The following is a 57671-nucleotide window of genomic DNA, read 5'->3' as shown; positions in this document are numbered from 1 at the left end:
TCAAAAAAAAACCTAACCACTCTAACTAAATGCACACACCTGTTTGTTACAAAATGTTGCATACCCCTCTGCAACAAAAATTCGTTTAATTTTATAGCATGAAGTTGGTTCACTCTTTCCTTCTATTATTGTTTTTTACGGCTTCGGCACATGCCTCCCGCATTTTTATTCCTATGGATGTGGCTCAAAAAAACCACTTAAAAGCCTATGGCATTACCTACTGGACATTAAAACAAAACGTAGAAGCCGACTGGCTCTTGAACTATCGTGGCGGAAGTTTTTCTATGCCTTATGCAAAAGCAATTGAAGATGAATGTAAAATAAGAGGTATAAGCTACGAAGTAATTGCCGATGGGCAATACACTTCCATACTCAGCGAAATCGCCAATCCCGAAGCCAATATGGATGTGGTGAAACTAGAAAAGGCGCCTAAAATTGCCGTGTATTCGCCCAAAGGAAAACTACCGTGGGACGATGCCGTTACACTCGTGCTCACTTATGCCGAAATTCCTTACGATGTAGTGTATGACGATGAAATTTTAGATGGCAAATTGCTGCTCTACGACTGGCTGCACCTGCATCATGAAGACTTCACCGGGCAATACGGAAAATTTTACGGCTCATTTAGCGGAGCAGAATGGTACCAAGCACAAGTACATGAATTAGAAGAAGCTGCCAAACGCAGAGGATTCAACAAAGTAAGCCAACTAAAACTAGCCGTAGCAAAAAACATAAAAAGCTTTGTATTTGGCGGAGGCTTTATGTTTGCCATGTGCAGTGCCACCGATAGTTACGATATAGCCCTCGCTGCCGAAAACACCGATATATGCGATGTAATGTACGACCACGATCCGCAAGACCCACAAGCCCAAAGTAAACTAGATTTCGACAACTGTTTTGCATTTGGAAATTTTCACCTGCGCACCAATCCTTACGAATACGAGTACAGCGATATAGATGCTCAATTTGGCAGGCAAGTTCCCAAAGATTTAGATTACTTTACGCTATTCGATTTCAGTGCAAAATGGGATCCGGTACCCACCATGCTCACTCAAAACCATACCAAAACCGTAAAAGGATTTTTGGGGCAAACCACTGCCTTCAAAAAAAAGTTTGTAAAAAGCAGCACCTTGGTAATGGGGCAAAATAAAACTTACGAAGAAGCACGATACATCCATGGCGAACACGGCAAAGGCATGTGGAGTTTTTATGGCGGACACGACCCCGAAGATTATCAGCACCTAGTTGGCGACCCACCCACTAATTTAGACCTTCACCCAAATAGCCCGGGCTACCGCCTTATTTTAAACAATGTATTATTTCCCGCTGCGCGGAAGAAAAAACAAAAAACCTAAAGCACCACCTTCCTTTTCGAAATATATAAAGCGTGCAATACCACGCTCATCAACACTATTGCACTGCCAATATAAAATCCGCTGCCCAACAATTGGTGCTCGCCAAAAAACACAAATGCCAACGCAATGCCGTAAATAGGTTCCAAGTTAATGGCAAGGTTAAGCGTAAAAGCACTCAACTCCTTTAATGCCGCCAGCGAGAGGACAAGCGTAATATGCGTACAAACCAACACCAAAACCGCCAACAGCAACCAATCGCTGCTTGAGGGCAAAAATGCCGCACTGGGAAAGAAAAAAACATACACCGGCAACAAAACCGTAAGAGCTATAAAACCTGTACTCATTTCATAAAAACTTACCACATCCGGTGGCAACTCATGCACAATATCCTTATTTAGAATATTGTAAAACGCACCCACAAAAGCTGCCATAACGGCCAAGAATATTCCCAATACATAATCGCTACCGTCATAAAATATAAAGGCAATGCCCACAATACCCAGCAGACTAAAACTCACCTCCGATGCACTAAACTTCTTTTTGGTAACCAACGGTTCCAACAAAGCTGTAAAGAGCGAAGTGGTAGAAAAGCAACTTAATGCAATAGACACATTTGCATACTTAATGGCTCCATAAAAAAACAACCAATGCACCATAAGTAATACCCCAACAGCCGCCATTTGCCCAAACTGCCTTCGTGTTACACTAAAACCTCTGCCCCTAAGCAGCCCAACCTGTAACCCCAGCGAAATACTCACCAGCAACATCCGCCACCAAACCAATCCACCTTCGCTTAAAGAAATACCCCTGCCCAAAACACCCGTAAACCCCCAAAGGAGAATAGAAAGATGCATATAAAGATGTGCAAGACTAACGCTGCTGCGCAAAATGAATAGTTGATTTTCAAATACAAAAATTCTCTATTTATCGGTAAAAAAGAAATTGCCAACACCTATTTGGTGCAGCAAAACACACCCTACAATCTTATTTTACACCTCTTGTATGCTTAATTCTTCACTTTACAATCATAAATACTCAAAACTTCCACCTTTGGTATTGTTGAAAGTTTATTTTTGGGCACAATTTTTTTTAAAATGACTGACGTTAAAGTACCTGCCGTAGCCGAAAGTATTTCGGAAGTAACCCTGAGCAAGTGGTTAGTAAAAACCGGTGATTATGTAGAACTCGACCAACCTTTGTGCGAACTAGAAACAGATAAAGCAGCACAAGAATTGCCCGCTCCCATTGCAGGCGTAATTAGTTTGGTTGCCGCTGAAGGCGATGATATTAAAGTGGGCGGCCTGCTTGCTAATATTGACGAAAAAGCAGCCAAGCCGGCAATTGCAACCACCGCTCCGGCTGTTGAAAAAGCAGCCCCACCAAAAGAAGAAAGCAAACCCAAACCGGTAGAAACTAAAGTAGAATCTAAAGCTGCGGCTACTACCGTTGCAAGCGGCCATCCATCGCCTGCAGCCAAAAAAATATTAGATGAAGGAGGCGTAAAAACTACTGCCGTAAAAGGCACCGGAGTAGGCGGCAGAATTACAAAAGAAGATGCCATACAAGCTGTGCGCAATAAAGCCAACCTGCCCGTTCACGAAGCCTTTAGCCGAAACGAACGTGTAGAAAAAATGAGCCGTGTACGCAGAACCATCAGCGAAAGATTGGTTTTTGCCAAAAACAGCACCGCCATGCTTACTACTTTTAATGAAGTGGATATGAGTGCCATCAACAAAATTCGCGCTCAATATGCCGATACGTTTAAAAAGAAAAACGAAGTAAACCTTGGCATGATGAGCTTTTTTACCAAAGCTGTATGCTTAGCATTAGAAAAATTTCCGGCAGTTAATGCTTATATTGAAGATGGCAACTTAGTATATCACGATTACGTAGATATTTCTATTGCCGTTTCCACTCCGAAAGGGTTGGTAGTACCTGTTATTAGAAATGCAGAATCGCTATCGCTGGCAGGCATAGAGAAAAAAGTAAAAGAACTTGCCATTAAAGGACGCGATGGTTTACTTACCATGGAGGAAATGACCGGAGGCACCTTTACTATTTCAAACGGAGGTGTATTTGGATCGCTTATGAGCACTCCAATTATCAATCCTCCGCAATCGGCCATTTTAGGAATGCACAAAGTACAAGACCGCCCCGTGGTGGTAGATGGGCAAATTGTAATTCGCCCAATGATGTATCTGGCATTAAGTTACGACCACCGTATTATTGACGGTAAAGAATCTGTAAGTTTCTTAGTTGCCGTAAAAGACTATCTGGAAAATCCGCATAAAATGCTCTTAGGTGCAGACCCTGTAGAACTTTTATTAGAAGTGTAAGCAATGAGTAAATACCAATAAAAAAAGCGACCCTAAATTTAGGGTCGCTTTTTTTATTTGGGGCAATATGGCCAACCTCTACAAATGTATTACTTCGCCAAATGCCGCAGCAGTAGCTTCCATAATTGCTTCGCTCATAGTTGGATGCGGGTGAATGCTCTTAATAATTTCATGCCCGGTAGTTTCTAACTTTCTGGCTACCACTACTTCTGCAATCATTTCGGTTACATTCTGTCCAACCATGTGTGTACCCAGCCACTCGCCATACTTGGCATCGTAAATTACTTTCACAAAACCTTCTTTTGCTCCGGCCGCACTTGCCTTGCCCGATGCAGAAAATGGAAATTTCCCTACTTTTATTTCATACCCTTTTTGCTTGGCTTCGGCTTCGGTTAAACCCACGCTTGCCACCTCTGGCACGCAATAAGTACAACTTGGTATATTATCGTAGTTAATAGGTTCCGGATGATGCCCTGCAATTTTCTCTACACACACAATACCCTCTGCGCTGGCTACATGTGCTAATGCCGGCCCTTTTACAATATCGCCTATAGCATACACACCTTCTACATTGGTCCAATAAAATTCATCGGTAAGCACTATTCCTTTTTCGGTTTTAATGCCACTTTCTTCTAAGCCAATACCATCTAAATTAGTAGCAACGCCTACTGCCGAAAGCACTATATCGCATTCTATTTTTTCGGTACTTCCGTCTTTTGCTTTGGCTAACACCACACAACCTTTTCCTTTTGTATCCACACTTTCAACCGAAGTTCCGGTTTTTACAGCAATACCTTTTTTCTTCATAATGCGCTCCACTTCTTTGCTCACTTCGGCATCTTCGCGCGGCAATACGCTATCTAAAAATTCTACTACCGTAACTTTGGTGCCAAGTGCATTATAGAAATATGCAAACTCCATTCCAATAGCGCCACTGCCCACTACTACCATGCTGGCAGGCTGAGCAGGCAAATTCATGGCTTCGCGGTAGCCTATAATTTTTTTTCCATCTTGCTTTAAATTAGGCAATTCTCGGCTGCGACCACCTGTTGCCAAAATAATATGCTTAGCAGCGTATTCCGTTTTTTTGCCTGCATCATCAGTTACTTCCACCTTTTTTCCAGGCTTTAATTTCCCAAAACCCAAAATGGTGTCAATTTTATTTTTCTTAAAAAGAAACTGAATACCCTTACTCATACCTTCTGCAACTCCGCGGCTACGTTTTACCACAGCAGAAAAATCGGCCTTGGCATCGCCTACCACAATACCGTAATCCGAAGCATGTTGAAGATATTCAAACACTTGTGCACTCTTCAACAAGGCTTTAGTGGGAATACAACCCCAATTTAAACACACGCCACCCAGATTTTCTTTTTCAACCACCGCTGTTTTTAAACCCAATTGCGAAGCGCGAATTGCAGCAACATATCCGCCCGGTCCGCTACCAATAACTATTAAATCGTAATTCATAATTTTTGCATTAAACGGCTGCAAGTTATGTCTATGAAGTAAGTTTGCAAGTTTTTAAGAACTAAGAATTAAATCTTAGTTGCGGCAGATTGATATAATCGCCTATTTTCGCACCTCAATTTTTGGCATGTTTTCACAGTTAGAGTCACTTAAAGGAAATTTTATTGAAATCGGAAAAAGGCTTATGGATCCTGCCGCCACATCCGATATGAAGCTATTTGCAAAACTCAATAAAGAATATCGAGAACTAGAAGAAGTGGTATTGGTGTACGACCGCTACAAATTGGTAATAAGCAATATCGAAAACAATAAAGAAATTCTAAACAAAGAAAAAGATGAAGAATTTCGCGAATTGGCAAAAGCCGATTTAGAGCAATTAGAAGCAGAGCGCACAACCCTTGAAGATGAACTAAAAAAATTATTGGTACCCAAAGATCCCGAAGACGAAAAGAATGTACTCCTTGAAATACGTGCAGGAACCGGAGGCGATGAAGCCAGTATTTTTGCAGGCGATTTACTGCGTATGTACACCCGCTTTTGCGAAACCAAAAATTGGGAAATTAGCTTGGTAAATGCCAACGAGGGAACCGTGGGCGGCTACAAAGAGATTGTAATAGAAATAAAAGGAAACAATGTGTATGGCACTCTAAAATTTGAAAGTGGTGTACACCGAGTACAGCGTGTTCCAAAAACTGAAGCACAAGGGCGTGTACACACCTCGGCAGCATCTATTGCAGTGCTGCCCGAAGCCGAGGAAGTAGATGTACAGGTAAACGAAGCCGATATAAAAATGGATGTATTCCGCGCCAGCGGTGCCGGTGGACAGCACGTAAATAGAACAGAAAGTGCCGTGCGCCTAACCCATATTCCAACAGGTGTAGTAGTAGAATGCCAGCAAGAACGAAGCCAGCATAAAAACCGGGAAATGGCTTTGAAAATGATGAAAACAAGAATTTACGAAGCTGCCGTTCGCGAACACGAAAACGAAATTGCCGCGCGCAGAAAAACACTCGTAAGCACAGGCGACCGCAGTGCCAAAATACGCACCTATAATTATCCGCAAGGTCGCATCACCGACCACCGAATAAACATGAGCATTTACAACTTAGATGCCTTTATGAATGGTGAAATTAGCGAAATGCTTGAAGCACTTGCCGTTGCCGAACAAACAGAAAAGCTTAAAGAAGGCGGAGTAGCTGTGTAATAACTTATTGTAATACAGCTCGCAACTATCTATTTTATGCTGCGGTTTATCTTCTAAACATCAAAATGTGTTAAATGATTTAACCATTTAGCATTTTGTAAATCTCTATACCAGAAAAAAGGCATTACATTTGTTTTGCTTTCAAAAACATAATTTTTAAAAACAAATTAAAAAGCATGAAGAAGTTGTTCATTACTTTATGTGTAGCCGGTTCGGCATTATTTGCTGCTGCACAGGCCGGAGTTGCTACCCCGGTTGATCCAAATGCTCCCGAGTTTAAATGGGAATCAACAGACATTGATTACGGAACCATTAAACAAGACGAAAATGGCGGGCGCGAATTTAAGTTTACAAACGTGGGAAAAAGCCCGTTGGTAATTAATAACTGTCGCGGTTCTTGTGGATGTACCGTGCCGGATTGTCCAAAGGAGCCAATTATGCCGGGCAAAACAGGAGTGATAAAAGTAAATTACGATACTCACCGTATTGGTGCTTTCACCAAAACCGTAACAGTTGAATCTAATGCAAAAAACAGCCCTGAAACTTTAAAAATTCATGGTACAGTATTGGATCCAAATGCTGGCGCTACTTCAGGCCAAGTTGCAAAACCTGCACAACCAGTAACTCCGGTACCCGCAGTTGCACCTGCAGTTGAAAAAAACACCAATGTTGCACCTGCCGCAAAACAAGCACCTGCAAAAAAAGGTAGTTCAAAATAATTTCTTTAAAATAAGAATGCACTAAGGGAAGCGAGCAATTGCTTCCCTTTTTTATTAAATACTATTTAAACGTTCCGAAGCTAGTAGCAACGTTTCTTGCCTCTTTGCAAAGCAAAAGCGTACCAAGCGCACATCCATATCTTTTTCTTCATAAAACACCGAAACCGGAATGGCCGCCACGCCAATATTGCATGTAAGCCATCGGCAAAATTCCACATCGTTTGCTTCGCTAATTTTCGCATACGATGCTAATTGAAAATACGTTCCGCCACATGGCAATAAATCAAATGCAGATGCTTGCAACAATGCACGAAATGTATTGCGTTTTTCTTCATAAAATAAAGAAAGGTTGGTATATAAATCCGGAAAATCCAATAGTTGTGAGAATACTTCTTGCGCCATGCTGTTTACACTAAACACATTAAACTGGTGTACCTTCCTAAACTCCTTGGTAAGCGCCTCGGGAGCTATGCAATAGCCAACTTTCCAACCGGTAACATGATATGTTTTCCCAAAAGAACTAACTACAAAACTGCGTGCACGCAAGGTTTCATCGCACAAAAAACTTTGATGTTGTTTACCGTCAAACACTATGTGTTCATATACTTCATCGCTTAGCAACAGAGCCGGAGTGTGCGCCAATAACTGTTTCAATTCTACTATATCTTCGGCAGTTAGCAGCGATGCCGTTGGGTTATGAGGCGAGTTAAACACAATGAGTTTTGTTTTGGGCGAAATAAGCTGTGCCACTTCGCTCCAATTGATTGAAAAATGTGGTGGCAGCATATTGTAAAAAATACACTTCCCTCCCGCCAATGTAATGGCAGGAACATAACTATCGTAGCAAGGAGCAAACAGCAGCACTTCATCGCCCGGCTGCACCACGGCTTGTATGGCAGTAAAAATAGCCTGCGTGGCGCCTGCGGTAATGGTAATTTCGCTATCGGGATGCAACAACACTTTGGAATGCGCAGCATACTTTGCCGCAATTTTTTCGCGCAGCAACAAACTACCAAACATTAAAGCATACTGATGGCAATTGCTTTCAAGCGCCTTGGCCACAGCTTCTTTCAGTTTTTCATCGGGTGCAAAATCCGGAAATCCCTGCGATAAATTTACCGCATTATACTCCTTCGCCAAGGCACTCATTACAGAAAAAATAGTAGTGCCAACGTTGGGTAATTTAGATGTTATGGTAGATGCTTTATACACGTTTTCAACTTACTTTCAAATAGAAAAATGGAGTAAAATCGCAAAGTTGTTGTTATTTGCAAAGCGTAAAACTTCCATACATTGAAAAAGCCTGAAGCAAAAACTTTTATCAGCGATTTCTCGGGAAAAGAATTCCCTATAAAAGAAAAAGTTACCGGCAATGCCATTCAGCAATCGCTGTTTGAACTTATTAAAAAATCGAAACCCGATTTTACAGAGCAGCAAACTTTAGCATTTAGTGAATTGAATCGCTTTCGCGAACAATATGTAGCAGCATACATCTCTAAATCGGCCGGTGCACTTTCCGCACTCGAAAAATCTGTACTACAATCGCTCAACGATAGAAGCTTACTTACCGATAAATTAGACGAAGAAATGCCAAAACTAACGCTGGGTCAGCGCTTGGCAGATAGCGTTGCCGATTTTGGTGGCAGCTGGATATTCATTTCTTCCTTTGCATTTTTTCTATTGGTATGGATTTGCCTCAATATTTTTTGGCTTGGCAATAAGGGTTTCGATCCCTATCCTTTTATTCTTTTAAATTTAATTCTTTCGTGCTTAGCTGCTGTGCAAGCTCCCATTATTATGATGAGCCAAAACAGGCAAGAAGAAAAAGACCGCGAGCGTGCCAAAAAGGACTATATGATTAACCTAAAATCGGAATTGGAAATAAGAATGCTACACGAAAAAATCGATCATCTCATTATTCACCAGCAACAAGAATTGCTAGAAATACAACGCGTGCAAATTGAAATGATGAACGATATCTTAAATAGAGTTTCATAAACCTTACACTTAATTATTCATGCACATCGGTCTTTTTTTTGGTTCGTTTAACCCCGTTCACCACGGGCATTTAATTATTGCAAACTATATAGTTGAAACTGCCAATTTAGATAAAGTGTGGCTGGTAGTAAGCCCGCAAAATCCTTTTAAACAAAAAGAAACATTACTAAACGAATACGACCGCCTACACTTAGTAAATCTAGGAATTAGCAACAACGAAAAACTATATGCCAGCGATATAGAATTTAAACTACCCAAGCCTTCTTATACCATAGACACTCTCACGCATTTAAAAGAAAAATATCCCCAACATCAATTTTCGCTCATTATGGGAAGCGACAACTTGCATTCGTTTCACAAATGGAAAAATGCCGATGTAATTTTAAATCACCACCAATTATTTGTTTACAAGCGTAAAGGCTTTTCCGAAAACCCTTACAAGCAACATGCCAATGTGCATGTACTCGATGTGCCTCTGCTCGAAATATCAGCTTCTTTTATTCGGGAGAGTATTCACAAAAAGATTTCCATGCAATATTTTCTACCCGAAAAAGTATGGGAATACATTCAGCAGAACCATTTGTTTAGCACATGAATGAAAAACGATTTTTCATCTTATGGCTTATTCTATACCACCTGCTTTTTGTAAATATCTATGCACAAGATTATTCCAAAGCACTAAAAGGCAGGGTAATAGACAGCGATACCAAACAACCACTGCCAGGCATCAATATTGTATTGCTAAATACACCTGTGTTTACCGCCACCACTTCCAACAACGATGGCTATTTTAGATTCGACCTTCTAAAAGCCGGACGCTATCAAGTAAAATTTTCTATGGTGGGCTACCACGATGCCGTACTAAGCAACATAGCAGTTACTTCCGGAAAAGAAACCATTTTAAATGTGGAAATGCACGAAAAAGTTGCCGATATCCAAGAAGTTGTAATAACTGCCAAACGCGACAAAACACGCGCCAATAATGAGTTTGCTCCCATTAGCGCGCGCTCTTTTTCGATGGAAGAAACCAAACGATATTCCGGAACTTTTAACGACCCTGCACGCATGGTGCAAACTTTTCCGGGTGTAATTTCTGCCAACGATGAAAACAATGCCATTGTGGTACGTGGCAATTCGCCCAGAGGTATTCTATGGCGGCTCGAAGGTGTAGAAATCCCCAACCCAAATCACTTTGCAGGCAGCGAAGCCGCCAGTGGCGGAGGTGTGGCAATGCTAAGTGCTAACATGCTGGGTAAAACAGATTTTTTGAGTGGAGCCTTTCCTGCCGAATACGGCAACGCACTCAGTGGCGTTATGGACTTAAACTATAGAAAGGGCAACAACGAGAAACACGAGATAACTTTACAGGCAGGTATCTTGGGCGCAGAAGTGGCATTAGAAGGGCCATTTAGCCATAAAAGCAAAGCATCGTATCTAGTAAACTACCGCTATTCTACCTTGGAGTTATTTGCACTCATGGGCTTTCAAATTGGTGGCGATATCACGCCTAAATACCAAGACCTTAGTTTCAACCTTTCTTTCCCAACTAAACGAGCCGGCACCTTTACCTTTTTTGGCTTGGGCGGTATGAGCAGTTTGGGCACCACCGTGCAAAAAGATACCACGAAATGGCAAAGCCTGCAAGATAAATCTAGCGACAACATGCATTATTACATGGGCACTGCCGGCATTACACACCTACTGCTGCCCGATGCCAAAACATATATTAAAACCACACTCAGCCTCAGCTATACCAATAGCGGTAACCATACCGATACTTTCACTACTCAGCTTAACCCAACTACTATTGCCGAAGAGAAATATTTGTACTACTACGCAAGGCTGGCAGTAATGCTCAATAGAAAGATAGACAGTAAAAATTTATTGCGCAGCGGCATTTACTACACAGGCACTTTCTACAACCTGCGCAATAAAGATTTCAACTTTACAACACAGCAATTAGAAACACGCGTACAAGGCAACGGAAACACACACTTACTGCAAGCTTATTGGCAATGGAAACATCGCTTTTCAGAATCCCTGAGCATTACTTCGGGTTTGCATTTCACTTACTTCTTCTTAAATAAAAAAGCGGCTTTAGAACCTCGTGCCAATGTGGAATGGAAACCTGCTTTTAACCATTCACTAAGTGTTGGAGTTGGGTTACACAATAGAACTGATGCCATTTCTGCTTACATATCAAATGTAGAAACACCCGGTGGCTTGCGCTCTGCCAACATGAACTTAAACATGAGTAAAGCAGTACATGCCGTATTAGGCTACGACTTTATTTTCTTAAAAGATTTTAGGCTACATGCCGAAACATATTTCCAGTATTTATTTCAAGTTCCCGCAGGGCGCGACTCCAATGCTTGGTATGCCATAGTAAACGAAAACGATGGCTTTGTAAGTTTTCCGCTTACCAATAAAGGAAAGGGAATGAACTACGGCTTAGAATTAACTGTAGAGAAATTCTTTACCCAAAATTACTTTTTCTTGGTTACTACATCGTTGTTCAACTCCCGCTATGCTGCTACCGATGGCGTATGGCGCAATACTGCATACAATGGCAACTATGTATTAAACGTGCTGGGAGGAAAAGAATTTATACTCGGCAAACAAAAAATAAACATCATAGGAGTAAACACCAAAATATTATATCGTGGCGGCATGCGCATTACACCTATAGATTTAGAAGCCAGCCGTGCTCAACAACAAACCATATATAACCACAACCAAGCCTTTAGCGAGAAACTGCCCGATTACCTGAGAGTAGATTTTGGAGCATACTTTAGAAGAAATAAAAAACGCTGGAGTTGGATATTGAGTGTTGATATACAAAATGTAATTAACCGAAAAAATGTAGCCCAAAAAGTGTACGACCCACAAAAAGACAATATTCGTATTGTTAGAAACCTAGGCATTGTTCCCGTTATTAGTTGGAAGGTAGAGTTTGGTATAAAGAAAAAGCAGATTCAAAAATGAGTTTAGATAATGTTCGCTTAGATAAATACTTATGGGCAATACGCATTTTTAAAACTCGAACTCAAGCTGCCGAAGCCATTGCATCGGGAAAGGTAAAGCAGCACGGCACTAATCTTAAAGCCAGCAAAGCCGTGTGTATTGGCGACCAATACGAGATTAAAACCGAACACAAAAAATGGTTGATAGAAGTTACTGCTTTGTTAGACCAACGCAAGCAGTACAACGCTGCTATACACTATTACACAGATTTAAGTCCGCAAGAAAACACCGCACAAAAATCAACCTTTGTAGAATTTACCGGAAAGCGCCAAAGCAAGCAAGGGCGACCCACCAAAAAAAACAGACGCGACCTCAGCAATTTTGAATTTTAGCAATTCTTGCATTGGCAATATGAAACGTATTTCAAAACCTTGCTATCTTCATTACAAGAAACTTATGCAATATACTTTTTACACACTTCTTCTTGCTCTTATTGGATTGCAAGTTTACGCACAAACTTACTACCAAACGCTTTCCCTTCCGGTAGAAAAATATGGAACCACCCTCACCAATGCTTGGGCTGGCGGTTTAGATGCTCCACAGTTTTCGCCAGCCGATTTGGATGGTGATGGCACCAACGATCTTTTTGTATTCGACCGCAATGGCAGCCGTGCATTTGCATTTATCAATAAAGGAAATGGCAATTACAGCTATGCACCACACATTGTTGCAGCACTGCCCGAATTAGAGAACTGGGCACTCATGCGCGATTTCAACAAAGATGGTATTCCCGATATTTTTTGTTGGGCAAACAGCGGGCTAAAAGTGTTTAGAGGAAAGAGAATAAACAACGCACTTTCTTTTGAAATACAAACAGAACTACTCACCTATACCGACTACTTTTCTATTAACTATCCTAAGATAAACCTCTATGTACTTACCGATGATATTCCGGGCATTTTAGATGTGAATGGCGATGGCGATATGGACATTTTGGTGTTTGGGAATTTGCTCAACCCATCGGTGCCGCAGTTTTACGAAAACCAATCTGTGGAACAAGGTTTTGGAGCAGACTCTCTTATTTTCGACTCCTACAACTTAGACCAATGCTGGGGAAAATTTATTGAATCCAGCACTACCAATGCTATTTCAATTGGCTACTGTAAAACAGGCGGCATACAAGGCACTCCTGCAGGGCGCCATGCCGGCTCCACGCTTTGCCCATACGATGAAGATGGCGATGGCGACATAGATTTACTACTGGGCGATATTACTTACAACACCATGATAATGCTGCGCAATGGTGGCGATAATACCGAAGCTAACATTCTAAGCTACGACAGCATTTTCCCGAACTACAACACCTCCATTGATATGCCAATTTTCCCCGCAGGATATATTGCCGATGTAGATAACGATGGCAAAAACGATTTGCTGGTATCGCCCAATGCCCGCACCGCCATACGCAATGTAAAAAATGTACTGTTCTACAAAAATACAGGCAGCAATACCAACTATGTTTTCAACTACCAAACCGATAGTTTTTTAGTTCACACCATGCTCGATTTTGGAAGCGATGCCAAAGTTGCCGCATTTGATTACAACAACGATGGCTTAATGGATTTGGTAATCGGCAATGCGCAGTATTACATTCATCAAGGAAGCCTTGAAAAATCGCAATTGGCGCTTCTGCAAAATGTAGGTACGACCACCCAACCTGCATTTAAGTTAGTAACCGACAATTACGAAAACATAGCTCAATATCTCTTAAAAACACTACAACCCACATTTGGCGACCTCGATGGCGATGGCAAAGCAGACATGCTGCTGGGCGACTATGCCGGAAATGTTCATTTCTTAAAAAATACAGGAACCACTACCGCACAATTTCCGGCACTTACCACTCCGCAATATTTTGATTTAGATGCTTCGGTATTAGCAGCTCCATTTATTTACGATGTTGATGGCGATAACGACAACGATATTATTTGCGGTCGCAAAGATGGTTCACTCAATTGGTACATTAATTTTGGCAGCAAGCAAAATCCTCAGTTTCATAAAGATTCGGTGAAACTGAAATGGGGCAATGTAAACCTGAAAGGAATCTATGAAGTTGATGGACTTTCTCAACCTGTGCTTACAAAGCACAACGATTCTCTTTTTCTATACTCAGGCTCTAATAGAGGCGCCATTTTTAAATTTTACATTCCCGGAAACGACATTAGAAACGAATCGTTCTCGCTAATAGACTCTAACCTGCTGGGTATTTCGGTTGGCAAAAAAAGTACAATTGCCTTTGCCGATTTTAATGGCGACAGCATTCCCGATTTAGTAGTGGGCAACTCGCTGGGCGGGCTTGATTTTTACAGCTCTAAACTAATAGATGTAGCTGTACACGAAGCAGCCAACCCAAAAAACTACGAGTGGAATATTTTTCCGAACCCAACTTCGGGCAGCGTTGTAATTACTACCGAAAGCAACGAAGCAGCCAAAGCAGAAATTTTTTCTATTACAGGCGAAAAAGTATTGGAGCGTACCTTTTTTCAAGCAGAAAAAATAAATGCGGCTTCGCTGGCTGGCGGCATTTATTTGGTAAAGCTACACAACCATATAAAACGGTTGGCAGTAGTAAAATAAATTTAGCTACCCGAAGCAAATACTTCGCGCATAGCTTTCATTTTTAGCAACACCTCGTTCCATTCGCTTTCTGCCTGCGAATCGTACGTAATGGCTCCACCCGAGCGCAGCGATAGGTAGCCTTTGGCGGCATGGTAAAATATACTTCGTATTACTACATTAAAATCAAAATCGCCTGTAGGAGTAATATAGCCAACCGTACCCGAAAAAATACCGCGTTGAAAATCCTCTATTGCATCAATGGCTTGCATTACCTCTATTTTAGGAGCACCCGTCATACTACCCATTGGGAAAGCGTTCTTAATAACATCGGTGATACCAACTTCATTTTTAGCTGTGCCGCTAATAGTAGAAATCATTTGGTTTATGGTTTCAAAGGCATATACACCACACAGTTCATCTACTTTTACACTTCCTGTTTTGCAGCTTTTAGCAAGATCGTTTCGCACTAAATCTACAATCATAATATTTTCGGCACGCTCCTTTTCGCTCTGCTGTAATTGCAGTTGCAGTGCGCGGTTTTCGCTTTCTATATTTGATTTTTCAATAGTGCCTTTCATGGGCTGCGAAAACACTCTGGCACCTTCCTTCTTTAAAAAACGTTCCGGACTGGCGCATAAAACATAGCTGCTGTAGTACTTCACAAAACAGGCAAATGGCGCCTTTGCAGCAGTATTCAACTTATGGAAGAGCATTACCGGCTCCACGGCTGCTTGCGTTGCATGGGCTTCTATGCAATAATTTATTTCATAAAAATCGCCTGCGGCTATTCTCTCTTTAATAGTTTCTATTGTATGTACATACTTTTCTTTTTCGGTTCTAAACTCCCAATCGGGGGCATTGGTAACAGCCTTGGGCAAAGGTGTTTGCAGTATGCTTTCTACAATTTCAAAAGCCTCCGGATAATTTCTATTGATGGTTACACTGTTTCCATTTACTTCTATCAAATAGCGAGGTTCAAAAAAAAACAAGTGTGGAAGTCCAATATTATCGGTGTGGCGGCTGGTTAAATTTTCGATTTCATTTTTGAGTTCATAGGCCATAAACCCAAAAACAGTTTGCTTTTTCGCTTGTAAAAACTGCTCCAACTGTGCAAAAGCATTTCCTGCATTTGCATCTACAAAACTCCACGCATCTACCGCCAATTGCCAGCTAAATCCCGAAGTATGATGGTTGCCATCCAATAAAATGCAAACACCAAACTTATTGGCCCAAGCTAAAGCCTGCTGCTTAAAAATTTCGGCTTGCCGGAGTGGTAAAACAGTTTTTTCCATGTTGCCATTACGAAACTGCAATGAAACCAATTTTACGGAAGGTTTTAAACAATGCTAAGTATTTCAGGTATTTTCTAAAGCGCCAGTTTAAGTAGAGCACCAAAGTGTTTCGCAAAACATAAAACAATACCATCGTTGCTGCCAATACAATAATGGGCAACCACCACCAAGCTATTTCAAAGAATAAAAATACGCTTGCAGTAACTACGCCAACTGTATGGAAAGAAAAGTTCAACACCGTGTATTTTACAAGCCTCTGTAGCATAACAAATACATTTCTGTGTTTAGTTCCTTGTACAAATGCCGATACAAAAACTGCCAACTGAAAAGCCATAAAAGAAAATATTGAAATAATTCCTATACTTCCCAATGCTGCACCGGTAAACAGTAATTCCCTTGAAGTATCCCAAAAATCAATAGAAGAAGCCATATTTTGCACCTTACTTTTTATTGAATTGTAATACAAAAATAGCGCCTAAAAGTTTAATGCTGCATTTTTGGCAGAAAATTTGCTGGGATATTCATCCCATCTATTGGGACTCTGAGAAAAACTATCTGGACATGAATTATCGCTTTATCGGAATCATTGGAATCCGCACTTTTATTTTGCTGCTGCTCATTGGCGCCATTCCTTTTCTAACGTATTACTTTGGTTGGGAATTGCTCGACCAACGGCAGGAACTACGCTACAATGCGCTTTTTTCGCAACTAATGCCTTGGGTTATTTTACTCACCTTGTGTTTTATGGTATTAGGAACCTATATTTCTATGGAGTTTGTAGAAATAAAAACCGATGAAAAAAATTGCACCATTAGAATCAACAGTGCATTGCGCTTTTTTATTCCGCGCAAAGTTACCTTCCGCTGGGATGAAGTAGATTCTATGATGCTGGATGAAGACATTGGAAGAACCACGCTTTCAATTTTTTTAAGAGGTTCAAGGCAGTTCGATATTTCCTATTCATTATTATTGCGCGGCAGTACCGATTTCCGAGCATTTGTTAGCACACTCGGGTTAAACACGGGACTCTAAAAACAACACATGGATTACGATTTTAGTGTATTTGCACATGCAGATGCTTGGGTGAGTTTCTTAACGCTCACTTTCCTTGAAATAGTTTTAGGCGTTGACAATATTATTTTTATTTCAATAGTTACCGGAAAACTTCCGCAAGAAAAACAACGCAATGCACGCAATTTGGGATTGTTGATTGCATTGGTTTTTAGAATAGGTTTACTCTTAGCCATTTCGTGGATTATTGGTTTAACCGCACCTATTTTTACCTTGTTTGAAAATGAATTTTCGGGCAGAGATTTAATTTTAATTGGAGGCGGCTTATTCCTTATAGCCAAATCTACTTCCGAAATTCACGAGAAAGTAAGCAACCAACACCACGAGCAAAAAACATCGGCAGCCAGTAGTTTTATGGGTGTAATTCTCCAGATTATACTTATAGACCTAATCTTTTCTTTCGATTCTATTTTAACTGCAGTAGGGCTTACTAAACACGTTATGGTAATGATTTTGGCAGTAATTGCCTCTATGTTTGTAATGATGTTTTTTGCAGGAGGTATCAGTAAAATTATTAACCGCTACCCAACCTTGCAGGTACTGGCAATGGCGTTTTTAATTATGATTGGCTTAACGCTAATTCTTGAAGGTTTTGAAGTGCATGTAAACAAAGCCTTTGTGTATGTAGCCGTGCTATTTTCACTTACTGTGGAAATGCTCAACATTCGCCTGCGAAGCCGAAGTTAGGCTGGTTGCCCACCACTTATTTTTAATAAAAAAGATTATTCCAATAATTGCAGGAATTGCAATATTCATAAGCCAAATTGTAATTGTACTAAGCAATACTGCAATCGGGTTGCTGCTTATATTGGCAAATACAAAAAGCGAAATACCGCTGCGCACTGCCAAATCAAAGAAAGGCAATGCAGGCGAAATAGATTGAAACAATAAAGTAACCGCCACGCCCGCAGCTAAAAACAATATATTATCGTGCACCGCAAACGTGTAAGCCACCAAAATCCATTGCGTTAAGTAAACTCCGTAGCGCAACAGCGACAGCAACAATACATACAACAGTTTTGCAAAACTCGGCTGTACCAACCATGCCCCTGCTTTTTTTTGAAAAAAATAAAACCTTAAAGGCAACTTATGAAAGAAAAAATAAGCCACCAGTAAGCCGCTGCATACCAAAGCCGAAAATACCACCAACCATGCTGAAGGATAAAACCACGGTAAAAAAAACAAACCCACCAGTGCCGTTACAAATGCCTGAGCCATGCCGCCCAAGGCAGAAAAGTAAAAACTTTTGGCAGCCTCGGAGCGTTCCAATTCAAATGTTCTACCCACAAATTCGCCCATGCGCCAAGGCGTAACCGTGCCCACCATTACACCTTGCAATACAGCTTTCAGTAACTTAAAAAACGGCTGAAAAGAAATCTCTGCCAGCAATATTTGCCATTTCTTGGTTTCTAAAAACCAATTAAGCGGCATAAGTAAAAATGCAATTGCCAATAAATATCCTTTAGTTTTTATTCCCAGCAACATTACATCGCGCTGTGCTGCCGAATTGCCCAAATGCGAAAACTGCTCATAAATAATATAGGCACATAGAGCCACCACCGCAAATTTTAGCATGTATTTACCGAGCGTGCTTAGTACCAATTCTTTTTTTTCAGCCATTCCTTTCTGCATGTAAATAAAGTAATTTTGAATTGCACTTGAATTGAGCAATTCTTGCAGCGCATACACATGAGTAAAATTTCAAGCGAAAACAAGAAGGTGATTTTAGGAATAGACCCCGGCACTATTGTTATGGGCTATGGCGTAATAGAAGTATGCGGGCAGCAAATTACCTTGCAAAGTATGGGTGTGGTGCAGCTTTCTAAGTATGGTGATTCGGTTCAAAAACTAAAAGTAATTTCCGAAAAAGTAACCGGACTCATTCACCAATACGGACCAACAGAATGTGCAATCGAAGCTCCTTTTTTTGGCAAAAACGTACAAAGTATGTTGAAACTCGGGCGTGCACAAGGTGTTGCTATTGCTGCAGCACTCATGCAGCAAGTAGAAGTATTCGAGTATGCACCCAAAAAGATAAAACAGAGCATTACCGGAAATGGAAATGCAGGTAAAGAACAAGTAGCAGCTATGCTTCAGCACTTATGTAAGTTTTCTATGCAACCTACCTTTTTAGATGCTTCCGATGGATTGGCGGCTGCGGTTTGCCACCATTTTCAAACAGTAGGGGGCGTAAAAAAAACAGCCGGAAAAATATCCGGCTGGAAAGATTTTATTGCTAAAAACCAAGATAGAGTAAAGTAACTACAACTCTATTGCAATGCAACCTTTAGCTGGTCGTAACTGGTAATATCTTCGCCTTGCGTATAGTTATCGGTATCGTTGCAATTCAAATCATTTTTTTGCTTTGTAATATTGGCTACCCGATTGCCCGGATCCGGATGCGTGCTCAAAAACTCAGGAGTGCCTTGGCTTCCAATCTTCTTAAAGAAATCGGCAGCGCCATCGGCACGGTAGCGCGTTGGGCAAAGATATTTTACAGAATAAGTATCGGCTTCGGTTTCGTGATTGCGGCTAAATTTCAATGAAATTAGTTGTCCTGCTATTTCCGCGATTTGTTGTGCATTGCCACCAATAAAAGAAAGCAGGGTTTGTATGCCATATACTTCCGTCATTTGCCGAGTAGAGTGGCGCTTATCGGCATGTGCCATTTCGTGCCCTACCACACCTGCCAGCGAAGATGCATCGTCTAAATACTTTATTAAACCGGTGTACACATAAATATAACCTCCGGGTGTGCAGAAGGCATTCAGTACATCATCTCTCTTAATAATATACAGCTTCCATTCAAAATCGGCTTTGTGTTCAAAATCTGAGGAGCTATTTAAAATAGCATCGCGCATGGTATACAAATAATTATAGGCTGCTTTATTGCTAGCTTCATCTAAAATTGGATACTCAGTGGGATTATTGGCAATCTCTTGCTGGGTTTGCTTGCCCAATGCAATATCGTCTTCAATAGTAAAAAGGTTTATCTTTTTACAACCTTGAATGGTAAGTGCTGCAAGCACAAAAAATACAATTGAATAATGCTTCATACTGGAATGTTCTTTCTGCAAAGAAAGAAAAATGTTTCAGGCAATACTTTTTTATCTACTGCAGGTGGCAATAAAATCTTTGATTGCTTTTTCTTCTTGCTTACTTGCTACTTCTTTTTGCAAGGCTTGTTCAAAATATTTCTTGGCTTGTGTTTTCTGATTCAAGGCAAGGTAGTATTTAGCTATGGCAAAATAAGTTTCCCAGAGTTCAGGATTGCTTTCTATAAACTGGCGCACGAAAGTTTGCTCATCTTTTAATGCTTGTTTTTTGCGTGTAGCAATCCTTATTTGCTGCTTTAGGTCTTTATATAGCATAAATTTTTTCCAACCGGCAGTAAGCAGAAAGGTATCGGCAGGTACTGTTTTCTCCGGCACCGAAAGATTGGCAGTTTGCCTAAACTTTTCGTTTCCAAAAACCTTACTTAAATCATAACACACAAAGGCTCCCAACTGATACGGATTGGCACTCACCCACATTAAACGCTGCTGCGGTTTAAAAATAACGGCATGGTGGCTAATTAGTTGATTTAAGGCTTTTTCGTTGCCAACTCCTATATTCTTTTCGTTTAATCCCTTCTGGTTGCGCAATATATTTCCTACCGCTCTTTCTGAAAACACTTCGGTTTGGTTCATAAGCGCCAGCGTGTGTTGCTGCCTATATGCAGAGGTGGAGTTTTCTATATTTTCTTTATTGCTTTCATCATTTTTAAAAGCATTGCTTTGGTAATGGTTGGCGCATACTATAAAGTTTGTATCGCTTTGATACAGCACCGTCTTAGAAATACTTTTTTCTATAAGTGCAGTTTTGTTATCGGCAGCGCTGCCAATCATGAATGTTTCGCACACAAAAGTTTGATGCTTGTTTGCAATGGCAAATGCCTCATCAATATTTTTTGCATACTGCAAAATTTGGCGTGCCACAATGGCAATTGGAGTAGCGGCTTTGGTGGGCATATCGCTTTTAGCAGCGTTAATGGTTACGGTTAAGCCGTGCTCGTTCATACCCGATACGCAACCCATAAAACCGGCCCAAGTAACCATAGCAAAACGGCTGCCGCTATCGGGTTTCATAAACAGCACAATTTTATCTTCTGCAAACTTATCGCCAAGGCTAAAATCTAAATTGCGGCCAATAATCATGGTAGAGTCTTCTACTTTGCTTCCCCATGCGCCAAACGAGGTGCAGCCCACCAATGCAAAATTCTGCAAGGCATGGCCAATATCGTGTGCGGCATGGTAGTTTAGCATTCTATCGAATGGCGCTGCTACATAATCGAACTCATGTGGCGCAGAAAGCGATTCGCCATAAATTTCTTTTTGGTGTTCGATGGGGAAATGCTCGCTCAAATCGCGGTTAAAAAAACGCGTGAAATAAGAGAGAAAGCGCAGGTACTTTTTATTGGGCACCAACTGATTTATTTGCTCCACAAATGCTTCTTCTTGCTTGTAGAGTAAATCTTTATTCAACTTACCTAAAATTACACCTCTATCAAAAGCTTCTCCTTCTACATATTCTTCCCATAAACCAAACTCATTTTTGCGCAAAAAATTATTGCCTAGCGTAAAGTAGTTATTGCTTACCTGCACACGCTCGCTTGTTTCAAACTTGCTTTTGTTTACGGTGGGAATTGGTGGTTCCAGCACATAATTAAAATACACCCACAAGGTTGTAAGAAGCAATATAAAAACTGCTGCTAAGAGGAGTAATATCTTATGCCATCGTTTCATTAGCCGCAAGTATTTTATTCAGTAAATATTCCTTACCAATTAGGCTGCCGCAGGTTACGAGTGCCGTCATGGCTACGCCTAGAATACCGTGAAGATTTACATTCTGCCCCGTTAAAAAAAGATTGGGAATTTTTGTATTGGTCATTAAACGAGTTTTCATGGCATCGTTGTAGTCTTTTACAATGCCATAGCAGCTACCATCGGCAGTACCCATATAATCGCGATACGAAAGTGGTGTAGAAGTGTAATAAGTTTCTATATTCTCAACTATGTGCGGAAACTTTTTTGCCATTACCTGCAATAACCTTTCTGCCTTTTGCTTTTTAAATTGCTGATAGCTTTCGCTCCTTTCACTTTCGTGCAGTGTGGTGTTGTGTGTATGTGCCCATTCTTGTACTTCGCTAAAATTCATATATGCCATTACGGCTATAGTTTCTGCATACTGCGATTGCGCTTCGGGTACACCAAAAAACATGGCGTAAGCGCGAGGCCAATCTTCGCTACTATGCTGTGTGGCATTCCATACATCTGCAGTTTCAAAATAATGATAGTTTCTATTTTGATACGCTACTGCTTGGGGCTTGAGCTTCGCATAAAGTGTAAAAGATGCTACTGAATTTTCTAAAGAGCTAATTCTATTTTTATAAACCTGCCGGATAACATCGGTTTCTGCAAGCGCCAGCGTTTGCGCGGGGTGAATGTTGGAAATAAATGTTGCTGCAATAATTTTTTCTCCGCCTTCTAGCTCTAAATAATCGGCAACACCTTGTGTTACATGTATTTTTTCAACTTTCGTTTTCCTTAGAATTACACCACCGTTTGCCTTAACTACCCTTGCTAACAATTTGGCAATTTGATCGCCTCCACGCTTACATTTTACAGCACTTTCTATATAACTGTTTACTACTAACGCATGAATATATAATGGTGTTTTTTCTGCAACTCCGGCATACAAAATATTGGTGCCGGCTAATACCTGTTGTAACTTTAGGTTGGTGGTAAGTTCCTTAAAATAATGCGCTGCACTTTTTTCAAACACCGAAAAATCTGAATAGCTATCGAAGGAACGCAAGTTATACAAAGGAAACTGGCTGCAAATTGCTTGCATATCGGCACAGTATTTTTTTATGGCCTCCTCCTCCTCGGGAAAATATTTGCACATAATTCTTGCAAAATTTTCATAGCCCATACCGTAATGGTATGCCTGCGTATCGTTGCCAAACAGCACCACATCAAAACCATCTTCCTCCATGCGGCTTACTTGTAACCGCTCTGCAATTCCCAAGTAATTAAAAATGGCATATAAATTTTTCCCCGGCTCTAAACCGCCTATGTAGTGAACGCCCGTATCGTACACGCATCCATCGCGTTTAAAGGTTTGCAAGCAGCCGCCTATTTGTTCGTTTTTTTCAACTATGCAAACGCGCTTACCTTCTTTACTTAAAATGGCACCACACAGTAAACCACCTAAACCACTACCAATAATTGCTATATCAAAATGCTTATCTGCCATTGCGTTTGCTGCTTTGCAAATATCTTAAATTTTAATTCGTGCCGAAAGTAAAAGCACTTTACACGGCCACATTATACCTTGTAGCAACGCATGTTAGCGTTAAAATGCCGCTGTTTTTTTTGAAAATGATATTTTGCAGCGTTTTACAATAAAAACCTTCGCACATGCCAAACATTTTAATTGCAGATGACGAAAAAGCAATTCGCAAAACACTCAAAGAAATTTTAGAGTTTGAAGGCTACCATGTTGATGAAGCTGAAGATGGTGCCAAGGCACTGAATATGATTCGAGAGTTTGACTACGACTTAGTTCTGTGCGATATTAAGATGCCTAAAATGGACGGCATGGAAGTGCTTTCTAAAGCAATGGCTGAAACAGCAGAAACACCCTTTATTATGATATCGGGACACGGCACGGTAGAAAATGCCGTAGAAGCCACCAAAAAAGGCGCCTTCGATTTTATTTCTAAACCACCGGATTTAAACCGTTTGCTTATTACCATTCGCAATGCTTTAGAAAAAGCCAATTTGCAAATTGAAGCTAAAGTATTAAAAAGAAAAGTTGGCAAAACCCGCGAAATAATTGGCGAATCGCCAGCTATCAAAAAAATAAAAGACACTATTGAAAGAGTAGCGCCTACCGATGCACGCGTACTTATTACAGGCGACAACGGCACCGGCAAAGAATTGGTAGCCCGCTGGGTACACGAAAAAAGCAATCGTGCCAACGCTCCTCTGGTAGAAATAAATTGTGCGGCCATGCCCGGAGAACTTATAGAAAGTGAACTCTTTGGGCACGAAAAAGGCTCCTTTACTTCTGCCATAAAAACACGCATAGGCAAATTTGAGCAAGCGCATGGCGGCACACTTTTCTTAGACGAAATTGGCGACATGAGCATTGCCGCCCAAGCAAAAGTACTGCGCGCTTTACAAGAAGGAAAAATTACCCGAGTAGGTGGCGATAAAGATATTTCGGTTGATGTGCGCGTAATTGCCGCTACCAATAAAGATTTGCTTAAAGAATCGGAAGAAGGCAGATTCCGCCTCGATTTATACCACCGCTTAGGTGTAATTATTATTCATGTTCCTTCGCTCAACGAAAGAAGAGACGATATTCCACTGCTAGCAGAAAAATTCATAAAAGAAATTTGCGAAGACAGCGGCATCTCCAAAAAACTTATTACGCCCAAAGCACTGGAGGAATTAAAACTTATGAACTGGTCGGGCAATATCCGCGAACTGCGCAACGTAATGGAGCGCCTCGTAATTCTTAGCGGATACAAAGTTACTGAAGAAGAAGTGCGTGCTTATGTTACAAACACGCAAGCTAAAGACACACCTGTAGATTTATTTGAATCGTTCGATAGATTTCAAGATTTTAAAGAACATATCGAGCGCTTATTCATAGAACACAAGCTCAAAAAATTCAGTTGGAATGTATCTAAAACCGCAGAAGTATTAGATATTCAGCGCAGCCACTTATACAACAAAATAGAAAAGTACGAACTCAGGAGAAATCTGTAATTGTTTCTCTATGGATGATATTTCTTTCATACTAAACCATTTAGGCGAAGAGCGTGCCAATTATTTTGGCGCAGTAGCTCCGCCACACATACAGTCATCAAATTTTGCATTTCGCAGCACCGATGAACTGCGCCATGCCTTATTACACGAAAGCGAAAAAAGCCTTTATACACGCGGCAAAAATCCAACCTCAGATATTTTATGTAAAAAAATTGCCGCTCTTGCCGGAGCCGAGAGTGCGCTGGTGCTCGGTAGTGGCATGGCCGCCATGAGCACTGCTGTTTTGAGTTTGGTAAGCACAGGCAAGCACGTTATTTGCCAGCAACATCCTTACAGCTGGACCAAAAAACTTTGCACTAAAATTTTAGCTGCCTTTGGTGTTGAATACACTTTTGTAGATGGCACAGATACTGCCAACATAAAAAATGCCATTCGCCCCAATACCACCCTCATTATTCTTGAAAGCCCCAATACTTTTACATTTGAAATTCAAGATTTAAAAGCGGTTGCCGCACTTGCCAAACAACAAGGCATTACCACTATTATAGACAACACGTATTGCACTTCGTTGGGGCAGCGCTGTATAGAATTGGGTATAGACATAGAGGTGCATTCACTCACCAAATATTATTCCGGCCATAGCGATGTGGTTGCCGGATGTATTATTGGAAGCCAACATTTAATCGAGAAAATTTTTGCAACCGGTTTCCAAAATATTGGCGGTATTCTTTCGCCTCACGATTCGTGGTTAATTCTGCGCGGCTTGCGCACTTTACCGCTTCGTTTAAAACAAGTAAAAGAAACTACCGATAAAGTAGTAGCGTTTTTAGCGCAGCATCCGCGGGTAGAAAAAGTACTGTATCCTTTTCACCACTCGTTTGCGCAACATGCTTTGGCACAGCAGCAAATGCAATGGTGTGGCGGTTTATTTTCTATTCAGCTAAAAGCCCAATCTACCGATGAGGTAGAGCTTTTTGTAAATAATTTAAAAGCATTTTTACTTGCCGTAAGCTGGGGCGGACACGAATCGCTCGTATTTCCTGTTTGTGCAGCATTACCAAAAGGTAACTATAACAGCCATTTACCGTTTAACCTGATTAGATTCTATTGCGGATTAGAATCTTCGGATTTTTTAATAGCGGATTTGAAACAGGCTTTAAACAAATGAAATTGAATTTTTGGGGAATACTGATGCTACTACTACAGGTATGCAGCACCGTAAATGCACAAACATTTACCAACCTTACAAGTGCCTTGCAGCAACCCGAAAAAGTAATTACACTCAACTTAAGCGGCCAGCATATTACTGCGCTACCTTCCAATTTTTCTAAGTTCATTCATTTGCAAAAACTTATCTTAAACGATAATGCTATTGCCGCTTTTCCTACCGAAATATTGCATTGCAAGAAATTGCGAGTACTCCAGCTCACTGGAAATAAAATTGCACGGCTGCCTAAAGAAATTGCGCAATTAGAAAATTTGGAAGAACTAGAAATTGCATTCAACAGCATTGTGCACTTACCTGCCGAAATAGGCCAACTAAAAAATCTTACTAAGTTGAATATTGCCAATAACCAGCTTGCACAATTGCCCGATAATTTCGCACAATTATTGCACCTCTCTATTCTCGATTTAAGCTACAACCAGTTTACACAACTACCTAAGCAAATACTGCAATTGCCAACACTAAGAACTTTAGATGTAACTTTCAACAAACAACTAAAAACGGTGGGCATTACAAGCGGCACACTTCCGGCATTGCGTTTAATGCAAGTAAAAGGAACTGCTCTTTCTCCCAGCGAAATACAGCAGCTCAACAGTATTATTCCAGATTGCTTATTGGTGCTTTAATGTTTGTTTGCCAACTGTCCGCAAGCAGCATCAATATCTTTTCCACGACTACGCCTTACTTTGGCCTCAATATTCTTACTGCGCAAGTAAGCTAAGAAAGCATCGCGCTTTTCTGCTTTTGCCTTTTTAAAGGTTACACCTTCCACATTATTGTACTCAATTAAATTGATGAATGCAGGAACTTTTTTATAGAGTTTTGCGAGGTTTTCTGCATCTTCCAACGAGTCGTTGAATCCATCAAAAAGAATATACTCAAACGTTACCTTGTTGCCCGTTTTTTCATAAAAATAATTCAATGCGGCAATTACATCTTCTAGCTTATTGCTCCGGTTTACATCCATTATTTTCTCACGTTTTTCGTTGGTTGGCGCATGTAGCGAAAGTGCCAGATTAAATTTCAATCCTTCGTCTGCCAATTTTCGTATGCCCCTTTCAATGCCGGAAGTAGAAACAGTAATGCGTTTTGCTGCCATATTTAATGCATCGGGCGAAGTAAGCAGCCTTATGCTCTGCATTACATTATCGTAATTCAGCAATGGCTCACCCATTCCCATATATACCACATTGGTTAAACCTCTACCTTGGTTGGCATTAGCGGCATGGCGGTTGAGTAAAGTAATTTGATCATAAATTTCTCCGGCTGTAAGATTGCGTTCGCGTTTTAAAAACCCGGTAGCGCAAAACGAACAACTGAGCGAGCAACCCACCTGCGAAGAAACACAAGCAGTGGCGCGGTCTTCATCCGGTATCATTACACCTTCCACAATGCGGCTATCGTGTAAACGCATAGCCAATTTCACAGTCCCGTCTTTACTTCTTTGCACCACATCTTCCTGCACCGGAAAAAATTTAAACTCCAATTGCAGCTTCTCGCGCAATGGTTTAGAAAGGTTACTCATTTCATTAAAATCGAGTGCGCCCTTCTTCCATATCCATTCCAATATTTGCTTCGCGCGAAATTTAGGTTCGCCCATATTTACCAACTGCTGCTCCAAGCTTTCTTTGGTTAGCTGTCTTATATCTTGTAATTCGCTCATATTGTGCGGCAAAGCTATGTAAAAATGCACAGCCTGTTTAAGATTTACATCTGCAATCCCATTTCACCAATTTATTTCGTTTAATTAAAATGCTTGTATATCTTCGGTAAGTTAATTCCATCCAATGAAAAAGGTTTTTACATTAAGTTTTTTCTGCCTATTGGCAGCAATTGTTTTTGCGGGCAGTGGCATTGAAAACACTTGGTACAACCAAGAAAAAGACGGAAAAATCCTTATATATCAACTCAACGGATTATACTACGGAAAAATAGTTTGGCTTAAAACACCAATAGAAAACGGGAAACCTAAACTAGATAAAAACAATCCCGAACCGGAACTGGCAAAGAAACCTTTAATTGGCGCTATTGTAATTAAAAATTTCACCAAAAAGAACGAAACCGAATTTGTTGGAGGCACCATATACGACCCCAAAAATGGCAAAACATATTCGTGTAAAATGACCTTAAAAGGAAAGGTAGTAGATGTGCGCGGCTATATTGGTATTCCCGCCTTTGGCAGAACAACCGTATGGACCTTAGCCGAAGACCAATAACCGCTCTCTATTCTTTTCTCAATTAAGCGTACAAACAAAAAACAACGCCCTTTGCATTATTTCTGAACACAAACCCAATTTGCATGAAGCACATTTATGCACTTATTTTATTGGCTTGCTCAGCTTACTTGCAAGCACAAATAACACAAACTATTCGCGGCACTATTATTGATAAAGACGACCAACAAGCGCTTGCAGGCGTAAGTGTTGCCGTGTACAAAAATAATGAGCTGCTAAAAGGAACACTCACCGACAACGAAGGAACCTTTAGGTTAGAACAAATTACCGTAGGCAGGGTTACCATAGTTGCCAGCTACCTCGGTTACAAGAAGGCATCGCTACCTAATACCGTTGTAAATGCAGGCAAAGAAGTAGTGCTGAACATAGAAATGGAAAGCAGCATAGAAGCATTGAAAGAGGTAGAAATAACAGCCGTACGCAAAGGCGAAACCATCAACGAAATGGCCATGATTTCGGCACGCGGTTTTAATGTGGAAGAAACCGAACGCTATGCAGGCAGCCGTGGCGACCCTGCCCGCATGGCAAGTAATTTTGCTGGAGTTTCCGGCAGCGATGATTCGCGCAACGATATTGTGGTGCGCGGCAACTCACCTTTTGGTGTGCAATACCGCTTAGAGAATGTACACATTCCCAATCCCAACCACTTTAATATTCCCGGAAGTGTAGGCGGCAGTGTTGCCATTTTAAACAACCGCATGCTCAGCAATTCCGATTTTTACACAGGTGCTTTTCCTGCCGAGTTTGGCAATGCGCTGGCAGGAATCTTTGATATAAGAATGAAAAAAGGCAACAACGAGCGCAATGAATTTACGGGAGAATTTGGGCTACTCGGTGCCAATGTATTTGGCGAAGGCCCTTTTAGCAAGAAGAGTAAAGCAAGCTATATTTTCAATTACCGCTATGCCACCCTGGAGTTACTGAACTTAATGGGAGTAGATATTGGCACCGAAGCCATTCCGCGCTATACCGATTTACAGTTTAAAGTAAACGCTCCCACTAAAAATGGCGGCAATGTAAGTTTGTTTGGAATTGGTGGTTACAGCAATATCAATCTACTTACCTCCTCACAAAAAGAACTAACCCAAGGTCGCGATATTTATGCCAGCGGAGGCCGCGATGAATACTTCCAATCCGGAATGGGAGTGGCAGGTGTAAACTATACGCGCCCGGTAGCAAAAAATGCGTATGCCACTATTACTTTTGCTGCCTCTACCGAGTGGGTAAATGTAAAGCACAGCCGAGTGCTGCGCCATGTAGATAGCAGTGGCAGTAAACCAATGTGGGTTGTAGATACTATTTACGGAAAGTTATTTTACCGTTTCATTACTTCTAAACTTACCGGTGGTTTTATGCGCCAATACAAGCTAAATGCACGCCACACCATCCGCTTTGGTTTACTTACCGAAGCATGGCGCTTTAACTTGGTAGATAGCAACTTTAGCGAGTTTACCAACCAATGGTATTGGAGAGTAAATGTGCAACGTTGGGATTTTATGTTTCAACCTTATGTGCAATGGAAATGGAATATCAGCGATCAACTTACTTTTAATGCCGGCTTACACGGGCAAATTTTTACGCTCAACAGCAATAGTTGGAGTATAGATCCACGCATGGCGTTTAAGTATCAATTCAGAAAGAACCAAAGCCTTAGTTTGGGAGTTGGTTTACACTCGCAAATGCTGCCCACTTACAGTTATTTCATAACGCGCAACGAATACAGAAATACAGGCAGCTACAACCAAAACCTTGGATTTATGCGCAGTTTTCACTCTGTAATAGGATACGATTTATTTATTGGAAACAGTATGCGTATTAAAATGGAAGCATACTACCAACAGCTATTCAATATTCCCGTAGATACTTTTGCATCGAGCTATAATGTATTGAATGAAGGTGCAGGTTTCGAAAGGTTTTTTCCGCTAAAACTCACCAATAAAGGTATTGGCAGAAACTTTGGCTTTGAATTTACATTTGAAAAATTTTTCACCCGCAATTGGTTTATTATGTTTACCGGAAGCGTATATGATGCCCGCTACCGCGGCAGCGATGGCAAATGGTACAACAGCGATTTTAATGGCTTATACAACATGAATCTGTTGGGAACAAAAGAGTTTGTGTGGCAGGGCAAAAACAAGAAGAAAGACATTAAGCGTATAAACACTTTTGGCATTGGCGGCAAAATAACCTTTGCTGGCGGCAAGCGCTACACGCCTTACGATACCGTTTTAAGCCCCATAAGTGAAGATCCTGTACTGCTAAACAGCGAGCGCAACAAACAACATTTTAAACCCTACTTTAGATTTGATGTACGCATAAACTATCGCTGCAACACACGCAATATTACGCACGAAGTAGGTATAGATTTGGTAAATATCACCTTCCAAAAAAATGTGCTGCGTTTAGATTATGTTCCTTCTACCAAAGGCACGCAAGAAGTGTACCAATTGGGCTTCCTACCTTTGTTTTACTACAGAATTGACTTTGCTATAAATGGCAAGAAAAAATCGGAAACAAACAGCAATTAGGCATCGAACTTATACCCGATTCCTTTAATGGTTTTAAAATTATCATCGCCTAATTTTTCGCGCAATTTGCGGATATGAACATCTATGGTGCGATCGCCTACAATGGTTTCATTCCCCCATACTTTGCTTAAAATTTCTTCGCGTTTAAATACTCTGCCGGGTTTCCCTATAAGTAAATTCAATAGTTCAAACTCCTTGCGCGGCAGCGAAATTTCTTCTCCACTTTTAATAACCACATACCGTTCTCTATCTACTTCTATATCGCCTGCTTTAATAAGTTTGCTATTTTCGTTGCTTTCTAACCTGCGCATTAAAGCGCGGATGCGGCTAATAAAAACACGTGGCTTTATTGGCTTGGTAATATAATCATCGGCACCTACTTCAAAGCCGGCTATTTGCGAATAATCTTCATCGCGAGCAGTTAAAAAAGTAATAATGGTAGATTTAAACTGTGATAAACTGCGCAACTCTCTACATGTTTCGATTCCATCTAATTTGGGCATCATAAGATCTAAAATAATAATGTGCGGCAGCGTTTTCTTAGCTACTTCTATTGCCTCTAAACCATTGGAGGCAGTGTGTACCCAAAATCCTTCGCGCTCCAAATTATACTTCATAAAGTCCAACACATCGGCTTCATCATCCACCAACAAAATTTTTATATCGTTTGTTTCCATGCTTCAAAATTGTGTGGCAAAACTATGTAGCCAAAGTTACGGATGTGTTAAGAAATAGCTATCGAAATATGGCGAATGCGGCTTTTGCTATTTTTTAAAGTTAAAATTTTCGGGTGGTTTTTCATTTCTAAAGTGCCCATTCATTCTTACTTTTTCGCGCAGGCGGTTGGCTTCTTCAATGGTAGGAATTACCTGAATTAAATGCTGAATAAGTGCCATTTGTCGCTGCTTCTCGGAATGCACTTCCAGCAGCCTGCATTGCTGCGGTAGCGAAAGAGCGCAGTAGGCAATTAAATCGAACGAAAGTGGATTCTTAAACTTCTTATACGGATCGAAATCGGTTCCCAAAAACGCATGCAGCTTCATCAATAATTCATACAGTTGTGGCTGCAACTCGTTTGTATCTAAGGGCAGGTGCGGCATTTCGCTCACAATGGCAGCGCTGTATAGCTTATTGGGAACTTCTTGTATTACTTCCAACACTTGCAGAATCTGAGTGGCTTCGGTGCGCACATCCATTTCTCCGGAATCGTATGTTTTAGAAATTTCGGTAAGGCGAATTTCGGTAGCGTATTCATTCAATCTATCGTCTATTACCGGAGGAATGGCAAAAGTTTTTCCGGTATCAAAACACTCCTTAATAAGTTGGCGGTAGCGGGGTTCAAAAATATGCAGGTTAAGCGCTTGCCCCGGAAACACTACCAACTTTAATGGAAAAACAGGAATAAATTTTTGCATAACAGCGAATCAAAAAAACGGTTGTAACTTTTCGAGCAACATATTGGGTGTGTGCACTAAACGATTGGTGGCTTTATTCAAAAAAACTAACCATGTTTCACCTTCATTTGTTTTAGTGTTTTCGTCCTTAAATATTTCATACGAAAATAAAATGGCTCTGCCCGGCAACTCCGGCACGGTAACTTTTACGGTAAGCAAATCATCGTAAAAAGCAGGTTGGATATACTTAATATTTAAGCGTGTTACGGGCATTATTATTCCGCTTTCTTCCATTTCTCTATACGAAACTCCTAACGATCGAATGGCCTCTGCGCGGGCAATTTCGTAGTAATACGGATAATTCCCATAATACACATATCCCATTTTGTCGGTATCTCCGTAGCGAACCCGTATTTGAGTAGAGTATTGAAACATGATGCAAATTTGAGAATTTAAACGGCTGCTTCGTCTATGCACGCCAATAAAATTTCACATGCTTGCTCTATAAGTTCATTTGGAATATTTAAAGGTGGGGCAATACGCAAGCACTCGGGAGCAAACAAAAACCAATCGGTAAACACACCGCGCTCTATTGCTCTATCTATAATAGTTTTATTCTGTTCGAACGAGCTAAACTGCACGGCCATGAGCAAGCCCTTCCTGCGAATAGCTTTTATGTTTTTGTGTTGTAATAATTTTTCAAACAGTGCTCCTTTTGCTTCAACATCGGCAATAATATTTTCTGCTTCTAATACTTGAAGAGCAGCGGCTCCGGCAGCACACGAAACCGGATGCCCGCCAAAAGTTGTAATATGCCCCAACACAGGATTTTCGGCAATAACTTCCATTACTTTCTGTGCTGCAATAAAAGCACCCAAAGGCATGCCGCCACCAAATGCTTTTGCCAGCAACAATATATCGGGTTGAATGCCAAAATGTTCAAACGCAAACATTTTTCCGGTTCTACCCATGCCTGCTTGCACTTCATCTACAATAAGCAAGGCGCCTGTGCTATTGCACTGCGCGCGCAATTGCTGCATATACGCAGCAGTAGGCACCGTAACACCACTTTCTGCCTGTATAGTTTCAATAATTACGGCTGCGGTTTGGTTATCTATTGTTTTCAATTCGTTTGTGTCGCCATATTTTATGGCAAAAACATTGGGCAAAAGTGGACGATAGTTTCGCTTAAAATACTCATCGCCCATTATGCTCAAAGCTCCGTGCGTGCTGCCGTGATAAGCATTCTTGCAATACACAATTTTAGATTTTCCGGTAAATCGCTTGGCCAATTTTAAAGCACCTTCCGTTGCCTCGGCACCTGAGTTTGTAAAATAAATACTGCCCAATTCTTTAGGAAGAAAACGGCAAAGCGCCTTTGCGTAATTTACTTGTGGCGCTTGTACCAATTCGCCATATACCATTAAGTGCATGTGCCGGGCAGCTTGTGTTTGCACGGCTTCTACAACTTTTGGGTGGCTGTGCCCAATGTTGCAAACACTAATTCCACCAATTAAATCTATCAGCGATTTCCCTTCCGGAGTAAATAGCAAGGAACCTTTGGCGCTTGCAATTTCTAATAGCAGAGGTGCTTTACTGGTTTGCGCAATGTGGTTTAAAAAAACTTGCCTATTGCTTAAGTGCATGACTACTTTGGTTTTAACTACAAACAAAAATAAGGTTACATTATTTTCACCTATCTACAAATGTGAACACCAGCAAAAAAGTTTGTTGAGAAAGAATAGGCGCAAAACAGCGCTGCACCTAATGTTTTAATGTTCTTTTGAAGCGTTAAACATTATCCACTCAATCTCAACATTTATGTTTACAGAGGAACAAGGATTTTTTGGTCGTATCAAAAACTTATTTGGCAACCACCAAGCGGAAAGAGAAGTAGAAGTTATTGCCACAAGAACCGTAGTTGGTTTCAATGAAAATGAAGTAGCACGCCCAACCTCGTTTGCCGATATTATTAACGAGCCAATTGCCGCTTCAACACCTGTTGCTGTACGCACGGTGGAGCCTACTGCCAAAAGCTACGATAAACCAAGCGAAACAGATTTAGATATTCACTTTGCCGAAAACTTTAATGCGCAAGGAGGAGATTTTATTTACTGCGAAACCATTGCCAATGCTATTGAAGTGCTAAAAACCATGAAGCGGCAAAATGAATGGATTCATATTTTTACTTGGGAAAACGAAATTAAAGATGCCTTTTGCGAACACAACTTCCAACGCGGAGCAATTGGCTTTACCATAGAAAATTCCAGTGCTGCCATTTCGCTTTGCGAGAGCTTAGTTGCCGAAGACGGTAGTATAATTTTTAATCCTAAACAAGCTTCGCGCAGAACACTTTCTTGCTTCCCTAACTTTCATATTGTATTGGCGGACGCTACGCGCCTAACGCCATCTTTGGTTACAGGCTTACAGCGCTTTAACCAGCTACATAAACCGGAGCTACCTTCGGTGCTTCGCTTAAACGATGAAAACAACACGCACTTTTATGACCAAACCAAATTGGTTTTGCGTGCAGAAGGCACCAAAAATATTTTCGTAATTTTTGTGGACGAAATTATTCCGCCAAGTATTCGACCTTAAACGGTCATAATTTCCTTCTCTTTTACCTCTAGGTGTTTCTCCACCTTAGCTGTAAAATCGTTGGTAATATTTTGAATATCGGCTTCGGCTTTCTTTCCTGAATCTTCCGGCAAGCCGTCTTTCAATAACTTCTTAATTTTTTCGTTGGAATCTCTACGGATATTGCGTACCGAAACACGGGCTGTTTCTGCTTCGCCTTTAGATTGCTTTACTAAATCCTTTCTGCGCTCTTCGGTAAGAGGTGGAATATTTAAGCGAATAATTTTACCATCGCTTTGTGGAGTTAAACCAATGTTTGCCATCATTATGCCACGCTCAATGGCTTGTAACAACGAAGCATCCCACGGTTGAACCGTAATGGTTTTGGCATCGGGAGTAGAAATATTGGCCATTTGGTTTAATGGTGAGCGCGAACCATATGCTTCTACTTCTACACCTTCTAACATTGAAGGATTAGCTCTTCCGGCTCTAATTTTTGAAAGCTCATACTCAAAGTGCTCAATAGCTTTTTGCATGAGCGAACGGGTTTCGTCTAACACCTTTTTTACATCTGCATCTGTCATGGTATGCTTGTTTTACTTCGTTATTTTTTTTCGAATCGTTTACTTTACAATTGTTCCAATATTCTCTCCGCTTACTACTTTGCGCAAGTTGCCTTTTTGGTTCATATCAAATACAATAATAGGCAGGTTATTTTCTTGGCAAAGTGTAAAAGCGGTTAGATCCATTACGTTTAATTTACGCTGTAACGCCTCGTTAAAAGAAAGTTCATTAAACTTAACTGCATTGGCATTTTTTTCGGGGTCGCAATCGTAAATACCATCTACACGTGTTCCTTTTAGAATTACATCGCATTCAATTTCGGTAGCGCGTAAAGCGGCAGCGGTATCGGTAGTAAAATATGGGTTTCCGGTACCGGCTCCAAAAATTACTACACGCCCTTTCTCTAAATGCCTAACTGCTCTTCGTTTAATAAACGGCTCTGCAATTTCTTTCATTTCTATGGCTGTCATCAAACGGGTAAATACACCCACTTTTTCTAATCCGCTCTGTAGAGCCATGCTGTTTATTACGGTTGCCAGCATTCCCATATAATCGCCCTGCACGCGATCTATACCATTATCTGCCGCTTGAATGCCTCTAAAGATATTGCCTCCGCCAATTACAATAGCCACCTCTACTCCGGCTTCTACCAACTCTTTTATTTCTTCGGCATATTGCAAAACCATATTGGTATCTATACCAAACTGTTTTGCGCCCATTAAACTTTCTCCGCTTAGTTTTAAAAGAATGCGTTTATACTGCATGGGCGCGAAGATAGAAAAGATGCGAAAATCACCATTCTTGTTTGCGATTACTTTTTGCCGCCAACTCGCGCACCAATGTTTTTTTGGCAATTGGCAGCATGGTTTCGGGCAATGGAAAAGATTGCTTAAACTCTACTACATACGTTGCGGCATTGGGCAATTCTTTGCGTTGCGCTAGTAATTCATAGCGTATAGTTTCGTAATGGTGGCTAATAGAGACCCTATAATCTGCCAGATGTGTGGTTTTAATGCCCCTGTAGGGTTCTTTGGCATTTTCAAACAAAGTAATTTCATAGTAATACACGCTTATCCACTTCTTTAAAAAATCGCTGAGCATTAAATAACCTTCTTCGTTGCGCAACGGCACAATGCCTACCGGGAAAATTTGCAGTTGCTCCACTACCGTTTCGTACAAATCTTTCCCCTCATCTAATTTGTATTGCAACTCCGGCAGGGCAAATGCTGCAATATCGTTTAGCTCCTGCATAAGCCGATCGTCTTCTGCAAGTGTTTGATACTGTATTGTAAAATGTTCAAAATCTAACTGCGAAATTTGTTTGGGAAAACCATTAGCCACCAACCTTTTTTGCTCGGTAAAAAATTGCAAATTTTCGTAGTGTGTTACCAACTCGCTCAAGCGCGGGTACAGTTTTTTCTCTTTAAACTGCTGCGAAACTTCCTGCAAGAAAGCTAATAACTGATACTTTTTATACTCAAAATCTATACAGCCTTCGGTAAGCCAATAATTACTCAACACAGCCATAACAGTGGTATTTACTATGGTAAACGAATTTAAAACCCAAAAGTTATATAGCTAAAGTTTATTTTACATCTTTTAAACTCACGGCTTTTGCAGAACCAAACTATATTCGCCCACCGAAATTTTTAAAATTATGATGAAGATAACATTGCCCGATGGCGCAGTGCGCGAATACGAAGTAGGAACTTCGGCATTGCAAGTGGCAGAGAGTATTTCGCAAGGTTTGGCAAAAAAAGTATTAGCAGCAGAAGTAAATGGAGAAGTGTATGACCTTACACGCCCCATAAAAACCGATGCTACCGTAAAATTACTTACATGGGAAGAAGATGGTGGAAAGAAAACTTTTTGGCATTCGAGCGCCCACTTAATGGCAGAAGCTTTGGAAGCTACTTTCCCTAACGTAAAGTTTGGCATTGGCCCGCCAATAGAAGAAGGCTTTTATTATGATATTGATTTGGGCGATCGCAAACTTACCGAAGAAGATTTGCGCAAACTCGAAACAAGCATTAAAGAATTGGCAGCCAAAAACAGCCAATACCTGCGCAGCGAAGTAAGCAAAGCCGATGCCATCAAGTATTTTACCGACAAAGGCGATGAGTATAAATTAGAATTACTGCAAGACCTAAACGATGGCGAAATTACTTTCTACCAACAAGGTAATTTTACCGATTTGTGCCGCGGACCACATATTCCTTCTACCGGCTACATTAAAAGCATTAAACTGCTAAGCATAGCCGGAGCCTACTGGCGCGGAAACGAAAAAAACAAACAGCTTACCCGCATCTACGGCATTACTTTTCCTAAACAACAGATGCTAGATGAATATCTTACACTGTTGGAAGAACGCAAAAAACGCGACCACCGCACACTCGGCAAAGAATTAGAGATATTTACTTTTGACGATGAAGTGGGTCCCGGCTTGCCCTTGTGGCTGCCTAAAGGTGCTGCCATTATTGAAAAGTTAGAAACCCTGGCTAAAAAAACCGAAGCAGCACAAGGCTACGTGCGCGTAAAAAGCCCGCATATTGCAAAAGAAAGTATGTATTTGCGTAGCGGCCATTTGCCGTATTATGCCGAAAGCATGTTTCCGCCCATGGAATTAGATGGCACTAAGTATTATTTAAAGGCCATGAACTGCCCACACCACCACAAAATTTTTGGCGCTACTCCAAAGAGCTACCGCGATATGCCACTGCGCTTTGCAGAGTACGGCACTTGCTACCGCTACGAACAAAGTGGAGAACTTTTTGGTTTAATGCGCGTGCGCTCGCTACAAATGAACGATGCACACATCTACTGCACCAAAGAGCAATTTGAAGAAGAGTTTATGAAAGTAAATGAGCTCTATGTGAAATACTTCAAAATATTCGGCATAGAAAAATACCAAATGCGTTTTAGCAAACATGAACCAAGTAAACTCGGGCAGAAATACATCAACAACCCCGAACTTTGGCAACAAACCGAAGACATGGTTCGCAAAGTATTGGTAAAAAGCGGCTTACCATTTGTAGAAGTAGCAGATGAAGCTGCTTTCTACGGACCTAAAATTGATATTCAAATATGGAGCGCCATCGGTAGAGAATTTACAATTGCTACCAATCAGGTAGATTTTGCACAAGCCGAAAGATTCGACCTTTGGTTTACCAACGAGAAAAACGAAAAGGAACGTCCGCTTATTATTCACCGTGCACCGCTTTCTACACACGAGCGCTTTATTGGATTTTTGCTAGAACACTACGCAGGAAAATTCCCGCTGTGGTTGGCTCCGGAACAAATTGCCATATTGCCGATTAGCGACAAATATTTAGACTACGCAAAAGCACTTCAATTACAATTGCAGGGCAACGATTTTTCTGTATCAATAGATTCGCGCAGCGAAAAAATTGGCAAAAAAATACGCGATACCGAATTGCGAAAAGTGCCCTACATGTTGGTAGTTGGCGAAAAAGAAGCTGCCGACCAAACCGTAGCAGTACGCAGACAAGGAAAAGGCGACCAAGGTGTAATGCCTGTAAGCAATTTTATTGCCCAGGCATTGCAAGAAGTTGCCAACTTTGAATAAAGCCACTATTGCAACAGCAATAGTAACCACCACAAAAATAATTACCATCTTGCACTATGCGCTTTTTGCTTGCATTTGTAATTCGTTTGGTGGTGCTTTTAGTACTGTACCAATGCTGCAGAATTTTATTTTTTGTATGTAACTATCACTACTTCCAGCACGAAAATATAAACTCGCTACTACAAATATTGTGGGGCAGTTTACGCTTCGATCTTTCTGCACTCATGTATTTGAATGCACCGTTTTTGCTGCTGTTGCTGCTTCCTTTTCCATTTCGCTTCAACCGCTATTACCAGCAAACGGCATTGTGGATTTTCTTTGTTGTAAATGCTATTGGGCTTATTGCCAATATTGCAGATATTGGCTACTATCCGTTTATACTTCGCAGAACCAATGCATCGCTCTTTCTAGAATTTAAAAATGATGCCGGATTGCTTACCAGCATTCAAAAATTTGTTTTTACCTATTGGTATTTATTCATTGCGGCACTGCTATTGCTGTTTGCCTTTTTTTACATAAACCGCAAACTTCCACTGCCGCAAGCAGAAAGCTATAACCGCAAACGCTACATTGCCGATATTGCTGCATTACCATTGGTTGTTTTAATCTGGTTGGGATTTGCACGTGGCAGTTTTGTACCCAGCAACCGCCCAATAAACATAAGCTATGCAGGCGATTATGTAAGCAATCCGGCTGCCACAAGCTTAGTCCTCAACACGCCATTTTCTATTATGACCACCTTGGGCAACATAAAAATTCCCGACTATCATTTTTTCGGCAGTATAGAAGAGGCACAAAAAATATACAATCCTGTTCAGTCCTTTGAAGTAAAGCATGAGCCTAAGAAAAATGTAGTAGTAATTATTGTTGAAAGCCTAAGTAAAGAATTCGTGGCTACACTTAACCAACATAAAGAAGGCTACGAAGGCTTCACCCCATTTATTGATACACTTGTTTTCCACTCACTTACTTTTGAAAACACACTCGCCAATAGCAAACGCTCCATCGAAGGCTTGCCGGCTGTGGTAGCAAGTATTCCTTCGCTTTCGGAGGCATATGTTTTAACGCCTTATTCTTCTAATAAGATAAACTCATTGGCGACCGTACTAAACAAATACGGCTACCACACTTCGTTCTTTCATGGTGCGCATCACGGCTCTATGGGTTTTACAGCCTTTATGAAAATGGCAGGTTTCCAATATACCTTCAGCAAAGAAGAATTTGGCAACGACCAATACTACGATGGTACTTGGGGAATTTGGGATGAAGTGTTTTTGCAGTACTGGAACTCCAAACTTTCATCGTTTCCACAACCGTTTTGCAGCGTATTGTTCACAGTTTCATCGCACCATCCTTTTGCGCTACCTGAAGCATATAAAAACACTTTTAAAAAGGGCTATTTAGATATACATCCTTCTATACAATATACAGACCAATCTTTGAAAAAATTCTTTGAAGAAGCATCCAAAATGCCTTGGTATAAAAACACCATTTTTGTACTCACCGCAGACCACGCAGCCTCGTTTGCGCATTATCCTGAATACAACAACAACGTGGGTGTTTTTTCGGTACCAATTATTTTCTTTACACCCGATTCATCGCTCAGAGGGTTTGAAAATAAAACCGTACAGCAGCAAGATATTTTCCCTTCCATTATAGATTATTTAGGAATTGGCGATACCATTTCGGCATTTGGGAAAAGTGTATTCCAACCTAACACTTCGCCATTGGTAATGAATTATTTTGCGGGCACATTCCAAGTATTCACCGATGAATTTTTGCTGCAATACGATGGCACCAAACCAACAGCTCTTTACCGCTATAGAAGCGATAAATTGCTACAGCAGAATCTGCTAGATAAAATGCCCGAAACGGTTGATGCCATTATGCCTTCCATGCAAGCATACTTACAACAATACGCTCATAGAGTGCGCAACAATAAAATGCTTCCGTAAATTGTTACAATACCTTTTGGGTGTGTACAAAACTAATACCCATTTCTTTCAGCGCTGCTAAAACCGGTTCGTATATTTCTTTCTGTACCGGACGCAACACGCCTGTAAGTTGTATTGCATTATTCAACATCATGCGGGCAGCAATACCAATGGGTAAGCCCACAGTTTCTGCCATTGCTGTGTGGTTATCGTTTCCGTTTCTATCTAAAACTGCGATAGCGTAAAAATGCCTTCCATGAAGTTCATATTCCATTTCATGCAGCATTACTACTCTGTCTTTATCTCCTTTTTTTAGCTGCCACTTTTCTTCCAATATTTTCTGCAATACACTTGCCGCAGTGTGCTTGCCGCTTATTGCCAAAGGTTTTTCTTTAAACAATTCCAGCCATAGCAAGTTTTGAAAAGCCGCGCTATCTTCTTCTACCTTTAAAATTCGTGCTGCTTGCTGCTGCATGCTGCCACCATTTACGCATTGAATAAATCGCTTCATGAAAGTAGCGTTGGTTTCTCCTTCGTGTATTTCTATTGGAGTAGTGTCATCGCAACAGCCCAATTGCACCAATAAATTCCATGCTTCGCAAAAACCATGGTAGCGCAATGTACCTCGGTAAATAGTTGGTGCATTTTCTAAATTATATGGCTCTATAAATGTAAGTGAATCGCGGTTAGGATAGGAATCAAATTTCTCGCTTCCAATTGTAATACAACTTGATGAAGCAAACAATCTGTGGTATGGCAGTAACTGTATGCCGCTATTTTCTTTCCAGCGAATAAAACCGCTGCCCTGCCCTGCCAGCACCACATTGCGTGGGTTCCACGAAAATTTATATCCCCATGGATTGTCGTTGCTTTCTTTAGCCACCAATCCTCCACAATGCGATTTAAAACTTTTCACTACACCTCCTTGCTGCTGTACACTATCTATCATTTCGCAAGCACTCAAATGGTCTATGCCGGGATCTAAACCCATTTCATTTAAAAACAGCAAACCCGCCTTTTGAACCTCGCTGTGCAACTCCTGCATGGCTGCCGCAATGTAAGAGGGCGTAATAAGGTTTTTGCGAAACTGCAAGCAACATACAGCAATTGCCGGATGTAGAGCTGCGGGCAACATAGAAATAACCAATGAACTCTCTACCACTAGTGCTGCTATCTGTTCATCTTCTATACCGCTAATAAGCACTGTATTTAATGCCTCTGAGAACTTTCTGGCATCGGCTAAATTAGTTGGGTTTACATCGGCTATGGTAATGCTGTAATGCTCGATGTGGGCATACTTACTTAAATAATCAATAAGTGCGCCACTCGATTTTCCTGCTCCAAGAATAAGTATGTGCTGCATAACTATTATCTGTACTATATAACTAAAAAAATCTGTGTGCTATATTATAGATTCCTATGCTTGAAACAACAATTGTTATGTATTTCCTATACTAGTCATAAATTAAAAAAGCCCTGCAGGAGCAGGGCTTTTTTAAGTATTTACTTTTCTAAGCTTCTGGACAACGCTTAATTTACACCCAACGCTTTTAGTGTTTCCATATTCAGGTTGCCTACAGGCAAACCTTTATCTTGTTGGAATTTAATAAGAGCTTCTTTTGTTTTTGTTCCAAATACATTATCAAACGGACCTGGATCGTAGCCTTCAGATTTTAATGCTTTTTGGATGGCAAGGATACGTTGCTCATTCAACTTATCGGCACATAAAACTTCACGCCATTCTTGGTATCCTCCTTTTTTTACCAATACTTTTTTCATTACGGTTTTATAGGTTGCAGGCACTTCTACTTTATTGGTTTTGGCAGCTTCCAACACTACTTTGCGCTCTACAAATTTCAATTCGGCAGGTATAGTTTCTTCTCTTGAAGAAGCAGGTGTTTTTAATACCTTTTTAGTTACTTTACGGTAAACAGCCGGAACTTCTACCAAACACCACACTTGGCAATCTGCGGGGTTTGCGCTTAAACACGAAGCATCTGCTTTTCCTTTTTGCCATTTGGTAGTGGCAGGAGTTACCAAAACATCTTCGCTGGTAACTTCATATTCTGCCGGAGTTACCACCTTCTTTACATACGATTTTCTTAATACTACGGTATCGGTAACTTTTCCATATACAGCTGGAATAACCTCTGTTTTATAGCTCAATGGTTTATCTACCACTTGCTCTTCTTTAAACTCAAACTGGTCGGAAATAAAGCAACGTGCATAGCATTTGCCAGGTTCTGCATTAGGAGGCAATTCTGCTCCCTCTGGTTGTGCAGCTGGCACAGTAGCTGTATGCGTTTCGGCAGGGGTACTTTTTGTAACGGCAGGCGAAGTAACTGCAATGGCTGCAGGCTTTACTTTTTCGGCTTCCGGCTTTTGTGTTGCAGGTGCTTTTTCGGGCTGGCTGCCATGTTTATTTTCATCGTAAATCTCGATGTTAGGGTTTTCTTTTTTATATTTTTCCAGATTTTCGTTGCCCGTATTAATAAAGATTTGTGCGCGCATAGCTATGGATGAAACCAACAGCATCAGAATGAGAAGCGAATTCTTCATATAGAAAAAGGATGATTTGTATTCCCTGCAAAAATTATTCTTTATTTTATATCTGCAAACATAAAAGCACACATTTTCTTTAAAGCCGTCCTCTTTTGTATCATTGCTGCGCAAAATATAATACATGAGTACTCACCATTTAGCTGCCACCATAGAAGAAATTTGGAACGACAGAAACCTGCTGGCATCCACAGAAAGCAAACAAGCAATTGAAACTGTTATTGAATCTTTAGACAAAGGAACATTAAGGGTTGCAGAGCCAACTGCAAACGGATGGCAGGTAAATGAATGGATAAAAAAAGCCGTGATACTATATTTCCCTATTCGTGCAATGGAAGTGATGGAAGTGGGACCTTTTGAATTTCACGATAAAATGAAACTCAAAAAGAACTACAAAGATTTAGGCGTACGCGTGGTGCCACATGCTGTTGCGCGCTATGGGGCTTTCATAGAAAAAGGCGTTATTTTAATGCCTTCATATACCAATATTGGCGCTTATGTAGGCGAAGGCACCATGGTAGATACTTGGGCCACTGTTGGCAGTTGCGCACAAATAGGCAAGCATGTGCACCTAAGCGGAGGCGTGGGCATTGGAGGCGTATTAGAACCAGTACAAGCCGCTCCGGTAATTATTGAAGACAACTGCTTTATAGGTTCGCGCTGCATTGTGGTAGAAGGCGTGCATGTGGGCAAAGAAGCAGTATTGGGTGCCAATGTGGTACTTACTGCCAGCACTAAAATTATTGACGTAACCAGCAACCAGCCTGTGGAATACAAAAGTTATGTACCCGAAAGAAGTGTGGTAATTCCAGGCAGCTACACCAAAACATTTCCGGCAGGCAATTACCAAGTGCCATGCGCCCTTATTATTGGTAAACGAAAAGAAAGTACCGATAAAAAAACATCGCTAAACGATGCGCTTCGCGAACATTCCGTAGCGGTATAAAATTCGAGCACTAGTTTATCTTTGCACTTCTATTCTTTATTAAAATTCAATGTATAAAAGGTGATTATTATAGGTATAACAGGTGGTTCGGGCAGTGGAAAAACAACGGTAGTTCGCAATATTTTAGAGAAAATAAAACGGAGCGAAGTTGCTGTTCTTTCGCAAGATTCTTATTACAAAGACAACAAACACCTTACGCTTGAAGAAAGAGCACTCATAAATTTCGACCATCCAAATTCTATTGAATTTGACCTAATGGTAAAACATCTAGAAGAACTAAAACAAGATAAACCCATAGAAGAACCTACTTACGATTACGTAACCAGTTCGCGCCAAGCAGCTACCATTACCATTGAACCCAAACACGTAATGATAGTAGAAGGGATATTGCTTTTTACCGATGAGCGCATACGCAATCTTTGCACCCTAAAAGTATTTGTAGATGCCGAAGCAGACGATCGCCTCATGCGCATTATTGAGCGCGATATTTTGGAACGAGGCAGAAAACTCGAAGATGTTTTGATGCGTTACGAAATAGTAAAAGCCATGCACCAACAGTTTATAGAACCCACCAAGCGCTATGCCGATTTAATTATTCCGCAAGGTGGCATGAACCACGTAGCCATTGATGTATTGGTAAGTATGATAAAGCAAAAACTAAACAAGCACGCCACTTCGCTACAATAGTCCTATACCATGAACTTAAAAGAAGAAAACCATCACCCAAACGCCATTGTATTGTTTGATGGAGTTTGCAATTTATGCGAATCTTCAGTTCAATTTATTCTGCTACGCGACACCGCTGCATACTTTAAATTCGCCTCCCTACAATCAAATTTTGCACAAGAAATTTTATTACAACAAGGCTTAGACACCACGCACTTCGATAGTATTGTATTGCTACAAAACGGGAAAATATTCCAACGTTCCGATGCCGCACTTAGAATTGCCAAACACCTTTCGGGAGGATGGAAATTACTTTACGGCTTTATTGTAATACCACGCTTTGTACGCGATGCCATGTACAATTTTATTGCTACCAATCGCTATCGCTGGTTCGGAAAAAAAAATGAATGTATGCTGCCAAGACCAGAATGGCGAAACAGGTTTTTATCCTAATTGAGATTTTTTCTACCTGCAACTGTTGGTTTTTAATTAAACAACTTCGGTAGTATATTAAAGGCTGTAAACAAGCCTGCAAACCCAATTAAATAACCTGAAAAAACTTCTCTCGGACTATGCGCCCCTAAAATTAAACGTGCACTGCCAATAGCACCAGCCACCACAATGGCTGCGATAATAAGCAGTGTAAGGTTAAAATCGGAATACCGCACCAATGTTAAACATAATGCAAAAAAGCAACCTGCGCCCATTGCGTGCAAACTTACCTTGCTAAATATATTTATTACAAATCCAATGAAAATAGAAATGGTAGCACCTAGCAACATGTTTGAAACTATTTCATTAGCAAAAAACGCATTGCCTGCACTTGGTTTAAACATGCGGTATGCCCACAAATAAAAAGTAGCAATGGCAATAAATGGAATAATCCGCTCCTTATTAGTACGCAATTCCAGCGATTCTATCATTTGCAACTTACGCATCATAACCAGCCAAACCGTAGGAAAAATAAAGGTTAAAACAAATACCAGCACCACCCAAATAAACTGGTTCTTAGCATTAAAATTTCCAAACAAATATGGGTTAGAAGAAATAATGGCTACCGTGCCATATGTAGGAAACAGCAATGGATGGAAAACATAAGAAATAGTATTGGCAAAAAATTTCTGCATAAAAATTACACTCGTTTAAACTTAAAGCTACTGCAAACATCGCAAAGCAATTATTTTCACACAATAAAATTTCAACTTATGAAAACTCCCGTAATAGCAGCACTATGTAGCACACTTCTTTTGGCTTCTTGCTCTAAGTGTGTAAACTGCGAAAAAGGCTCCTCCTCCGAAAAACTTTGCGAAAGCAATTACTCCTCATCTACCGCTTACGAAGCCGAAGTAGATACCAGAAAATCGCAAGGTTACACCTGCACAGCAGAGTAAACCATCCATACCTTTTTGGCGCTTACAAACATTGTTGATAAATGAATGTGCGTGCAACTAAAGTTGGCATATTTTCAACTTGCATTTTTGAAGTATGGAAACAGCCACCACCTTGGGAATTGAAATAGTAGTAGAAAGTGGTTTCAGCCACCACCATTCGGTGCCGCTTGCCAATCGCTACTTGTTTATTTACCAAATTACCATCCGCAACACCAATTCATTTCCGGTACAATTGCAAAAGCGCCATTGGGTTATTACTTCAGGCACCGGCAAAGTGGAGCACGTTTGGGGCGAAGGCGTAATTGGTGAACAACCTTTGCTCCAACCCAACGAAGTATTTGAATACACCAGTTCTTGTCCACTCGATACTGCCATTGGCACCATGGAAGGCGAATACACCTTTGAGAACAAAACTACCGGTAAACTGTTTGAAGTTTCTATTCCTCGTTTTCACTTATTGGCACCCGTAATTTTAAACTAATGCGCCTCACCTTTTTCGCTGGCGGTACGCACATCTTGGTTTCGCTTTACATTGTGCATATCTATGTTTTCGGCTATCGAAACCTTATTGGAGCCATACTTTAGTTTCACCTCATCAATTGCTTTGTACAAAGGTGTTCTTTCCTCATCAAACAAATTGGTTTGGTGCGCACCTTTTACCAAATCGGAAAAACGAATTCCCAATAAGCGGATAGGCGTGCCTGCACTATATAGCTCCTTAAAAAGTTGTAATAAATAGCTTGTAAGTTTTTGGGTTGAAGCAGTATAGTCTATCTGCATTTGCCGCGTTACCGTTTTAAAATCGGGGAAGCGCAATTTTAGTGTTACACACGATGCCAACATTCCTTCTTGTCGCAATTCTTGAGCCAATTTTTCGGCCAAGAGTATTACAACCTTTTCTAACCATTCTCTATTAGAAGAATCCATATCGAAAGTGCGCTCAACACTCAACGATTTCGACTCGTGATATGGAGTTACTTCGCTATGGTTTATTCCTCTAGCGCTATTGAATAAAAACACACCTTGCTTACCAAACTGTTTTATCAATTTTGGGAGCGGCACTTCACGTAACTGTGCAATGGTGGCAATGCCTTCTTTCTTTAATTCTTGTTCCATTTTTTCTCCCAAAAACGGAATTTTTCGAACAGCCATTGGAGCTAAAAAATCTAACACCTGCTCTTGGGGTACAAATAAATGTCCGTTGGGTTTAGCGCTATTGGTAGCCATTTTTGCTACCATTTTATTTACCGAAAGTCCGAATGAAATGGGCAATCCGGTTTCGTCCATAATCCGCTGGCGTATTTTTTGTGCATACTGGTAGCAGCCAAAAAACTTTTCCATACCGGTTAAGTCTATATAAAATTCATCAATAGAAGCCTTTTCATACAAAGGAACCATATCGGCAATTACAGCCGTTACCATTTTAGAATAGCGGCTATATTCTGCCGTATTGCCTGAAATAAAAACAGCTTGAGGGCAAAGTTCATAGGCTTTTTTGGTTGGCATGGCAGAGTGCACGCCCAGCGCTCGCGCTTCGTAACTACAAGAAGAAACCACTCCCCGATTGGAGTTGCCGCCCACTATTACCGGTTTGCCATTAAGCGAAGGGTCTAAAACTCTTTCTACCGAAACAAAGAAAGAGTCTAAATCTTTATGCAAAATAAAACGCAATTCCGGCATATAACGAATATAAAAAATTAAAGGCTGAAGTTTTTTGGAAAGAAACTTCAGCCTTTATGATTAAGGAGCGTAGCCCATTTTCTATTTAGGTGGCTCTACCCCCAATACGCGAATAAGTTTTTTATTCGTAGTATCTACTATATCGTATTTCAATTCATACCCAATAACCGAACCCTTTAAATATAAACCGTTTTTAACCGGAGCATTGAGCAATGTTCCACCTCCATCTAAGAGTAGTTTTACATTTTCGAAATAAAAAGTATCGCCCGGTACTGTTTGCTTAAAAGTAGCTTCTACGGTAGATACTTTTTTAATTTCAACCGTAGGAAACGGCTCGTTGAAAAAGAAGTTATCGTACAACTTTGTAAGCTGGAAAGTATCGGCCACTATTTTATACTTATATGCCACATACGAACTGGTAGGCGCAAACTTATACACACCTTCTACTATGGCTCCCGCATCGGGTTTATTACATGCACTCTGCGAAATTGCTAATGCTGCTGCCACAACTATAATTGCTGCTATTTTTTTCATACGTAAAAAATCCATTTTTAATTAAACTGATAAGAGAACTGCATGGTGTAATTTCTTGGCTCGCCATAGTAACCAGGGCGAGGAGTATATTCCCAGTTAAGCAAGTTCTTTACTAAGAAACCAAGTTTTAACTTAGGTGTAATATTCCAAGAGAAAGTAGTATTTAAAATCATATCGCCCTTAATGGCTTTATTTTCCTGGCGTTTTCTAAACTCTGCCAAACCGGAGAATGGAGAAGCATTAAATCCTTTTTCGAATCCGGTGAATAATGGGCTTACAAAGGCGTAATCCACATTTTCTAAATAGCTATTGTACTGCAAATTAAAATTCCACTCAATTACTTTGTAGGAAATAGTGTAATCGAAACGGAAGGTATGGCGGTTTCTGTACTTCAACACATTAGAAGAAGATGATGAAGTTGCTGCATACGAATTAGGATTGGCAACTTGTGGTGTATCTTTCCCTGCTACTTTTACCGGATCGCCATACACATTAAACAATTTCAAATCGGTTTGATCCCAGTTTTTTCCCACCACTCTTGGATCTATAAATGTATAACCAAAAATAAAATTCATATTTACATCGTTGCCCACTTTTCCGGTTACTGCACCTAAAATTTCGGTTCCCAAAATTCTGATATTTCCAATGTTTTGTGAAGAGAATCCCACGCCAAATAGTGGATCCAACGGCTGATCTGGACGATAGTTTGGACTGGAGGTTCCTCCCACAATATCGTACAAAGAGTTACCAAACTGACCAAATGTAAACTCCATCATATTGGTATATCCATTGTAAAATCCTGCAGCATCTACAAAGCCACTCCACTTACCGAATTTGAAGCCTTGTTTTATACCCAATTCTGCGCTGTATCCTTTCTCGGGTTGTATTTTAGGGTTAGGATAAATTCCTATTGCGCCTACACTGGTGCGGATGTATTTTTCGGCAATGGTAGGGTAGCGGAAACCTTGCCCAAACGAAGCACGGATATAAGTAGCCTCTGCTGCTTGGTAGTTAGCACCTATACGGAATACCGGATAAGGCAACTCTTTTAAACTGTTATCTTTTTCTATCTGGAAGTATTCCCAACGAGTACCTAAGGTAATGTTGAGGGTTTTCACAATTTTCATATCCACCTGTGCATACACGGCAGCGCTGTACCCAACTTTATTTCCAAACAATGAACCTGTGGCACCTTCGGGACTCGACACCTTATCGTGCGAACCAACGGCTCCTGCCAATAAATTCATATTAAAATTCTTTCTGTTTTTAAAGAACGGGCGAGAGTACTGAAACTCTCCATAAAATTTGGTAGGAATGGAACCTTGCCCTGTGTTGTTGTAATTAGGCGAAGTAAAAATTCTTCCGCGCAACGAGAAGTGGTTGTCTTTTTTATCGTAATAGTTAATAAACGGATCTATGGTGGCGCGGTAAGTTCTATATACGCTCACCGAATTAGGCAATGGTTTATAGCCTAAAGAATCTATTCCTGCCCAGATAAAGAAGGTTTTACCCCAACTATGGTAAGCGGTAACGTTGATACCTAAATTTAAGCCCTCTACCTGCTTTACACGCCAGCGGATTTTAACGTTGGCACGAACCCAACTACCATCGCTGGAATCTAAATATCCTTTATTGCCATCGTAAGCAATGCCGGAAACCAAATCTACTTGCCCAAGTTTTCTTCTGTCTGCAAAATTTATATTTCCGAAAGCATGTGTTTTGCTATCCCAAGTTTTTCCTAAGGTAGAGTTGGCACGTGGACCTTCGTATAAACCGGCAGACATTTGCAAGCGAGTATAAGGCTCATTTCCCGGCACGGCAGTTCTGGCATTGATAATACCATTTAATGCAGAAGAACCATATAATGCAGAGGCTGCACCTTTAATTATCTCTACTTGCTCAATATTTTCTACCGGAATGGCGCTCCATTTTGCATCAGCAGCATCGGCACTCATAATTGGCATATCATCGTATAGGATAGAAACGCGGCTTCCGGCTCCATAGCTCCAGCCCGCACCTCCGCGGATATTAGCCTGCCCATCTACTACCGTTACGCCCGGCACACGGTTCATACCGGCATCTAAAGAGTTTAGGTTGTTGCTTTTAAGCAAATCGCTTTTAAGCACATCCATAGAAACAGTTTCTTCACTCATTTTTTTCTCGTATTTACTGCCGGTTACCACCACCACATCCATCAATTGTTCGCGCTCTACCAGCGTAACGTTGAGTGTTTTCTTTTCACCCTCTGCCAAGGTTACTTTTACTCTTTTTTCATCTTTACCAATATACTTATACAATACCGAATAAGTTCCTGCCGGAGCAGCTAATTCGTAATTGCCATCGTAATCGGTTACGGCTCCTAAACCCTTGGAGGCATCAATAATAATGTTAGCGCTAATTAAGGCCTCACCTTTTTCATCGGTAACCTTACCAACTAACTTAGCTGTTTGTGCGTGGAGGAGAATAGTGGAGCAGGTACATAGGAATGCAAAAATCCGCTTCATGTTCATTTTATAATTTTAACCAAAATTCAGTTCGGGCAAACCTAAACGAAATCCTCGAATGTGCAAATTCAAAATATTTAACGCAAAATTGCCACATTGCGGCATCAATTAACAAGTTTCGAAACATGAATCAATTGAAAATACTTTCGTACAATGTAAATGGAGTGCGCTCGGCTGAAAGTAAGGGTTTAAGCCAATGGCTAAAAACCGTAGATGCAGACATCGTGTGTTTACAAGAAATAAAAGTGAGCCGCATAGATTTTTCTGATGTGCCTTTTAAAGCACTCGGTTATGAATGCTATATTTTTCCTGCCGAAAAAAAGGGCTACAGTGGTGTAGCTATCTTTACCAAGCTAAAACCTGATAATGTTGTAGAAGGTATAGGATTGCCACAATATGATGCCGAAGGCAGAAACCTCCGCTTGGATTTTGGCGATTTAAGCGTAATGAGTGCTTACTTTCCGAGCGGCACCACAGGTGATGAAAGGCAGGATGTAAAAATGCGGTATTTAGAAGATATTTATACCTACCTTCAAACATTACAAAAGGAGCGCAGTAAACTTATTGTTGCCGGAGACTATAATATATGCCATACGGCTATTGATATTCACGACCCTGTGCGTAATAAGGATGTATCGGGTTTTAAACCGGAAGAGCGCGCATGGATGGAAAAATTTTTCACCACCGGATTTACCGATAGTTTTAGGTTTCTGCATCCTACCGATTTGCATCAATACAGTTGGTGGAGCTATAGAGCCAATGCCCGAGCCAATAATAAGGGTTGGCGTATAGACTATATTGCCGCAACCGATAATTTGCGCAACCATATTGCTGAGGCACAGATACTTCAAGATGCTAAACATAGCGACCATTGCCCCGTGCTCTGCAAGCTCAACATGTAGCAATTGGCATTCAAAAACAAAAGTTTTTTTCGATTAAAACATAATACCGTTTTTTTACATCTTAAAAAATCTATCTTCGCACGCAATAAAATTTAATAAGAATCATGGGAAGAGGAGATAAACGTACCCGCAAAGGAAAAATTTTCAAAGGTTCATTTGGCAATTCGCGTCCGCAAAAAGTAAAAGCTACCGCAGATGCAGCTACCGCCAAAGCATCACCGGCTAAAAAAGCAGCTAAACCTGCTAAAGAAACTGCCGAAGCAGCCGAAAAGAAAACCGTAAAACGCGCACCAGCTAAAAAAGCTGCTGCTCCTAAGAAAAAAGCAGATAGCGCAGAATAAATTTTACTATTTACATCTAATTGATAAAGCAGCCGACATTGTTCGGCTGTTTTATTTTACCTCAACTTCTTTTCCCTGCAATATTTCTTTTGAGCCATTATACTTATGTACAAAGGCTATTAGTTTGAGTTCTTTTAATTGCAATGTTGCTGGCAAGTTTACTTCATAAGTTTTCTTTACCACACGCCCCGCCTCGGTAGTGGTTTTAATTTCATCGCCTAGAGCATTGGTTAAAAACACGCGTTGTATATCCAAGTGGTTGTAAAATGTATCTACTACGTTTCCGGTATTTAATTGTGGCTGCACAATATTATTTTCTACTACTACCATGGTAATTTTTTGTTCTTCGGCAACGGTGCTTGTATAATGCAGTTCTACTGTGGCAGTAAGTTTGCGAGTAGTAGTATCTACAACAGTAGTAAGTGCAATGTTTACGGGTGAAGTTTTTGCCATTTCTTGCTGCACACGCGTATTCCATGTATTGCGCGAATACAATAAAGAAGTTTGCGAAGTATTGAAAGGAAAGCGATCTATTGATGCAGACGGCTTGTAACCATCAAACACTAAATAATCTTGTACCTGCTTTGCCGCCTCGGTGCGCAAATCTTCGGTGGTAAAAGAAAAAGGCTCGCCTAAAAAATCGGTGTGGTAACTTACCACCACCAACCTTTCGCCAAATGAACTTTTGAGCGTTTTAATAATCTGATGTCCGGCAGGGCAGTTTACACATTGCACTCCGGTAAATTCTTCCATTACCACATTTTTCTCTTCGGCTGCCGGTGGTGGATTTTCAACATACGAGGTATCAACCAAAGATTTGCTTTTACCTCCGAGATTTATGTTGGGGCCAACTTCCTTACAGCCACTTATGCTTGCCATACACAGCAAAACAGTACTTAGCAACCAAACAATAAACACTTTATTATTAGCAATATACATGGATAAAATAATTTCAAAATTACATGAAAAAAAGTTGCGGTTACAATGAAACAGCTTAGGTTGCTTATTGCATTATTTTAATTTCATACACCTTCCGGTCTTTATTGTGTAGATAATTATCGCGTAGCCATGAATTGAGTAATTTTATATGGCGGTACTGCAAACCAAAATCGGCTGCAAACGAAGCTATATTTGTAATGGGCGTATCTACAGTAATGGTTTTGTAGCTAAACGGCTGGTATAAATCTTCGGATTTTATATAATAGCCGGCAGCTTCAGGGTTGGCAAAAATTGCTTTCATGGCAAGCATTCTAAATACATAGCGCGATGTTTCCTGTGTGAGCAGCAAGTCGTAATAGTTATTAGAATTTTGTGTTTTGCAACGGTCGGCCATTCCTTGTAAACCAATATTGTACGAAGCTGCTGCTGCAGTCCAGTTGCCTAATCTTTCTTTTGCCTTTTTTAAATAGGCACATGCAGCGCGGGTGCTTTTTTCTACATGGTAGCGCTCGTCTATATCGGCACGTACTTCTAAATTATATAGCTTAGCGGTGGGTGCTAAGAACTGCCAAAATCCCGCAGCACCCGAAGGGCTTACCACATCGCGAAAACCGCTTTCGATTAAAGGCAGGTATTTAAAATCGTTGGGCACTCCTTCTTCGGCAAGGATTTTTTCTATAACCGGAAAATAGCGGTTTGCCAATTTCATGGTAAGTAAAGTATTAGAATGCCAAAACACATTTATCTGCAATTCTCTATCTAAGCGCTCAAATACTTCGGGGTCTTCTAACGGCACTTTTTCGCCCGCAAAAAAAAGCTCGCCCGCAATGCGCAACGGTTCTATCTTTTGTGTTGAGTCTATTGAGTTTTCCCACTTTACGGCAGGTGCTTCCTGGCGTGTTTTTTCAAACACATTTACTTTATTGCTTTCGAACCAATGTAGTTTTTGCCAAGCCAACGATGCTGCAAAACCAAAACAAAGGCTGCACATTACGGCAGTAACCAATATGGCCTTTTGAGTCATTTCTTTTAATCTATTTGTTTTTTAAATACCGGCACCGATGAACATGCTTCGCCATACATGATAGCACGCACCTGCTTTGCGAGCTTTTGCGCTATAAGTAAATAAGCACGTTCGTCTATTGGCTTATCGCCACAGCCTTTTACAATAACGCGTTTCCCTTCGAATTGTGTTGTATTAAAAGCAATAATATTGCGCTCTAAAAAAACTTGTGCTGCATCTTGCGGTTTACAGGCTGCCACTTCCTTTGCAAAAGGTGCAAGTTGCGCGGCTAAAACCATATACGCCCACATAGGCACAATAGCATTGGTACTGCAATGTACACACACATATTTCTCTGCAAACTGTTGCCACTGCATTTGACTTACAGCTTCTCTAAAATCGCTTTCTTTTAGCAGTAACCCCTTAAAAAGAAAGGTAGCCAAGTCTATGGTAGCAATATCGTTTTCTAGTGGAAAAAAATCTGCCAGATCTATTTCCTCCACTGCTCTGTTGACCGCTTTGTTTACAATGGGTTGAATTTGGCTCATGATGTAAATGTAGGCAATAGCCTTTTATTTAGTTTGGCAAGTGCCGTAATTGTATTTTTTTCTGAAACCTGAAAAACTGTACGTTTCTAAACTTGGCAGCAGCACCAATCACTCTATTTTACCATGCTGCCATTGGCTACAGCCTGCGTGGGCGAAACAAAAACCAACTTACCATCGGCATCTTCTGCCAGCAAAATCATACCTTTAGATTCTATACCGCGCAATTTGCGAGGAGCAAGATTGGCTACCACACACACTTGCGTGCCGGGCAATTCTTCCGGCTTAAAATATGCTGCAATACCCGAAACTATGGTGCGGGTTTCAAAACCTAAATCTACCGATAGTTTCAGCAACTTATCTGCTTTTTCAACTTTATCGGCTGTAAGAATTGTACCTGCTCGCAAGTCTATTTTTGCAAAATCATCGAATACTATTTCTGCTGCCTGCTCAGCAATTGCTGCGGTGGGTTTCGCGGTGGGCGCTGCCGTAACTGCAGTTGTTGCCTGTGGTTTTTGCTTTAACTTGTCTATTTGCTTTTCTATGGCTTCGTCTTCAATTTTTTCAAATAATAAACTTACCGTTCCAAGTTGGTGATTAGGTTGCAGCAAGTTTACGGCACCTATATTGCTCCAACTTAAATTTGCTTGTTGAAGCCCAAGCATTTCCAATATTTTTTTGGAGGTAAATGGCAAAAACGGCTCTGCAATCAAGGCTAGGTTGACAATTATTTGAAGGCAATCGTACAGCACTATTCCGGTGGCTTCCTTATCGGTTTTAATAAGTTTCCACGGTTCTTTTTCTGTAAGTAATTTATTGCCGTGCCGTGCAATATTCATTACTTCCTGCAATGCTTCGCGGAAGCGAAATTCTTCGAGCGAGGTTTCTGCTTTTTCTTTCTGTAACTGCAAGAAATTTTGCAATGTTGCACAAGTTCCGGCTTGAGGCACTTTGCCTTCAAAATACTTTTCGGTAAGTACCAGAACCCTGTTTACCAAATTACCCAAAATAGCAACCAACTCGCTATTGTTTTTTGTTTGAAAGTCTTTCCACGTAAAATCGTTGTCTTTAGTTTCGGGCATATTGGCACACAGCGTATAGCGCAGCACATCTTGCTTTCCGGGAAAATCTTGTAAATACTCGTGCAGCCACACTGCCCAATTTCGCGAAGTAGAAATTTTATCGCCTTCAAGATTTAAAAATTCGTTTGCCGGAACATTATCGGCAGTAATAAAACCTCCATGTTCCATTAGCATTGCAGGAAAAATAATGCAATGGAAAACGATATTGTCTTTCCCAATAAAATGAACGAGGCGTGTATCTTCATCTTTCCACCACTTTTGCCATTCATCACTACCTTTAAAATGCTCTATGGTATTTGAAATATAACCAATCGGGGCATCGAACCATACATACAGTACTTTGCCTTGTGCACCCTCTACCGGCACGGGGATTCCCCAATCTAAATCGCGCGTCATGCTGCGCGGTTGTAAACCATCGCCACTTTCGAGCCAGCTTTTGCATTGCCCGTACACATTGGTTTTCCAGTTGGTGTGCTGTGCTAAATATTTTTCAATTGCAGGCTGCAATTTATTGAGCGGTAAGAACCAGTTTTTGGTTAGCCTCTTTACGGGAGCAGCTCCGCTTAATACACTTTTGGGATGTATTAAATCTGTAGGCGAAAGCGAAGAACCACACTTTTCGCACTGGTCGCCATAGGCATTTTCGTTGCTGCAAACCGGGCAGGTTCCGGTAATGTAGCGGTCGGCAAGAAACTGCTGTGCTGTTTCATCGTAATACTGTTCGGTTTCGCGCTCTTCAAACGAACCTTTTTCGTACATAGTTTTAAAAAAAGCCGATGCCGTTTGGTGATGAATTGTGCTGCTGGTGCGGCCATAAGCATCAAAAGCAATTCCAAAATCGGCAAATGAATTTTTCATCATGCCATGATACTTATCTACTACTTGCTGTGGCGTAATTCCTTCTTTACGAGCTTTAATGGTAATGGGCACACCGTGTTCATCGCTTCCACAAACAAAAAACACTTCGCGCTTGCAGCTGCGCAAATAACGAACATAAATATCGGCAGGAATATAGCAGCCTGCCAAATGGCCAATATGTACAGGACCATTGGCATAAGGTAGAGCAGCCGTAATGGTATATCGTTTCCAGTTTTTCATGCGCAGCAAAGATGAACTCAAAATTTGCAGTAGCAAATAATTTTACTGTGCATTCAAGAACTTTTTATTGAAATGGAAGAATTACTCAGTCCATTCAAACAAGCCTCCGGTAACCGATGGTGGCGTTTTGCCTAAGTGCTTGTAAGCTACCTCTGTAGCTTCTCTGCCGCGCGGGGTTCGCTTAATAAAACCTTCTTTAATAAGAAAAGGTTCATATACCTCTTCTATGGTTCCAGGCTCTTCGCCCACGGCTGTGGCAATGGTGGTAATACCTACGGGACCGCCTTTAAATTTTTCGATAATGGCAGCAAGAATGCGGTTATCCATTTCGTCTAATCCGTGCTGATCTACATTTAATGCTTCGAGCGAAAACTTAGCAATATCTAAGGTTATATCGCCAGTGCCTTTTACTTGAGCAAAATCGCGTACTCTGCGCAACAATAAATTAGCAATACGCGGTGTGCCTCTGCTTCTACGTGCTATTTCCAATGCAGCTTTGGGATCTATAGTTACATTTAAAATGGCAGCAGAGCGCAATAAAATATTCTTGAGCACCTCGGCATCGTAATACTCTAAACGGCAGGTGATGCC

56 protein-coding genes (2 of these 56 only partly in view) are annotated in these 57671 nt (G+C 40.8%); 28 read left to right on the top strand and 28 right to left on the bottom strand.

Annotated features, from left to right (window positions below):
• Window positions 1-29 carry the 3' end of a hypothetical protein gene (locus tag KF872_01080; GenBank protein MBX2902117.1) on the top strand. 322 nt of this gene lie to the left of the window's left edge, so the window shows 29 of its 351 coding nt (coding positions 323-351); its start codon lies off the left edge, out of view; the stop codon is at window positions 27-29.
• Window positions 30-98: 69 nt separating this feature from the next.
• Complete coding sequence (locus KF872_01075) at window positions 99-1355, top strand: hypothetical protein (protein MBX2902116.1); 1257 nt, start codon at window positions 99-101, stop codon at window positions 1353-1355.
• Here the strand turns inward: KF872_01075 and KF872_01070 are convergent.
• Window positions 1352-2209 carry a DMT family transporter gene (locus tag KF872_01070; protein MBX2902115.1) on the bottom strand — a complete coding sequence of 286 codons (858 nt, stop codon included), beginning with the start codon at window positions 2207-2209 and terminating at the stop codon, window positions 1352-1354. The genes KF872_01075 and KF872_01070 overlap by 4 nt on opposite strands.
• A gap of 240 nt (window positions 2210-2449) precedes the next feature.
• On the opposite strand from KF872_01070, the gene odhB reads away from it, so the two are divergent.
• The gene (gene odhB / locus KF872_01065) at window positions 2450-3691 is read left to right on the top strand and encodes a 2-oxoglutarate dehydrogenase complex dihydrolipoyllysine-residue succinyltransferase (GenBank protein MBX2902114.1); all 1242 of its coding nucleotides are present in this window, start codon (window positions 2450-2452) and stop codon (window positions 3689-3691) included.
• 78 nt (window positions 3692-3769) lie between these two features.
• On the opposite strand, the gene lpdA is transcribed toward odhB, so the two are convergent.
• On the bottom strand, window positions 3770-5161 hold the full coding sequence (gene lpdA, locus KF872_01060) for a dihydrolipoyl dehydrogenase (GenBank protein ID MBX2902113.1): 1392 nt from the start codon (window positions 5159-5161) through the stop codon (window positions 3770-3772).
• A 127-nt stretch (window positions 5162-5288) separates the two neighbouring features.
• Between lpdA and prfA the strand changes: the two genes are divergently transcribed.
• Together prfA and KF872_01050 are read left to right on the top strand one after the other, a co-directional pair.
• A complete protein-coding gene (gene prfA / locus KF872_01055) occupies window positions 5289-6365 on the top strand; it encodes a peptide chain release factor 1 (protein ID MBX2902112.1) in 1077 nt (358 codons plus the stop codon).
• Window positions 6366-6541: 176 nt separating this feature from the next.
• Window positions 6542-7084 carry a DUF1573 domain-containing protein gene (locus tag KF872_01050; protein ID MBX2902111.1) on the top strand — a complete coding sequence of 181 codons (543 nt, stop codon included), beginning with the start codon at window positions 6542-6544 and terminating at the stop codon, window positions 7082-7084.
• Between the two features lie 54 nt (window positions 7085-7138).
• Here KF872_01050 and KF872_01045 read toward each other — a convergent pair whose 3' ends face one another.
• Window positions 7139-8296, bottom strand: coding sequence for an aminotransferase class I/II-fold pyridoxal phosphate-dependent enzyme (locus tag KF872_01045; GenBank protein MBX2902110.1), 1158 nt, complete (start codon window positions 8294-8296; stop codon window positions 7139-7141).
• A gap of 81 nt (window positions 8297-8377) precedes the next feature.
• Here KF872_01045 and KF872_01040 point away from each other — a divergent pair, with 81 nt between their 5' ends.
• The 5 genes from KF872_01040 to KF872_01020 are packed head-to-tail and all read left to right on the top strand — an operon-like array spanning window position 8378 to window position 14683.
• Window positions 8378-9082 (top strand): DUF1003 domain-containing protein, encoded by a 705-nt coding sequence (locus tag KF872_01040; GenBank protein MBX2902109.1) that lies wholly within the window; start codon window positions 8378-8380, stop codon window positions 9080-9082.
• A gap of 19 nt (window positions 9083-9101) precedes the next feature.
• The gene (locus KF872_01035) at window positions 9102-9677 is read left to right on the top strand and encodes a nicotinate-nucleotide adenylyltransferase (protein ID MBX2902108.1); all 576 of its coding nucleotides are present in this window, start codon (window positions 9102-9104) and stop codon (window positions 9675-9677) included.
• Window positions 9674-12067, top strand: coding sequence for a TonB-dependent receptor (locus KF872_01030; protein MBX2902107.1), 2394 nt, complete (start codon window positions 9674-9676; stop codon window positions 12065-12067). The genes KF872_01035 and KF872_01030 overlap by 4 nt, the downstream gene beginning before the upstream one ends.
• Complete coding sequence (locus KF872_01025) at window positions 12064-12438, top strand: RNA-binding S4 domain-containing protein (protein MBX2902106.1); 375 nt, start codon at window positions 12064-12066, stop codon at window positions 12436-12438. The genes KF872_01030 and KF872_01025 overlap by 4 nt, the downstream gene beginning before the upstream one ends.
• 19 nt (window positions 12439-12457) lie before the next feature.
• A complete protein-coding gene (locus tag KF872_01020; protein MBX2902105.1) occupies window positions 12458-14683 on the top strand; it encodes a T9SS type A sorting domain-containing protein in 2226 nt (741 codons plus the stop codon).
• Window positions 14684-14685: 2 nt separating this feature from the next.
• Here KF872_01020 and KF872_01015 read toward each other — a convergent pair whose 3' ends face one another.
• Window positions 14686-15957, bottom strand: a complete 1272-nt coding sequence (locus KF872_01015; GenBank protein ID MBX2902104.1) for an anthranilate synthase component I family protein — start codon at window positions 15955-15957, stop codon at window positions 14686-14688.
• 7 nt (window positions 15958-15964) lie between these two features.
• Complete coding sequence (locus tag KF872_01010) at window positions 15965-16387, bottom strand: hypothetical protein (protein ID MBX2902103.1); 423 nt, start codon at window positions 16385-16387, stop codon at window positions 15965-15967.
• A 131-nt stretch (window positions 16388-16518) separates the two neighbouring features.
• Here KF872_01010 and KF872_01005 point away from each other — a divergent pair, with 131 nt between their 5' ends.
• Both KF872_01005 and KF872_01000 read left to right on the top strand, forming a co-directional pair.
• Window positions 16519-16989 (top strand): hypothetical protein, encoded by a 471-nt coding sequence (locus tag KF872_01005; protein ID MBX2902102.1) that lies wholly within the window; start codon window positions 16519-16521, stop codon window positions 16987-16989.
• A gap of 9 nt (window positions 16990-16998) precedes the next feature.
• Complete coding sequence (locus tag KF872_01000) at window positions 16999-17715, top strand: TerC family protein (GenBank protein ID MBX2902101.1); 717 nt, start codon at window positions 16999-17001, stop codon at window positions 17713-17715.
• Here KF872_01000 and KF872_00995 read toward each other — a convergent pair.
• Window positions 17668-18648 carry a flippase-like domain-containing protein gene (locus KF872_00995; protein MBX2902100.1) on the bottom strand — a complete coding sequence of 327 codons (981 nt, stop codon included), beginning with the start codon at window positions 18646-18648 and terminating at the stop codon, window positions 17668-17670. The two genes, KF872_01000 and KF872_00995, sit on opposite strands and share 48 nt — an antisense overlap.
• A 69-nt stretch (window positions 18649-18717) precedes the next feature.
• On the opposite strand from KF872_00995, the gene ruvC reads away from it, so the two are divergent.
• Entirely contained in the window at window positions 18718-19290 is a 573-nt protein-coding gene (ruvC, locus tag KF872_00990; GenBank protein MBX2902099.1) for a crossover junction endodeoxyribonuclease RuvC, read from the top strand.
• An 8-nt stretch (window positions 19291-19298) separates the two neighbouring features.
• On the opposite strand, the gene KF872_00985 is transcribed toward ruvC, so the two are convergent.
• Genes KF872_00985 through KF872_00975 form a run of 3 tightly spaced genes read right to left on the bottom strand, consistent with a single transcriptional unit; the run spans window position 19299 to window position 23325 of the window.
• A complete protein-coding gene (locus tag KF872_00985; protein MBX2902098.1) occupies window positions 19299-20084 on the bottom strand; it encodes a M48 family metalloprotease in 786 nt (261 codons plus the stop codon).
• A 51-nt stretch (window positions 20085-20135) separates the two neighbouring features.
• Window positions 20136-21812 carry a peptidase C45 gene (locus KF872_00980; GenBank protein MBX2902097.1) on the bottom strand — a complete coding sequence of 559 codons (1677 nt, stop codon included), beginning with the start codon at window positions 21810-21812 and terminating at the stop codon, window positions 20136-20138.
• Window positions 21796-23325, bottom strand: a complete 1530-nt coding sequence (locus KF872_00975) for an NAD(P)/FAD-dependent oxidoreductase (protein MBX2902096.1) — start codon at window positions 23323-23325, stop codon at window positions 21796-21798. Before KF872_00975 ends, KF872_00980 begins: the two co-directional genes overlap by 17 nt.
• Window positions 23326-23489: 164 nt before the next feature.
• Here KF872_00975 and KF872_00970 point away from each other — a divergent pair, with 164 nt between their 5' ends.
• Genes KF872_00970 through KF872_00960 form a run of 3 tightly spaced genes read left to right on the top strand, consistent with a single transcriptional unit; the run spans window position 23490 to window position 26699 of the window.
• Entirely contained in the window at window positions 23490-24848 is a 1359-nt protein-coding gene (locus KF872_00970; GenBank protein MBX2902095.1) for a sigma-54-dependent Fis family transcriptional regulator, read from the top strand.
• Window positions 24849-24858: 10 nt separating this feature from the next.
• On the top strand, window positions 24859-26016 hold the full coding sequence (locus KF872_00965; protein MBX2902094.1) for a PLP-dependent transferase: 1158 nt from the start codon (window positions 24859-24861) through the stop codon (window positions 26014-26016).
• On the top strand, window positions 26013-26699 hold the full coding sequence (locus tag KF872_00960; protein MBX2902093.1) for a leucine-rich repeat domain-containing protein: 687 nt from the start codon (window positions 26013-26015) through the stop codon (window positions 26697-26699). Before KF872_00965 ends, KF872_00960 begins: the two co-directional genes overlap by 4 nt.
• Here KF872_00960 and rlmN read toward each other — a convergent pair.
• The gene (gene rlmN / locus KF872_00955) at window positions 26696-27736 is read right to left on the bottom strand and encodes a 23S rRNA (adenine(2503)-C(2))-methyltransferase RlmN (GenBank protein ID MBX2902092.1); all 1041 of its coding nucleotides are present in this window, start codon (window positions 27734-27736) and stop codon (window positions 26696-26698) included. The two genes, KF872_00960 and rlmN, sit on opposite strands and share 4 nt — an antisense overlap.
• Window positions 27737-27860: 124 nt before the next feature.
• Here rlmN and KF872_00950 point away from each other — a divergent pair, with 124 nt between their 5' ends.
• Window positions 27861-28289, top strand: a complete 429-nt coding sequence (locus tag KF872_00950) for a DUF2147 domain-containing protein (GenBank protein ID MBX2902091.1) — start codon at window positions 27861-27863, stop codon at window positions 28287-28289.
• An 83-nt stretch (window positions 28290-28372) separates the two neighbouring features.
• Complete coding sequence (locus KF872_00945; GenBank protein ID MBX2902090.1) at window positions 28373-30835, top strand: carboxypeptidase-like regulatory domain-containing protein; 2463 nt, start codon at window positions 28373-28375, stop codon at window positions 30833-30835.
• Here the strand turns inward: KF872_00945 and KF872_00940 are convergent.
• From KF872_00940 to KF872_00925, 4 genes are all read right to left on the bottom strand, one after another.
• Window positions 30832-31512: a response regulator transcription factor gene (locus KF872_00940; protein ID MBX2902089.1), complete on the bottom strand. Its 681-nt coding sequence runs from the start codon at window positions 31510-31512 to the stop codon at window positions 30832-30834. The two genes, KF872_00945 and KF872_00940, sit on opposite strands and share 4 nt — an antisense overlap.
• 87 nt (window positions 31513-31599) lie before the next feature.
• Complete coding sequence (locus KF872_00935) at window positions 31600-32250, bottom strand: LON peptidase substrate-binding domain-containing protein (protein MBX2902088.1); 651 nt, start codon at window positions 32248-32250, stop codon at window positions 31600-31602.
• A gap of 9 nt (window positions 32251-32259) precedes the next feature.
• Window positions 32260-32664, bottom strand: coding sequence for an acyl-CoA thioesterase (locus KF872_00930; GenBank protein MBX2902087.1), 405 nt, complete (start codon window positions 32662-32664; stop codon window positions 32260-32262).
• A 17-nt stretch (window positions 32665-32681) separates the two neighbouring features.
• Window positions 32682-33875 (bottom strand): aspartate aminotransferase family protein, encoded by a 1194-nt coding sequence (locus KF872_00925; protein MBX2902086.1) that lies wholly within the window; start codon window positions 33873-33875, stop codon window positions 32682-32684.
• 175 nt (window positions 33876-34050) lie between these two features.
• On the opposite strand from KF872_00925, the gene KF872_00920 reads away from it, so the two are divergent.
• Window positions 34051-34827, top strand: a complete 777-nt coding sequence (locus tag KF872_00920; protein ID MBX2902085.1) for an LUD domain-containing protein — start codon at window positions 34051-34053, stop codon at window positions 34825-34827.
• On the opposite strand, the gene frr is transcribed toward KF872_00920, so the two are convergent.
• Genes frr through KF872_00905 form a run of 3 tightly spaced genes read right to left on the bottom strand, consistent with a single transcriptional unit; the run spans window position 34824 to window position 36897 of the window.
• Window positions 34824-35390: a ribosome recycling factor gene (gene frr, locus KF872_00915; GenBank protein ID MBX2902084.1), complete on the bottom strand. Its 567-nt coding sequence runs from the start codon at window positions 35388-35390 to the stop codon at window positions 34824-34826. The two genes, KF872_00920 and frr, sit on opposite strands and share 4 nt — an antisense overlap.
• A 39-nt stretch (window positions 35391-35429) precedes the next feature.
• Complete coding sequence (gene pyrH, locus KF872_00910; protein MBX2902083.1) at window positions 35430-36134, bottom strand: UMP kinase; 705 nt, start codon at window positions 36132-36134, stop codon at window positions 35430-35432.
• Window positions 36135-36162: 28 nt separating this feature from the next.
• Window positions 36163-36897, bottom strand: coding sequence for a hypothetical protein (locus KF872_00905; GenBank protein MBX2902082.1), 735 nt, complete (start codon window positions 36895-36897; stop codon window positions 36163-36165).
• A 130-nt stretch (window positions 36898-37027) separates the two neighbouring features.
• On the opposite strand from KF872_00905, the gene thrS reads away from it, so the two are divergent.
• Complete coding sequence (gene thrS, locus KF872_00900) at window positions 37028-38956, top strand: threonine--tRNA ligase (GenBank protein ID MBX2902081.1); 1929 nt, start codon at window positions 37028-37030, stop codon at window positions 38954-38956.
• 56 nt (window positions 38957-39012) lie between these two features.
• Entirely contained in the window at window positions 39013-40911 is a 1899-nt protein-coding gene (locus KF872_00895) for an LTA synthase family protein (GenBank protein ID MBX2902080.1), read from the top strand.
• Window positions 40912-40915: 4 nt separating this feature from the next.
• Here the strand turns inward: KF872_00895 and KF872_00890 are convergent, their stop codons facing one another.
• Entirely contained in the window at window positions 40916-42253 is a 1338-nt protein-coding gene (locus KF872_00890) for a saccharopine dehydrogenase NADP-binding domain-containing protein (protein MBX2902079.1), read from the bottom strand.
• Between the two features lie 167 nt (window positions 42254-42420).
• The gene (locus tag KF872_00885) at window positions 42421-43449 is read right to left on the bottom strand and encodes a peptidoglycan-binding protein (protein MBX2902078.1); all 1029 of its coding nucleotides are present in this window, start codon (window positions 43447-43449) and stop codon (window positions 42421-42423) included.
• A gap of 124 nt (window positions 43450-43573) precedes the next feature.
• On the opposite strand from KF872_00885, the gene KF872_00880 reads away from it, so the two are divergent.
• Genes KF872_00880 through KF872_00870 form a run of 3 tightly spaced genes read left to right on the top strand, consistent with a single transcriptional unit; the run spans window position 43574 to window position 45514 of the window.
• Entirely contained in the window at window positions 43574-44395 is an 822-nt protein-coding gene (locus KF872_00880; protein ID MBX2902077.1) for a 2,3,4,5-tetrahydropyridine-2,6-dicarboxylate N-succinyltransferase, read from the top strand.
• A 60-nt stretch (window positions 44396-44455) separates the two neighbouring features.
• The gene (udk, locus tag KF872_00875; GenBank protein ID MBX2902076.1) at window positions 44456-45082 is read left to right on the top strand and encodes a uridine kinase; all 627 of its coding nucleotides are present in this window, start codon (window positions 44456-44458) and stop codon (window positions 45080-45082) included.
• A 9-nt stretch (window positions 45083-45091) separates the two neighbouring features.
• Entirely contained in the window at window positions 45092-45514 is a 423-nt protein-coding gene (locus KF872_00870) for a thiol-disulfide oxidoreductase DCC family protein (protein MBX2902075.1), read from the top strand.
• Window positions 45515-45546: 32 nt separating this feature from the next.
• Here the strand turns inward: KF872_00870 and KF872_00865 are convergent, their stop codons facing one another.
• Window positions 45547-46188: a phosphatase PAP2 family protein gene (locus KF872_00865; protein ID MBX2902074.1), complete on the bottom strand. Its 642-nt coding sequence runs from the start codon at window positions 46186-46188 to the stop codon at window positions 45547-45549.
• Between the two features lie 78 nt (window positions 46189-46266).
• Between KF872_00865 and KF872_00860 the strand changes: the two genes are divergently transcribed.
• Together KF872_00860 and apaG are read left to right on the top strand one after the other, a co-directional pair.
• A complete protein-coding gene (locus KF872_00860) occupies window positions 46267-46452 on the top strand; it encodes a hypothetical protein (protein MBX2902073.1) in 186 nt (61 codons plus the stop codon).
• 94 nt (window positions 46453-46546) lie between these two features.
• On the top strand, window positions 46547-46933 hold the full coding sequence (gene apaG, locus KF872_00855; protein ID MBX2902072.1) for a Co2+/Mg2+ efflux protein ApaG: 387 nt from the start codon (window positions 46547-46549) through the stop codon (window positions 46931-46933).
• Here apaG and dinB read toward each other — a convergent pair.
• The 3 genes from dinB to KF872_00840 all read right to left on the bottom strand — a co-directional run bounded on the left by dinB (window position 46930) and on the right by KF872_00840 (window position 51170).
• Window positions 46930-48132: a DNA polymerase IV gene (dinB, locus tag KF872_00850; protein ID MBX2902071.1), complete on the bottom strand. Its 1203-nt coding sequence runs from the start codon at window positions 48130-48132 to the stop codon at window positions 46930-46932. The genes apaG and dinB overlap by 4 nt on opposite strands.
• An 81-nt stretch (window positions 48133-48213) precedes the next feature.
• Window positions 48214-48666 carry a hypothetical protein gene (locus KF872_00845; GenBank protein ID MBX2902070.1) on the bottom strand — a complete coding sequence of 151 codons (453 nt, stop codon included), beginning with the start codon at window positions 48664-48666 and terminating at the stop codon, window positions 48214-48216.
• 17 nt (window positions 48667-48683) lie between these two features.
• Complete coding sequence (locus KF872_00840) at window positions 48684-51170, bottom strand: TonB-dependent receptor (GenBank protein MBX2902069.1); 2487 nt, start codon at window positions 51168-51170, stop codon at window positions 48684-48686.
• A 134-nt stretch (window positions 51171-51304) separates the two neighbouring features.
• Here KF872_00840 and xth point away from each other — a divergent pair, with 134 nt between their 5' ends.
• On the top strand, window positions 51305-52072 hold the full coding sequence (gene xth / locus KF872_00835; GenBank protein MBX2902068.1) for an exodeoxyribonuclease III: 768 nt from the start codon (window positions 51305-51307) through the stop codon (window positions 52070-52072).
• A gap of 104 nt (window positions 52073-52176) precedes the next feature.
• Window positions 52177-52413: a 30S ribosomal protein THX gene (locus tag KF872_00830; protein ID MBX2902067.1), complete on the top strand. Its 237-nt coding sequence runs from the start codon at window positions 52177-52179 to the stop codon at window positions 52411-52413.
• Window positions 52414-52464: 51 nt separating this feature from the next.
• Here KF872_00830 and KF872_00825 read toward each other — a convergent pair whose 3' ends face one another.
• From KF872_00825 to ruvB, 5 genes are all read right to left on the bottom strand, one after another.
• Window positions 52465-53292, bottom strand: coding sequence for an Omp28-related outer membrane protein (locus KF872_00825; GenBank protein ID MBX2902066.1), 828 nt, complete (start codon window positions 53290-53292; stop codon window positions 52465-52467).
• A 124-nt stretch (window positions 53293-53416) separates the two neighbouring features.
• Window positions 53417-54376, bottom strand: coding sequence for a lytic transglycosylase domain-containing protein (locus KF872_00820; GenBank protein MBX2902065.1), 960 nt, complete (start codon window positions 54374-54376; stop codon window positions 53417-53419).
• Window positions 54377-54381: 5 nt separating this feature from the next.
• Window positions 54382-54903, bottom strand: coding sequence for a DUF2480 family protein (locus KF872_00815; protein MBX2902064.1), 522 nt, complete (start codon window positions 54901-54903; stop codon window positions 54382-54384).
• A 113-nt stretch (window positions 54904-55016) separates the two neighbouring features.
• On the bottom strand, window positions 55017-57080 hold the full coding sequence (gene metG, locus KF872_00810) for a methionine--tRNA ligase (GenBank protein MBX2902063.1): 2064 nt from the start codon (window positions 57078-57080) through the stop codon (window positions 55017-55019).
• 81 nt (window positions 57081-57161) lie between these two features.
• On the bottom strand, window positions 57162-57671 hold the final stretch of the coding sequence (ruvB, locus tag KF872_00805) for a Holliday junction branch migration DNA helicase RuvB (protein MBX2902062.1). 522 nt of this gene lie beyond the right edge of the window; the window shows 510 of its 1032 coding nt (coding positions 523-1032); its start codon lies beyond the right edge, outside the window — the gene reads right to left on this strand; it ends in the stop codon at window positions 57162-57164.

The organism is Chitinophagales bacterium (genome assembly GCA_019638515.1).
Classification (GTDB): Bacteria; Bacteroidota; Bacteroidia; order Chitinophagales; family LD1; genus UBA7692.
Note: the sequence above shows the minus strand (reverse complement) of the source record. Positions and strands in the feature narration are given on the sequence as shown.

Excerpts from the sequence above, each read along its gene's own strand:
- KF872_00820 (MBX2902065.1), bottom strand. The coding sequence starts at position 54,376 with ATGACTCAAAAGGCCATATTGGTTACTGCCGTAATGTGCAGCCTTTGT.
- KF872_00905 (MBX2902082.1), bottom strand. The coding sequence starts at position 36,897 with ATGGCTGTGTTGAGTAATTATTGGCTTACCGAAGGCTGTATAGATTTT.
- KF872_00965 (MBX2902094.1), top strand. The coding sequence starts at position 24,859 with ATGGATGATATTTCTTTCATACTAAACCATTTAGGCGAAGAGCGTGCC.
- KF872_00895 (MBX2902080.1), top strand. The coding sequence starts at position 39,013 with ATGCGCTTTTTGCTTGCATTTGTAATTCGTTTGGTGGTGCTTTTAGTA.
- KF872_00860 (MBX2902073.1), top strand. The coding sequence starts at position 46,267 with ATGAAAACTCCCGTAATAGCAGCACTATGTAGCACACTTCTTTTGGCT.
- KF872_00995 (MBX2902100.1), bottom strand. The coding sequence starts at position 18,648 with ATGGCTGAAAAAAAAGAATTGGTACTAAGCACGCTCGGTAAATACATG.
- KF872_01075 (MBX2902116.1), top strand. The coding sequence starts at position 99 with ATGAAGTTGGTTCACTCTTTCCTTCTATTATTGTTTTTTACGGCTTCG.
- KF872_00815 (MBX2902064.1), bottom strand. The coding sequence starts at position 54,903 with ATGAGCCAAATTCAACCCATTGTAAACAAAGCGGTCAACAGAGCAGTG.
- KF872_00980 (MBX2902097.1), bottom strand. The coding sequence starts at position 21,812 with ATGAAACGATGGCATAAGATATTACTCCTCTTAGCAGCAGTTTTTATA.
- KF872_01070 (MBX2902115.1), bottom strand. The coding sequence starts at position 2,209 with ATGCATCTTTCTATTCTCCTTTGGGGGTTTACGGGTGTTTTGGGCAGG.
- KF872_00885 (MBX2902078.1), bottom strand. The coding sequence starts at position 43,449 with ATGAAGAATTCGCTTCTCATTCTGATGCTGTTGGTTTCATCCATAGCT.
- KF872_01015 (MBX2902104.1), bottom strand. The coding sequence starts at position 15,957 with ATGGAAAAAACTGTTTTACCACTCCGGCAAGCCGAAATTTTTAAGCAG.
- rlmN (MBX2902092.1), bottom strand. The coding sequence starts at position 27,736 with ATGAGCGAATTACAAGATATAAGACAGCTAACCAAAGAAAGCTTGGAG.
- KF872_01000 (MBX2902101.1), top strand. The coding sequence starts at position 16,999 with ATGGATTACGATTTTAGTGTATTTGCACATGCAGATGCTTGGGTGAGT.
- prfA (MBX2902112.1), top strand. The coding sequence starts at position 5,289 with ATGTTTTCACAGTTAGAGTCACTTAAAGGAAATTTTATTGAAATCGGA.
- lpdA (MBX2902113.1), bottom strand. The coding sequence starts at position 5,161 with ATGAATTACGATTTAATAGTTATTGGTAGCGGACCGGGCGGATATGTT.
- metG (MBX2902063.1), bottom strand. The coding sequence starts at position 57,080 with ATGAAAAACTGGAAACGATATACCATTACGGCTGCTCTACCTTATGCC.
- KF872_00935 (MBX2902088.1), bottom strand. The coding sequence starts at position 32,250 with ATGCAAAAATTTATTCCTGTTTTTCCATTAAAGTTGGTAGTGTTTCCG.
- KF872_00940 (MBX2902089.1), bottom strand. The coding sequence starts at position 31,512 with ATGGAAACAAACGATATAAAAATTTTGTTGGTGGATGATGAAGCCGAT.
- KF872_00845 (MBX2902070.1), bottom strand. The coding sequence starts at position 48,666 with ATGAAAAAAATAGCAGCAATTATAGTTGTGGCAGCAGCATTAGCAATT.
- dinB (MBX2902071.1), bottom strand. The coding sequence starts at position 48,132 with ATGCCGGAATTGCGTTTTATTTTGCATAAAGATTTAGACTCTTTCTTT.
- KF872_00865 (MBX2902074.1), bottom strand. The coding sequence starts at position 46,188 with ATGCAGAAATTTTTTGCCAATACTATTTCTTATGTTTTCCATCCATTG.
- frr (MBX2902084.1), bottom strand. The coding sequence starts at position 35,390 with ATGACAGATGCAGATGTAAAAAAGGTGTTAGACGAAACCCGTTCGCTC.
- KF872_00870 (MBX2902075.1), top strand. The coding sequence starts at position 45,092 with ATGAACTTAAAAGAAGAAAACCATCACCCAAACGCCATTGTATTGTTT.
- KF872_01025 (MBX2902106.1), top strand. The coding sequence starts at position 12,064 with ATGAGTTTAGATAATGTTCGCTTAGATAAATACTTATGGGCAATACGC.
- KF872_00970 (MBX2902095.1), top strand. The coding sequence starts at position 23,490 with ATGCCAAACATTTTAATTGCAGATGACGAAAAAGCAATTCGCAAAACA.
- KF872_00985 (MBX2902098.1), bottom strand. The coding sequence starts at position 20,084 with ATGAAGCATTATTCAATTGTATTTTTTGTGCTTGCAGCACTTACCATT.
- KF872_01030 (MBX2902107.1), top strand. The coding sequence starts at position 9,674 with ATGAATGAAAAACGATTTTTCATCTTATGGCTTATTCTATACCACCTG.
- KF872_01050 (MBX2902111.1), top strand. The coding sequence starts at position 6,542 with ATGAAGAAGTTGTTCATTACTTTATGTGTAGCCGGTTCGGCATTATTT.
- KF872_00950 (MBX2902091.1), top strand. The coding sequence starts at position 27,861 with ATGAAAAAGGTTTTTACATTAAGTTTTTTCTGCCTATTGGCAGCAATT.
- KF872_00825 (MBX2902066.1), bottom strand. The coding sequence starts at position 53,292 with ATGGCAAGCATAAGTGGCTGTAAGGAAGTTGGCCCCAACATAAATCTC.
- KF872_01010 (MBX2902103.1), bottom strand. The coding sequence starts at position 16,387 with ATGGCTTCTTCTATTGATTTTTGGGATACTTCAAGGGAATTACTGTTT.
- KF872_01005 (MBX2902102.1), top strand. The coding sequence starts at position 16,519 with ATGAATTATCGCTTTATCGGAATCATTGGAATCCGCACTTTTATTTTG.
- KF872_00975 (MBX2902096.1), bottom strand. The coding sequence starts at position 23,325 with ATGGCAGATAAGCATTTTGATATAGCAATTATTGGTAGTGGTTTAGGT.
- KF872_00840 (MBX2902069.1), bottom strand. The coding sequence starts at position 51,170 with ATGAAGCGGATTTTTGCATTCCTATGTACCTGCTCCACTATTCTCCTC.
- KF872_00925 (MBX2902086.1), bottom strand. The coding sequence starts at position 33,875 with ATGCACTTAAGCAATAGGCAAGTTTTTTTAAACCACATTGCGCAAACC.
- KF872_00945 (MBX2902090.1), top strand. The coding sequence starts at position 28,373 with ATGAAGCACATTTATGCACTTATTTTATTGGCTTGCTCAGCTTACTTG.
- ruvC (MBX2902099.1), top strand. The coding sequence starts at position 18,718 with ATGAGTAAAATTTCAAGCGAAAACAAGAAGGTGATTTTAGGAATAGAC.
- pyrH (MBX2902083.1), bottom strand. The coding sequence starts at position 36,134 with ATGCAGTATAAACGCATTCTTTTAAAACTAAGCGGAGAAAGTTTAATG.
- KF872_01020 (MBX2902105.1), top strand. The coding sequence starts at position 12,458 with ATGAAACGTATTTCAAAACCTTGCTATCTTCATTACAAGAAACTTATG.
- KF872_00830 (MBX2902067.1), top strand. The coding sequence starts at position 52,177 with ATGGGAAGAGGAGATAAACGTACCCGCAAAGGAAAAATTTTCAAAGGT.
- thrS (MBX2902081.1), top strand. The coding sequence starts at position 37,028 with ATGATGAAGATAACATTGCCCGATGGCGCAGTGCGCGAATACGAAGTA.
- KF872_00880 (MBX2902077.1), top strand. The coding sequence starts at position 43,574 with ATGAGTACTCACCATTTAGCTGCCACCATAGAAGAAATTTGGAACGAC.
- odhB (MBX2902114.1), top strand. The coding sequence starts at position 2,450 with ATGACTGACGTTAAAGTACCTGCCGTAGCCGAAAGTATTTCGGAAGTA.
- KF872_00920 (MBX2902085.1), top strand. The coding sequence starts at position 34,051 with ATGTTTACAGAGGAACAAGGATTTTTTGGTCGTATCAAAAACTTATTT.
- KF872_01035 (MBX2902108.1), top strand. The coding sequence starts at position 9,102 with ATGCACATCGGTCTTTTTTTTGGTTCGTTTAACCCCGTTCACCACGGG.
- KF872_00930 (MBX2902087.1), bottom strand. The coding sequence starts at position 32,664 with ATGTTTCAATACTCTACTCAAATACGGGTTCGCTACGGAGATACCGAC.
- KF872_00890 (MBX2902079.1), bottom strand. The coding sequence starts at position 42,253 with ATGCAGCACATACTTATTCTTGGAGCAGGAAAATCGAGTGGCGCACTT.
- apaG (MBX2902072.1), top strand. The coding sequence starts at position 46,547 with ATGGAAACAGCCACCACCTTGGGAATTGAAATAGTAGTAGAAAGTGGT.
- KF872_00960 (MBX2902093.1), top strand. The coding sequence starts at position 26,013 with ATGAAATTGAATTTTTGGGGAATACTGATGCTACTACTACAGGTATGC.